General features: G+C 39.1%; 48 protein-coding genes and 2 pseudogenes. 14 read left to right on the top strand and 36 right to left on the bottom strand.

Annotation, left to right across the window (positions count from 1 at the left end; all coding sequences use genetic code 11):
- The 7 genes and pseudogenes from ACJMML_RS03770 to ACJMML_RS03740 form a co-directional block, all read right to left on the bottom strand.
- Positions 1-1,530 (bottom strand): annotated as a pseudogene (locus ACJMML_RS03770) (hypothetical protein); the annotation flags it as partial.
- Between the two features lie 803 nt (positions 1,531-2,333).
- A complete protein-coding gene (locus tag ACJMML_RS03765; protein WP_296785783.1) occupies positions 2,334-2,915 on the bottom strand; it encodes a 30S ribosomal protein S3ae in 582 nt (193 codons plus the stop codon).
- 438 nt (positions 2,916-3,353) lie between these two features.
- Complete coding sequence (locus ACJMML_RS03760; RefSeq protein WP_405306042.1) at positions 3,354-3,674, bottom strand: NifB/NifX family molybdenum-iron cluster-binding protein; 321 nt, start codon at positions 3,672-3,674, stop codon at positions 3,354-3,356.
- A 33-nt stretch (positions 3,675-3,707) separates the two neighbouring features.
- Positions 3,708-4,466, bottom strand: coding sequence for an S-methyl-5'-thioadenosine phosphorylase (gene mtnP / locus ACJMML_RS03755; protein ID WP_405306041.1), 759 nt, complete (start codon positions 4,464-4,466; stop codon positions 3,708-3,710).
- A gap of 5 nt (positions 4,467-4,471) precedes the next feature.
- Positions 4,472-5,920: an RtcB family protein gene (locus ACJMML_RS03750; RefSeq protein WP_405306040.1), complete on the bottom strand. Its 1,449-nt coding sequence runs from the start codon at positions 5,918-5,920 to the stop codon at positions 4,472-4,474.
- 68 nt (positions 5,921-5,988) lie between these two features.
- Positions 5,989-6,309: a hypothetical protein gene (locus ACJMML_RS03745; protein WP_405306039.1), complete on the bottom strand. Its 321-nt coding sequence runs from the start codon at positions 6,307-6,309 to the stop codon at positions 5,989-5,991.
- Between the two features lie 98 nt (positions 6,310-6,407).
- Positions 6,408-6,821: an archease gene (locus ACJMML_RS03740; protein ID WP_405306038.1), complete on the bottom strand. Its 414-nt coding sequence runs from the start codon at positions 6,819-6,821 to the stop codon at positions 6,408-6,410.
- A 98-nt stretch (positions 6,822-6,919) separates the two neighbouring features.
- On the opposite strand from ACJMML_RS03740, the gene ACJMML_RS03735 reads away from it, so the two are divergent.
- Positions 6,920-7,096: a hypothetical protein gene (locus ACJMML_RS03735; protein ID WP_405306037.1), complete on the top strand. Its 177-nt coding sequence runs from the start codon at positions 6,920-6,922 to the stop codon at positions 7,094-7,096.
- A gap of 107 nt (positions 7,097-7,203) precedes the next feature.
- On the opposite strand, the gene ACJMML_RS03730 is transcribed toward ACJMML_RS03735, so the two are convergent.
- The 3 genes from ACJMML_RS03730 to ACJMML_RS03720 form a co-directional block, all read right to left on the bottom strand.
- The gene (locus ACJMML_RS03730) at positions 7,204-8,313 is read right to left on the bottom strand and encodes an ORC1-type DNA replication protein (RefSeq protein ID WP_405306036.1); all 1,110 of its coding nucleotides are present in this window, start codon (positions 8,311-8,313) and stop codon (positions 7,204-7,206) included.
- 23 nt (positions 8,314-8,336) lie between these two features.
- Positions 8,337-9,068, bottom strand: a complete 732-nt coding sequence (locus tag ACJMML_RS03725) for a 6-hydroxymethylpterin diphosphokinase MptE-like protein (RefSeq protein ID WP_405306035.1) — start codon at positions 9,066-9,068, stop codon at positions 8,337-8,339.
- Between the two features lie 81 nt (positions 9,069-9,149).
- Positions 9,150-9,800 carry a YitT family protein gene (locus tag ACJMML_RS03720; RefSeq protein WP_405306034.1) on the bottom strand — a complete coding sequence of 217 codons (651 nt, stop codon included), beginning with the start codon at positions 9,798-9,800 and terminating at the stop codon, positions 9,150-9,152.
- A 210-nt stretch (positions 9,801-10,010) separates the two neighbouring features.
- On the opposite strand from ACJMML_RS03720, the gene ACJMML_RS03715 reads away from it, so the two are divergent.
- The 4 genes from ACJMML_RS03715 to ACJMML_RS03700 all read left to right on the top strand — a co-directional run bounded on the left by ACJMML_RS03715 (position 10,011) and on the right by ACJMML_RS03700 (position 12,822).
- The gene (locus tag ACJMML_RS03715; RefSeq protein ID WP_405306033.1) at positions 10,011-11,153 is read left to right on the top strand and encodes a pyridoxal-phosphate-dependent aminotransferase family protein; all 1,143 of its coding nucleotides are present in this window, start codon (positions 10,011-10,013) and stop codon (positions 11,151-11,153) included.
- Positions 11,154-11,562: 409 nt separating this feature from the next.
- Entirely contained in the window at positions 11,563-11,982 is a 420-nt protein-coding gene (locus ACJMML_RS03710) for a GerW family sporulation protein (protein WP_405306032.1), read from the top strand.
- A gap of 8 nt (positions 11,983-11,990) precedes the next feature.
- Positions 11,991-12,575 carry a DUF2953 domain-containing protein gene (locus ACJMML_RS03705; RefSeq protein ID WP_405306031.1) on the top strand — a complete coding sequence of 195 codons (585 nt, stop codon included), beginning with the start codon at positions 11,991-11,993 and terminating at the stop codon, positions 12,573-12,575.
- Entirely contained in the window at positions 12,565-12,822 is a 258-nt protein-coding gene (locus tag ACJMML_RS03700) for a hypothetical protein (RefSeq protein WP_405306030.1), read from the top strand. The genes ACJMML_RS03705 and ACJMML_RS03700 overlap by 11 nt, the downstream gene beginning before the upstream one ends.
- Here ACJMML_RS03700 and ACJMML_RS03695 read toward each other — a convergent pair.
- Together ACJMML_RS03695 and ACJMML_RS03690 are read right to left on the bottom strand one after the other, a co-directional pair.
- Positions 12,815-14,350 (bottom strand): thiamine pyrophosphate-binding protein, encoded by a 1,536-nt coding sequence (locus tag ACJMML_RS03695; RefSeq protein ID WP_405306029.1) that lies wholly within the window; start codon positions 14,348-14,350, stop codon positions 12,815-12,817. The two genes, ACJMML_RS03700 and ACJMML_RS03695, sit on opposite strands and share 8 nt — an antisense overlap.
- Positions 14,347-14,805, bottom strand: coding sequence for a dCTP deaminase domain-containing protein (locus ACJMML_RS03690; RefSeq protein ID WP_405306028.1), 459 nt, complete (start codon positions 14,803-14,805; stop codon positions 14,347-14,349). The genes ACJMML_RS03695 and ACJMML_RS03690 overlap by 4 nt, the downstream gene beginning before the upstream one ends.
- A 64-nt stretch (positions 14,806-14,869) precedes the next feature.
- Between ACJMML_RS03690 and dmpI the strand changes: the two genes are divergently transcribed.
- Positions 14,870-15,058: a 4-oxalocrotonate tautomerase DmpI gene (dmpI, locus tag ACJMML_RS03685; RefSeq protein WP_405306027.1), complete on the top strand. Its 189-nt coding sequence runs from the start codon at positions 14,870-14,872 to the stop codon at positions 15,056-15,058.
- Between the two features lie 87 nt (positions 15,059-15,145).
- Here the strand turns inward: dmpI and ACJMML_RS03680 are convergent, their stop codons facing one another.
- Positions 15,146-16,069: a hypothetical protein gene (locus ACJMML_RS03680; protein ID WP_405306026.1), complete on the bottom strand. Its 924-nt coding sequence runs from the start codon at positions 16,067-16,069 to the stop codon at positions 15,146-15,148.
- Positions 16,070-16,135: 66 nt separating this feature from the next.
- Positions 16,136-18,385: a hypothetical protein gene (locus ACJMML_RS03675; RefSeq protein ID WP_405306025.1), complete on the bottom strand. Its 2,250-nt coding sequence runs from the start codon at positions 18,383-18,385 to the stop codon at positions 16,136-16,138.
- 127 nt (positions 18,386-18,512) lie between these two features.
- Between ACJMML_RS03675 and ACJMML_RS03670 the strand changes: the two genes are divergently transcribed.
- The 4 genes from ACJMML_RS03670 to ACJMML_RS03655 all read left to right on the top strand — a co-directional run bounded on the left by ACJMML_RS03670 (position 18,513) and on the right by ACJMML_RS03655 (position 20,303).
- Positions 18,513-18,926 carry a pyridoxamine 5'-phosphate oxidase family protein gene (locus ACJMML_RS03670; protein ID WP_405306024.1) on the top strand — a complete coding sequence of 138 codons (414 nt, stop codon included), beginning with the start codon at positions 18,513-18,515 and terminating at the stop codon, positions 18,924-18,926.
- A gap of 96 nt (positions 18,927-19,022) precedes the next feature.
- Complete coding sequence (locus ACJMML_RS03665) at positions 19,023-19,616, top strand: TetR/AcrR family transcriptional regulator (RefSeq protein WP_405306023.1); 594 nt, start codon at positions 19,023-19,025, stop codon at positions 19,614-19,616.
- Between the two features lie 38 nt (positions 19,617-19,654).
- Positions 19,655-20,077, top strand: coding sequence for a hypothetical protein (locus tag ACJMML_RS03660; RefSeq protein WP_405306022.1), 423 nt, complete (start codon positions 19,655-19,657; stop codon positions 20,075-20,077).
- Between the two features lie 40 nt (positions 20,078-20,117).
- Positions 20,118-20,303 (top strand): hypothetical protein, encoded by a 186-nt coding sequence (locus ACJMML_RS03655; protein ID WP_405306021.1) that lies wholly within the window; start codon positions 20,118-20,120, stop codon positions 20,301-20,303.
- On the opposite strand, the gene ACJMML_RS03650 is transcribed toward ACJMML_RS03655, so the two are convergent.
- Complete coding sequence (locus ACJMML_RS03650; protein WP_405306020.1) at positions 20,292-21,314, bottom strand: hypothetical protein; 1,023 nt, start codon at positions 21,312-21,314, stop codon at positions 20,292-20,294. The two genes, ACJMML_RS03655 and ACJMML_RS03650, sit on opposite strands and share 12 nt — an antisense overlap.
- A 66-nt stretch (positions 21,315-21,380) precedes the next feature.
- Here ACJMML_RS03650 and ACJMML_RS03645 point away from each other — a divergent pair, with 66 nt between their 5' ends.
- Positions 21,381-22,103, top strand: coding sequence for a zinc ribbon domain-containing protein (locus tag ACJMML_RS03645; protein WP_405306019.1), 723 nt, complete (start codon positions 21,381-21,383; stop codon positions 22,101-22,103).
- A 97-nt stretch (positions 22,104-22,200) separates the two neighbouring features.
- Here the strand turns inward: ACJMML_RS03645 and ACJMML_RS03640 are convergent, their stop codons facing one another.
- From ACJMML_RS03640 to clpP, 3 genes and pseudogenes are all read right to left on the bottom strand, one after another.
- Positions 22,201-26,640 (bottom strand): hypothetical protein, encoded by a 4,440-nt coding sequence (locus tag ACJMML_RS03640; RefSeq protein ID WP_405306018.1) that lies wholly within the window; start codon positions 26,638-26,640, stop codon positions 22,201-22,203.
- Between the two features lie 740 nt (positions 26,641-27,380).
- Positions 27,381-28,466: pseudogene (gene clpX / locus ACJMML_RS03635) on the bottom strand (ATP-dependent Clp protease ATP-binding subunit ClpX); the annotation flags it as partial.
- 43 nt (positions 28,467-28,509) lie between these two features.
- On the bottom strand, positions 28,510-29,091 hold the full coding sequence (gene clpP / locus ACJMML_RS03630; protein WP_405306017.1) for an ATP-dependent Clp endopeptidase proteolytic subunit ClpP: 582 nt from the start codon (positions 29,089-29,091) through the stop codon (positions 28,510-28,512).
- 308 nt (positions 29,092-29,399) lie between these two features.
- Here clpP and ACJMML_RS03625 point away from each other — a divergent pair, with 308 nt between their 5' ends.
- Entirely contained in the window at positions 29,400-29,912 is a 513-nt protein-coding gene (locus ACJMML_RS03625; RefSeq protein WP_405306016.1) for a hypothetical protein, read from the top strand.
- 78 nt (positions 29,913-29,990) lie between these two features.
- On the opposite strand, the gene ACJMML_RS03620 is transcribed toward ACJMML_RS03625, so the two are convergent.
- Both ACJMML_RS03620 and ACJMML_RS03615 read right to left on the bottom strand, forming a co-directional pair.
- Positions 29,991-30,902 (bottom strand): hypothetical protein, encoded by a 912-nt coding sequence (locus ACJMML_RS03620; RefSeq protein ID WP_405306015.1) that lies wholly within the window; start codon positions 30,900-30,902, stop codon positions 29,991-29,993.
- Between the two features lie 262 nt (positions 30,903-31,164).
- A complete protein-coding gene (locus ACJMML_RS03615) occupies positions 31,165-31,608 on the bottom strand; it encodes a hypothetical protein (RefSeq protein WP_405306014.1) in 444 nt (147 codons plus the stop codon).
- A gap of 435 nt (positions 31,609-32,043) precedes the next feature.
- Between ACJMML_RS03615 and ACJMML_RS03610 the strand changes: the two genes are divergently transcribed.
- Complete coding sequence (locus ACJMML_RS03610) at positions 32,044-32,259, top strand: hypothetical protein (protein ID WP_405306013.1); 216 nt, start codon at positions 32,044-32,046, stop codon at positions 32,257-32,259.
- 60 nt (positions 32,260-32,319) lie between these two features.
- On the opposite strand, the gene ACJMML_RS03605 is transcribed toward ACJMML_RS03610, so the two are convergent.
- Positions 32,320-33,774, bottom strand: coding sequence for a sodium-dependent transporter (locus tag ACJMML_RS03605; protein WP_405306012.1), 1,455 nt, complete (start codon positions 33,772-33,774; stop codon positions 32,320-32,322).
- A 51-nt stretch (positions 33,775-33,825) separates the two neighbouring features.
- Here ACJMML_RS03605 and ACJMML_RS03600 point away from each other — a divergent pair, with 51 nt between their 5' ends.
- Positions 33,826-34,203 carry a hypothetical protein gene (locus tag ACJMML_RS03600; protein WP_405306011.1) on the top strand — a complete coding sequence of 126 codons (378 nt, stop codon included), beginning with the start codon at positions 33,826-33,828 and terminating at the stop codon, positions 34,201-34,203.
- 47 nt (positions 34,204-34,250) lie between these two features.
- On the opposite strand, the gene ACJMML_RS03595 is transcribed toward ACJMML_RS03600, so the two are convergent.
- The 15 genes from ACJMML_RS03595 to ACJMML_RS03525 all read right to left on the bottom strand — a co-directional run bounded on the left by ACJMML_RS03595 (position 34,251) and on the right by ACJMML_RS03525 (position 47,750).
- Complete coding sequence (locus ACJMML_RS03595) at positions 34,251-35,810, bottom strand: hypothetical protein (RefSeq protein ID WP_405306010.1); 1,560 nt, start codon at positions 35,808-35,810, stop codon at positions 34,251-34,253.
- 2 nt (positions 35,811-35,812) lie between these two features.
- The gene (locus ACJMML_RS03590; protein ID WP_405306009.1) at positions 35,813-37,564 is read right to left on the bottom strand and encodes a putative glycoside hydrolase; all 1,752 of its coding nucleotides are present in this window, start codon (positions 37,562-37,564) and stop codon (positions 35,813-35,815) included.
- Between the two features lie 428 nt (positions 37,565-37,992).
- Entirely contained in the window at positions 37,993-39,441 is a 1,449-nt protein-coding gene (ftsY, locus tag ACJMML_RS03585) for a signal recognition particle-docking protein FtsY (protein ID WP_405306007.1), read from the bottom strand.
- Positions 39,442-39,537: 96 nt separating this feature from the next.
- Positions 39,538-42,372: a hypothetical protein gene (locus tag ACJMML_RS03580; protein ID WP_405306006.1), complete on the bottom strand. Its 2,835-nt coding sequence runs from the start codon at positions 42,370-42,372 to the stop codon at positions 39,538-39,540.
- 174 nt (positions 42,373-42,546) lie between these two features.
- Entirely contained in the window at positions 42,547-43,611 is a 1,065-nt protein-coding gene (locus ACJMML_RS03575; protein ID WP_405306005.1) for a CapA family protein, read from the bottom strand.
- 205 nt (positions 43,612-43,816) lie between these two features.
- A complete protein-coding gene (gene pfdA / locus ACJMML_RS03570; RefSeq protein WP_405306004.1) occupies positions 43,817-44,254 on the bottom strand; it encodes a prefoldin subunit alpha in 438 nt (145 codons plus the stop codon).
- An 18-nt stretch (positions 44,255-44,272) separates the two neighbouring features.
- A complete protein-coding gene (gene rpl18a, locus ACJMML_RS03565) occupies positions 44,273-44,497 on the bottom strand; it encodes a 50S ribosomal protein L18Ae (protein WP_405306003.1) in 225 nt (74 codons plus the stop codon).
- A gap of 24 nt (positions 44,498-44,521) precedes the next feature.
- On the bottom strand, positions 44,522-45,196 hold the full coding sequence (locus tag ACJMML_RS03560; protein ID WP_405306002.1) for a translation initiation factor IF-6: 675 nt from the start codon (positions 45,194-45,196) through the stop codon (positions 44,522-44,524).
- 25 nt (positions 45,197-45,221) lie between these two features.
- Positions 45,222-45,467 carry a 50S ribosomal protein L31e gene (locus tag ACJMML_RS03555; protein ID WP_405306001.1) on the bottom strand — a complete coding sequence of 82 codons (246 nt, stop codon included), beginning with the start codon at positions 45,465-45,467 and terminating at the stop codon, positions 45,222-45,224.
- Between the two features lie 13 nt (positions 45,468-45,480).
- Entirely contained in the window at positions 45,481-45,636 is a 156-nt protein-coding gene (locus ACJMML_RS03550; protein ID WP_004032463.1) for a 50S ribosomal protein L39e, read from the bottom strand.
- 20 nt (positions 45,637-45,656) lie between these two features.
- Positions 45,657-46,241, bottom strand: a complete 585-nt coding sequence (locus tag ACJMML_RS03545) for an asparagine synthase-related protein (protein WP_405306000.1) — start codon at positions 46,239-46,241, stop codon at positions 45,657-45,659.
- A gap of 5 nt (positions 46,242-46,246) precedes the next feature.
- Entirely contained in the window at positions 46,247-46,603 is a 357-nt protein-coding gene (locus tag ACJMML_RS03540; protein WP_405305999.1) for a DNA-binding protein, read from the bottom strand.
- Between the two features lie 24 nt (positions 46,604-46,627).
- On the bottom strand, positions 46,628-47,065 hold the full coding sequence (locus tag ACJMML_RS03535) for a 30S ribosomal protein S19e (RefSeq protein WP_303739614.1): 438 nt from the start codon (positions 47,063-47,065) through the stop codon (positions 46,628-46,630).
- 93 nt (positions 47,066-47,158) lie between these two features.
- On the bottom strand, positions 47,159-47,416 hold the full coding sequence (locus ACJMML_RS03530; RefSeq protein ID WP_405297404.1) for a YhbY family RNA-binding protein: 258 nt from the start codon (positions 47,414-47,416) through the stop codon (positions 47,159-47,161).
- Positions 47,376-47,750, bottom strand: a complete 375-nt coding sequence (locus ACJMML_RS03525) for a ribonuclease P protein component 4 (protein ID WP_405305998.1) — start codon at positions 47,748-47,750, stop codon at positions 47,376-47,378. Before ACJMML_RS03525 ends, ACJMML_RS03530 begins: the two co-directional genes overlap by 41 nt.
- Positions 47,751-47,855 lie beyond the last annotated feature (105 nt).

Raw genomic sequence — 47,855 nt, 5'->3', positions numbered from 1 at the left:
ACCATAAGAGTCAGTAGCATTAACATTACCTTTAGCAGTATTATATTCAAATGTGGAATTTACAATAGTACCATCATGACCAAACCAGTACACAGCACCACCAGACCTCTCAGCAGTATTGTTAATAAATACAGAATTATAGAGGTCAGCATCATGAGCACCTTCATACCAATCTAATGCACCACCATTAACACCAGCATAGTTACCAATAAATGTACCACCATCAACAGTAATGTTACTACAATCTTTATTAGAACCAGCTTGCATAAAGATAGCACCACCATTACGTGAAGCATTATTCAACATAAAGGTACTGTTTATAATATCACCTTGAGCACCTTTCCATACAATTGCACCACCATTACCACCAAGAATAATAGAACCATCTGGTCCAGTACCATTAACAGTACCTAATGCCTTATTGCTGGTAAAGTTGGAATGTAGTATTGTACCATTATGACCACTCCAGTATATAGCACCACCTGTACTACTTGCAGTATTGTTGGTGAAATCACAATAAATTACTTTACCATCATGAGCACCTTCTTGCCAATCAACAGCACCACCATTCAAATCAGCAGTATTATTAATGAAGATGGACTTACTTAATGTGGTATTAGTACAGTTTTCTGTAGAGTTACCATGTAGGAATATAGCTCCACCACGGTTTTGAGCAACGTTATCAATAAATACACAATTGTCGACAGTACCATTACTACCTACCCATAGTACAGCACCACCGTCTCCACCACCAACGATGCCACCGATTTCACTTATCAGTTCACCGGTAGCAATATTGTTAGTGAAATTAGAATCTCTTATAGTACCATAGTGACCACTCCAATGTACAGCACCACCTGAACGTTTAGCGGTATTGTCTGTGAAAGTGGAACCTGCAATCATACCTTTTGATGAACCAGCATACCAATCGATAGCACCACCATTTCTTCCAGCGACATTGCCTTCAAAGTTACAGTTGGTAACTGTATCTCCTTCACCGGATCCTAGGTATATTGCACCACCATGACCACTAGCAGTGTTGTTTATGAAATTACAGTCAGAGATTATTAATGTACCATCGGAATTTATAGACCCTCCGTTTCCATCAGCATTGGCATTAATAAATGTAATTCCAGTCAGGGTTATACTGTGACCGCTGTGAATATTGAATATTCTAGCTTGCTGGCTACCGTCGATAACTATATTTCCAATACCAGTTATACTGTTAACTGTATCTGGAACAGAAATACCGTTTTCTAAGCCAGAGTCAGTACTATTAAAAGTATAATTTTTAGTTAATACTATGTCCCCTCCAAGGCTCAAATCATTCTGCAAGTCTTCAAATGTTCCTGCATCATTTCCAGCCATCAGAGGATCATCTGTGTTAGGAAGTGAATATGCAGAGACATTACTGTCTGTTGTTAAAACAACCTGATCTGTTGAGTTTCCATCACTTTCTGCCGCAACGGCCTGCAGTGAGAAAAGACAACATATAATTAAACATATAAATAAAATCTTTTTTCTTGACATAATTCACCCCCTCCCATATTATTAATATGATCGTTCATCATATCAGGGAGAGTCTATCGTGATATATATTTTGATATTTACTAATATATAAACTTTAACTAATGGATTTTTAAAAAAAATTTAGAATTTTTCCATTGTTGGACAATAAATACTGAATATATTAATATAAATATAACTATGATATTAAACATAAAATAATTATTATATATTAAAAATGAATAAAAAATATTTAGTCATGCCTAAATTAAATTTATTTCAAATAAAAAAGAGAAAAAATAAACATGAAAAACAATACAAAACTTGAATCATAAATAATTCTATAAATATACAAAAATTCTAAATTATATTCATAATTTTATTAAAAAACTTTACAAAAATGCTAAAAAATGAATTTTTTTATATTCAATTAAAATTAGCCAAATCCCCTACAAACAAATATAAAACAATGGTTCTAATAATAACGAACTAAATATTAATAATTTAAACCTAATTAGAACGGCATCCTACAAAACAGCACCAGTTAAAAAATGTGATAATCACATGTGAAAATAGATTACACAGTCCAGTAATAAATAATTTAATAAAAAATAATCATATAACTTAATTATTAAAGGAAATCAAATGAGTAACTAAGCAAAAAAAGGCAGTATCATCCAGTTAGCAATGACAAAAATTGAATTTGCTTGCTGAAGGAAAAATATAACTATTGAAATAACTGGCATTAATGACATAATCAATAGAAAATTTAAAACAAAAAGAATATTGTATACAAAAAATTAAAAAAAAAGAAGAGAAAAGCAATCTTATTTGATTACTTTACTTTTGATGATTTCCACTCTTTTGAGAGGGTAGATTTTTTTAGCGTTGTGGTAAATTTCAGATGCTAATTTACCGTTTACACAAACAGTCACTAATTCATCAAATGATCTTTCAGCAGCTGCTTCAACGAGTAAATCTTCGATGGTTTTTCTCATGAATCTTTGTTGGGAAGATTTAGCTCTTCTGATGGTTACTGCTAAAACTTGTAATTTTAATTTGCGGTCATCTTTGGTTTTGACTATTGCGGAAGCATCGATTCTGGAAGTTCCTCTTCTGATCATACTTCTTACATAGTCGGTAGTTGTTTTGTGACCTGTAAATTTGGTGTTTGCAACATTACCTGCAACATTGTCAATTTCAAACCTGAGTTTGATGTATTGTTTTGAGAAGTCTCCGGTTAATTCTCTCATAGTAACTTCTACTCCTCTACCAATGAGAAGTTCTGGATCTTTAGCTGGAGTTTCTCCAATTTCTTTGTCTTCAAAGTTCACTGGTGTTTTGATAGTGTACCAGGACTTTTCTTTCCATGTATCACGTACTCTACGTCTTGCTTTTGCTTTTGCCATTATATCAACCGTTTAATTATTATATATTTATATTTTGTAATATAGCGTTTCGCCATTAAAATTTAATAAATAGTCTCAAAATTAAGTATACTACTTAAATTAAACTGTAAAAATGATTTCAAATAAGTATAGATTTACAATCGTTTATTCGACTATTGTGAGTTATTCTCACGTTATTTTAAGAAAATATTTTTAATTAAGTTTTAATTTATAAAACCCGCCCATAAAGGTTATAATAACTTATTTTATTCATGATATATAAAGATTATTGAAATTTCACATATACGGAAAAAATTTTAAAAAAATAAAAATAATAACTTTTCATCCCAAAATAATAATTTTTACGAAAGATGAAAATGCGAGCTTAAAATTTAAAATCAAGCTCTTAAAATAAATATTTGAAAATGTTACAATAGACAGAAAATGGTATACAATATATTATTTCCTCATGAATTCGACATGATCAATATATCTTTTGAGCACTTCATCGACCGGTCCTTCATCCATGACCAGTTTGATTCCTGCATCTTCAGCCTTGATTTTTGATTTAAATCCATACTGAACTGCAATCAAAACATCACAATCGCTGCAGATTTTGATTACCTTTCCACCCTGATGCTTTGCATCATCAGCAATTTCAATGTCTCTTCGCTCGACAAAGCTCAATTCATCCTCATAATCGTAGATGAAAACTGACTTTCCCCTGCCGAGGTGAAGGTCCACATTTTCACCGTCAGAAGACACTACAGCCAAACGCATTCTAATTCACCACTCCACCAATTATTATAATAATTATACTTCGGCACCATCCAATGCATGATTGCACATGCAATCTGCGCCGTCATCCACATTTCTTATGAAATTGTATATCAGCTCAAGTAGCTCAGCCTCTTTTTTTGCAACCATTTCGAAAACTTCATCGATGGTCAACTCATCCGGAGATATTCCTGAAGCGTAATTGGATACTATGCATATGGAATTGTAGCAGATTTCCCTTTCACGGGCTAAGGTAACTTCAGGAACGCCAGTCATTCCGACCAAGTCCCCTCCAAGCATCTTGAACATTTTAATCTCAGCAGGAGTCTCAAATCTAGGGCCTTCAGTGCAGACATAGGTTCCGCCAAGGATGACATCGCCTGATTTTGCCAAAACATCCCTTAAACTTGGACAATAAGCTTCGGTTACATCTATATGAACCACCTTATCCTCATAGAATGTCTTTACCCTGTCCTGTGAGAAATCAAGAAAATCATCAGGGATGACAAATGAACCTGGAGGCATATCCTCATTCATTGAGCCCACAGAGTTAGTGGCTATTATTTTTGTGACACCGACATTTTTAAGGGCATCAATATTTGCCCTGAAGTTGATCTTATGGGGAGGTATTGAATGGCCGGAGGCATGCCTTGGTATGAATGCAACCTTCTTGCCGAACATCTCCAGCATGGACACTTCCACATCACCATAGTCTGTATGGACTAATTTTTCGGTGCAAGAATCAGCTTTTTGGGTAATCTCATATACCCCACTTCCCCCAATTATGCCTATCAATTTAATCATCCTTTACAAACAGATAATGGTTTAACCTTTGCAACTAACTTTGCAATTCCTGTACTGTCAGACACTCGAACCACACTGTCAACATCCTTATATGCCCCAGGAGCCTCTTCCTCAAGCACATGTTTGCTTGTGGCTTTTACCTTGATTCCTCTTGCTGCCAAATCGTCTGTAATCTCATCAGCGTTGAAATCCTTTTTGGCTTTTGAACGGGAAAGGATTCTGCCGGCACCGTGAGCAGTGGATCCGAAAGTCTCCTCCATTGCTGTTTCGGTTCCGCACAATACATATGAAGCGGTTCCCATTGTACCTGGAATCAGTACAGGCTGGCCGACTTCCCTATATTTTTCAGGAACTTCCTCATTTCCAGGGCCAAAGGCTCTTGTTGCACCTTTTCTGTGAACCAAAAGTTCTTCTACACGATTATAGACTTTGTGAGTTTCCATTTTGGCAATATTGTGAGCAACATCATAGACAATGTTCATTTCCATCTCTTTAGCGGATTTGCCAAAGACCTCATTGAAGGTTTCCCTTACCCAGTGAGTAATCATTTGACGATTTGCCCATGCATAATTTGCAGCGGCAGCCATTGCCTGGATATAATCCTGAGCTTCTTTTGAATCCAGCGGCGCACAGGCCAATTGCCTGTCTGAAATGTTGATTTTGTATTTTTTGTAGGCCTTGTCCATTACTCTCAAATAATCGGAGCATATCTGATGTCCGCAGCCTCTTGAGCCTGTGTGAATCATGACTACAATCATTCCCTCTTTAAGGCCATAAACCTCAGCAACCTCTTCATTATAAATTTCATCAACGATTTGAACTTCCAAAAAGTGATTGCCTGAACCGAGAGATCCTAATTGAGGAATTCCTCTTTTTTTAGCCTTGTCAGATACGATGCTTGAGTCTGCATCGATCATTCTGCCGTTTTCTTCAAGGACTTCCAAATCTTCTTCCCATCCGAAGCCGTTTTTGACAGCCCATTCCGCTCCGTAGTCAAGCACGTCGTTGATTTCATCCTTACCGAGGGTGATTTTGCCTTTGCTTCCAACACCTGAAGGTATGTTTTCAAAGAGCTTTTCTGTCAATTCATCAAGCTTGTCTTCGACATCATCAAGGGTCAAATTTGATTTTATCATCCTGACTCCACAGTTGATGTCAAATCCCACACCTCCCGGAGATACGATACCGTTCCTTAGGGAGAATGCTGCCACACCCCCAATAGGAAATCCGTATCCGAAATGGATGTCCGGAAGGCCGATTGAGTATCTTTGGACACCCGGAAGGCATGCCACATTGACAATCTGTTCAATGGCCCCTTCCTCCAAATCGTCGATATATTCGTCTGCTATGTAAAATCTCCCTGATGCCCTCATAGATTTGTTATAGGAGCCAGGGATTTCATAAACGTTATCTCTAACTTTTTTAATTTCATCTTTAATGCTCATAGTATCACAAAAATATTATGGTTTAATATATATCTGTGGTGTTTAAATAAGGTTTTGGTAAACTGGAGTTAATTTCTGAATAATGCTGAAACGCCGGCAACTAGCAAAAATATCGCACTTATCACATTGATGTAGTCAGACCCTACAATGACAAACATTGTGGCAATGAGGAATCCTATACCTGCCATATTAGCGTTCTTTTTAACGTAATATGTTGAAGCCAAACCTAAGACAGATGCCAAAATCGCAATAATGCCTAAAAATGGCGCATGTGCCGGTCCGACACTTCCCAAAAATATTAGAAATGATCCTGAGAATATTCCGATGATTGAGCCTATGGCCCCCATGACCATTTCAAAATTTCTTGATATGATTTTGATTTTTTTCATGATTATCACTATGTTTCAGATATTATATAAATAATACCCTACATAGACAATGAAAAAATAGTTTTTTAAATGAATCAATATCCAATTTTGAGATAATGCTACAAATCGACAATGGCCTGAACTTCGACACTGTCGGTTTTTTTGACTGCCATCTTATGGAAGGTTATTGCCTTTATTTCGGTTTTTCTTTCGTGCTTATCCCAATTGATTTCTTCGCCTTTGATTCTGGCTTTCAGATGGAGATCTTCATCTATTTTGACTTGAAACTGGCTGAATAGCATGAATTCAGTTTCATGATAGAACAGAAGTTCCTCCAAATAGTCATATAAAAGAGACACTTCGTCCTCTGATGTCACTTCAAATTCTATTTCTATTGAAGGAGCGATATTTGAAGTGTCTGATATTATATTAAAAATAGCCAATCCTGCATTCTCAAAGGCCTCTTCAATGTCATTTCCGTATGCCCTTAGACCAATATCGGCCGTTGCTTCAAAATATTCATATTTTTTCATAAAGATTCCACCATAAATGTAAAAAATATATTTCTTTTCAAATGCTCTCACTCTTTGCTTATATATGTACTTTTTACAATTTTAAATTAGTGATTAAAATGTTAGGAAATAAAGACACCACACTTCAAGTAGACTTAAGAAAAAAAAGTTCAATGAAAGACGAAATTATATATAGTAATTTAGACATTCAATCTTGCATGGTAGTGCTTGTAGTTATAGCAGGACTACTTTTATCTGTTATTTCAGTTGTAGCAGCTCAAGCTCCAATTGTTTAAATTGGAAGCACGATACCAAACCCTTTTTAGTTGCTCATTAGACTATATTGCCTACCATGCAAATACTCTAATGTTAACAAAAAACTAATTTCCCACATACAGGAAAACTATATGACGTAGTCATCGGGGTTAAAACGCAATATAATTTCCCTAGAGTTTCCCCTAACCCCTTTTCCTGTATATTTGGTATCGATCAATCTTACGAATTCCAGCTTATCGATTGCACGGTTAAAGGATGCATAGCTAGAACCTGTTTTTTCCTTATACTTTTCAGCCAATTCACCAGAGGAATACATTCCTTCATTGTCTGCAATCATTTTTAAAATGGTCTTTTCAGTATCATTCAGACCTTTTAATGTTTCAGACACATTGACTGACACTAAAGACTCAATTGCCTTGTCAAAATGTTCCTGAGTTATTTCACGGCTTGCATCGGCTTCAGCAATGTTTCCGCAGGACTTCAGAAGGTTGATTCCGACCCTCAGGTCACCATTCTCAAAGGTGTACATTGCAACCTGCTCAAGTATGTCATCAGGCAGTACATTAGGGAAAAATCCGGCCTTTACACGGTCTCTTAATATATCCTCTATCTCAGAATAGGTATATAACGGGAATACTATTTCCTGAGGAATGAAAACTGTATTCACGTTCTTGTCAAAGGAATACTTGAATTCCAAATCAGACATTATTGCAAAAATAGAAGTCCTCACACCAGGATATTCCTCATATGCCCTAAGCAAATCATAGAATACCTTATTTGCATTTTTTGATTGAATCAGATAGTTGACATCATCCAATGCAACCACAAGTGACTTGTTGTTTTTCTGAAGGTCCTTCATGATCTTGTCATAGACTCTTGAAAATGGAATTCCTGTTTCGGGAGGGGCATGGCCGAAAATCTTTTTATGGATTTGGGAAAAGATTCCGAATCGTGTTGTGTGCAATTGGCAGTTGATATAAACGCATACTACCTTTTCAGTGTTCTTTTCAACAAGCTCATAGACTTTTCTCATTGATGTGGTCTTTCCTGTTGCAGGTGAGCCTAAAATAACTGCATTTGAAGGTTTGCCCCCTCTCATTGCAGGTCTTATCGCTATTGCCATTGCCTCCATTTGTGTATCCCTGTAATTGAAGTTTTGAGGGACATAATCCGGATCAAAAGCATTTATGTCTTGAAAAAGACTTTCATCAGCCATCAAAATATCTTCTATTCCCATGTTATCATATTATATTTTTATTATTATAAAAGATTTTTATCACATAAATTGGTCATCTTGACATTTTCATTGTCGATTATCCACTGGGTGAACTTCTCGGCATATTTCAGCTTCTTCTTTTTGAAGTCATCGGCTTTTGCAGTATCGGTTTCGATATTCGGCCTTGAATATTTGGTCACTACATCTCCAAAGTCCATTCCTGCCAATATGATTTCCTCTGCATTCAGTGCAACCGCCAGAAACATTGCCCTGTCACCGTCAGTAAATCCTCCGAAGTTGTAGAGGTTTCCGACAGGCTGTGCCTGGGTGGTTCCGAGAACGCTTGTGAAGAATGGTGTCAGGCTTGCAATCTTTTCAATGTTGTCACCGTGTGCGTGGATTGCAATGTTTGCACCCCTGAAATTGGCCAGAAGAATATCGTCAAGATTTCCGTCCAGATCTGTTGCAACTATGTCCGGTGCAATCCTCTGCTCAATCAAAGCGGTCGTGGCTCCGTCGGCGGCAACCAATACATAATCCTTCAAGTCACAGTTTTCCTTCAAGAATTCCACATGCTTTCTTAAGGACGGACCTGCACCGAATACGATGAATTTATCTGAAAAGTCAACAAATCCCTTCAAGTCCTCCAGGGTAAGGCATCCTTCAGTTGACAGTATTTCATCCAGCAGCTTTGCGGATTCCTCATCGTTTTCACGTGAAAACCCAAAATCATCAAGAATTTCAGTATAATATTTTTCCCAAAGTCCAAATTCCATGTTTAAACCTCACTATAATATATATTAAGATTTTAATTTGTTAAATAATTTGTCAAAAAAGCAAAGTGGAAGAACAGCAAATCATTCATGGACAACATTGACTGACTTGCCGGTTATATGAGCATACAGATTGTTGATTTGCCTTAAGGTGAAACCCACCATGAAGGCTGAAATTAGCGTTCCGACATTGACCGCCCCAAAAACGTTTGTATACCACAGGGCACACATCACAAGCGCTATTGCAACCATTGTTGCATCAAAGCATATCTTAACGGTTGAAAACCTCCAGCCGGTAACGATGGCGATTGCCTCAACGCATCCTTCACCCGGAAGCGGAGCGATGTTGGCGGGCATGTAGACGAATATCCCGAAAGCTATCAGAAATATGCTTAAAATCAGATACACTGCCATCATCAGGACTGATCCGTCAAATGGAATCTGTGAAACGACCGCCAGGGTCACGGTGTTGAAGTATCCGAATACGATGCAGTTGATGAGCTGAAGCAGCCTCTTTTTGTGAAATCTTGAGCGAAGAATCAGGAACTGGACAAGAATCAGTGCCGCATTGAAGACAAATGTGGTTATTCCAATGTCAATATTAGTAATCAGCACCAGCGCATAGGCAATGGAGCTTATTGGTGTTGTTCCAAGAGTCGATACGATTGAAAATGAAACTCCGAATGCCATTATGAATAGTCCCAATGTAAAGGATAATGCCCTCTTTACTGTCATCTCTTGCCCGTTCAATTGCATAATATATTATATATACAAAATTATATTTAAACACCTTCCGAAAATCAATATAGGAATTTAAACATAGCACAGAAATAAATATTAAAATGTTATGAAAATTGAATAATCATCATATTAAAAATATTTAATAAGTATAAAAATTAAAGATATAAATTAGCTTTATGAAAGCTACTTATGGAGGAAATTTTAATGAATGATATCTTATTAATGCTTCCAGGACCTACAACAGTGCACCCTAGAGTACTCAGTGCAATGTCACAGGCTGTTGTAAACCACAGAGGAGCAAAATATGGAGAAATTTTAACTGAAACCACTGAATTAATGAGTAAAGTTTTCCAAACCCCAAATAAATCTTATCTATTAACTGGATCTGGAACTGCAGCAATGGAAGCAGGTGTTGCAAATACAGTAGCTCCTGGAGAAAAAATATTGAATGTCGTCGGCGGAAAATTCGGTGAACGTCTCATGAAAATCTCACAGACTCACGGAATTGAAGCTAAAGAACTTGAAGTTGAATGGGGAACCGCTGTAGACCCTAAACTTATTGCTGAAGCTCTTGACGAAGACGAAGAAATCAAAGCAGTAACCGTAGTTCACAATGAAACTTCAACCGGTGTGGCTGCACCAATCGAAGAAATCGGTAAGGTCATGAAAAACTATGACGCTTTATACATCGTTGATACCGTATCCTCCCTTGCAGGAGACGAAGTGAATGTTGAAAAGTTCGGAATCGACGTCTGTTTCACCGGATCACAAAAATGTTTGGCTGCACCACCTGGCATGGCTGCAATCACATTAAGTGACGATGCATGGGCTGCAGTTGACAACGTCAAAACCAATACTTTCTATTTAGACTTAAAAGCTGCACGTAAAAGCGGAGACAAAGCTGTTCCTGAAACCCCATACACCCCATCAGTTTCACTTACATATGCAATGAATGAAGCTTTGAAAATGGTTATGGAAGAAGGACTTGATGCCAGAATTGCACGTCACCACAAAGCTGCTAAAGCAAGCGTAGCTGCTGTTAAAGCATTAGGATTAGAATTATTTGCTGATGAAGCTGTTTCATCCGCAACAGTGACTGCTGTAAAAATGCCTGAAGGAATTACTGATGCTGATTTCAGAGGAACAACCCGTGACAAGTATGGTGTTGAACTTGCTGGTGGACAAGACCACCTGAAAGGAAACATCTTCAGAATCGGACATATGGGTAACGTCTCATACAAGGAATTAACTCAAACATTTGCAGCAATCGGTATGACCCTGAAAGGTTTAGGCGTAACCGACGATGCTGGTGCAGGTGTTGCATCAATTGCAGAATCATACTTATGATTCTCTTTTTTCTTTTTTTATCCTGACTTATGTAATATATTTTTTACATAGTATAAGTTATAAGTCCTTTTGTCAATTTCATGATAAGTTATAAGTAATATATTTTTTACATCAGAATTTTTCTAATAAGTTATAAGTTAAAAGTTACACTTGAAATGGATGTCTGCACCTTGTGTGTTAGAACTTATAAGTTAAAAGTTACACTTGAAATGGATGTCTACATCTTGTGTGTTAGAAGATATAACTAAAAACTTACACATGAAATGCACCTCTCGAAAATCACTTATAACTAAAAACTTACACTTGAAACTTATGTTTTATATCTAAAAAAAGTATTACTTCACATCAAAACTAAACTTATTTAACAAACAAAAACAAAATGTATAAACAACAATAGGATGTGAAGACTATGTCAAATAATATTAAAACTACAGTTGAAGAATTACGTAAATTGGTCAATGTTGAAAATGTAATCGGCGACCCGATAGAAACCGAAGATAAGATCCTAATTCCAGTAGTAAGAATGGGAGCAGGATTTGGAGCTGGAGAAAACCTAATCGGAAATGAAGGCAATGGCGCAGTGGGCGCAGGTGCCGGAGTGGAACCTATATCCATGGTAATGATACCTAAAAAAGGAAATGATTCCGAAGGAGTTCGTGTGCTCAATTTAACCAAAGGATCAGAAGCAAACAAGGCAATATCAGACATTGCATTAGTCATTAGTGACCTTATAAAAAATTATATGGATTCACAACAGCCTGACGAATACTACGATGAATCCGAATACATAGAACCTGAATTCAGCACAACTGAAGAAAAAGAAGAATAGGACTCTACATGTTAAACATCCTTTTGATGATTATCCTAATAATCATCTTATTTATCATTTTTTTACTCCTTATAGGAATAAAGATATCTTTTGAATACACCAAAAAGGGCAGTGAAATCAAAGGATGTTTAAAAATACTTATTTTTAAAAAAATCAAAATCTATACACGTCATTTTCCATCACAAGATAAGGATGAAGACGAAGATGATGAAGACGAAGAAGAAAAGCAAAGGGACATTATAAAACTCTTTAACCTGGCAAAACCCTGCTTTGATGACTTTAAGATTTATCTGAAATCCGTATTAGGCATCATCAAAATCAAGCAGCTTAAAAACCATCTGATTTTTGGCATGAGCAGTTATGCAGATACCGGAAAATACATCGGAATCATCTGGGCGATTCTTGCAACAGTAAATCCGATGCATGAAAAGCTGCAATTGAGTGCAGAACCGTCATTCAACGGATATGTCCTTGACGGATGCGGCATCAATGAATTTGAAATCTATCCGTTAAAGCTTATAGTTCCAACAATTAGGCTGATTTCAAAAAAAGACGTTAGAATTTTCATAAGAGGTGTTCTCGATGAGCGATAGCATTTTAAATGATATTGAAGAGTTTTTTGAATTTGAATATGACATCGATTATGAATTCAAAGAGGCCTATGGATTTACATTTGTCTTTAAAACCACCATGACAATATTCAAAGACAGGGTAACTTCCGCTGAAATCGCACCTGTCGGAATAATTTATGAAGAAAATGGGGAATATTATCTAGCACCCCTAGGCAAAACCGACAACATTCATGAAATTGTTAAGGAATATGTGAAAAAATTCATTTAGGCGGAAGAGGAATGTCCTCCCGTTCCACGATAACCTCAACAACAAGAGGTCCTGTCAGTTCCTTATCCAGTATGAGATTTAAGTCATCCAGATTATCAACCCTTACCGCATCGATTCCATAGCTTGAAGCCAGTTTAATGAAATCGGGATTTTCCAATTGAATCTGGTAAGGATTCATATCATAAAATGATTCCTGCCATTGCCTGATGATGCCAAACTCTGAATTGTTTAAAATGAATACGATAACATCCAAATCCTCTTGCTTAAGTGTTGCAAGCTCTTGAATGTTCATCTGAAAGTCCCCATCGCCGTTTATGACAATCACCTTTTCGCCTGTCGCTACTGAAGCACCTATCGCAGCAGGAAGCCCATAGCCCATAGGAGCCATTGCACCTGAAAAGAGCAATTGCCTTGGCTTTTGGGATTTCTTTAAAAGTGTGGTCCATGTGGTGTGGGATCCCGCATCTGAAGCGACAATATTATCCGGAAATCTTTCCAGTATCCTTTTTATGGCTGCCTGTGGCTTCAAGTCACTGTCAAGGCCTTCAATATGATAAGAGCCGTCAATTTCTAAGAGCTCATCCATCCAATCGGCAGGCCTGAATTTGGCCTTGGCGATGAAATCAGCCACCTTTCCATGAATAGGATAATCTCCAACCAAAACATCCCTGTTGATGTTTACGTGAATAAAATTGTCCGGAATTTCCGGCAGTGTCCTTTCACTCGCCTTGATGCCCAATCCGATAATGCAGTCTGAGTTTTCAAGTGCATATCTTGCCCTTTCAGTGTCACGTATCCCGCACAATCCCAGGTTCAAAGGATTGTCATCCGGAACGGTGCCTTTTCCATGAAATGTGGTTGTAACAGGTATCTGATATTCATTTGCAATCCTTTCAATGTTTTGAGCTTCGCTTATTGCCCCTGCACCCAATATGAAAAGCGGCCTTTTGGCCTTGTCAATCAGATCCTGTGCCCCCGCCATATTGGACATGTCATCTTCGCAGAGATAGCACAGGTCAAAGTCATCAAAATCCTCCTGCAGAAGGACATCCTTTGACAGGTTAATATGAATAGGGCCTTTCGGGAAGTTCTTAAGCTCATATATTGAAGCCCTGAGCATATACATCGCTTCGGTTCCGTTCAATGGATTGTAGGATGCTCGTGTGATGTGTCTGAACATTTCGACTTGAGGAGTTGTTTGGAACTGGTCGCTTCCACGATATTTAAGCTCATTGTCCCCTGTCAACACCAATAATGGCAGGTTGTCCTTGAATGCTGTTGCCAAAGGCATTGTGGTGTTGAGGGCACCGGGTGATGCTGTTGTGATGCACACCCCGATTTTTCCGCTTGACCTTGCATAGCCGTCAGCGGCTGTGGCAGCTCCCTGCTCGTGCCTTGTGAGGACATGATTGATGTTGCTTTTGGACATGGCCTCATAAAGAGGCATTATCTGCTCACCGGGAATTCCAAAAACATCTAGAATTCCCTCTTCTTCAAGGATTTCAACTATTTTGCCGGCAACATTCACTCTTCCGCCTCCAGGTATGAGCCGTTGTACTCTCCTGATCCTTCAACAGAGAACACTACTGCCTGGGCAATCCTGTCGCCTGATTTGATTTTGTATTCGAATTCCCCATGATTGTATATCATGAACATCAGTGTTCCGTAAAATCCCGGGTCCCCCACTGCAGTCTGCACTGAGATAAAGGACCTCAGGAGTGTTGATCGGGGCAGATACAGCATTGTATATCCTTTCGGAATTTTGACTTTCCTTTTGATGCTTGCAAGGTATGCAGTATGTGGCTTTAAAGTATAGATGTCGCCTTCAAGCTCTTCAATTTCAGGCAAAACCTTTTCATTATCAATTAGAGAGCCTGCACTTTTCTGCACATAAATCTTGTCCAATTCCAAGTCAATTCCGGACGGCTGGACCAAATCCGCAAAGTCCGGAAACAGTTTAATGAGTTCCTCTTCACCGAGCATAATATCAAATCCTTTCCAATAAGATATTTATTTGAAATAAGTAATATATTAGATTGGTGATAACATGCCAGTAATTCAAATTGCCGGAAATAATGGAATAAGTATTGAGAAAAAACGAGAAATGGTTGAAAAAGTATCTGAAATAGTGGCTGACGCATATGGCTTGCCTATTGAAACAATAACAGTACTGGTTACCGGATTCAATCCTAATGACATCGGTGCCGGCGGCAAACTGTTAAGCGACAGAGAATAATTTTTAAAAGGGGAGTCGGAAATCTCCCCTATTAAAGTTCAAACCAAAAAAGAACTTTCGTATTTGATTAACAAATACAATGATAATTTATTGATTTTGTTTAATATAATGATTTTGATTTTTTGTGACAAGTCCCTTCTTTTCAAGCTCATCAAGGTTTTTCTGGATTTTCTGTGTGAAATTACCTGAGCGGAACCTTACGAGTGACTTTTCAATATCTTCAACTGTTGAATTGTCGACCGCATCATAGACGCTTTTCTGAAATGGGGTCAGGTTGAAAATGATGTCGTTCAATGGGTCCTGGGTGTTTTTGAAGTCCCACACGTCATCCTGCGCTTTTATGTTGAATCTCTCTTCCAATTCAGGGATGCTATCTTTCAGCTCATCAAGGCTTGGGTGCTGTGCAAGGCCCAACTTATGCTTTGTTATTTTGTTTAAGAATTCCTTGCGGACCTCATCCAAATCTATGGCGTTTTCATCTCCAAATGAGCCAAGGACGTAGACCTTATCGTCAATTACTTCCACCACCCGGAAATTGTCCATGTCTTCATCATACTGGATTTGAGAAAAGCTGTTAACGTTCCACTGATTGTCGAGAAGGTGGTTTCTGACGAATTCGGCATCTTCAAGCCTGTCGTAATATCCGAAGATATAGTCATCACTTGCAATCCGCTTTTTGATGATGAATGTGTCAAAGACCCTTGTGATGTTGAGGCCATATCTGGAGTTGTTGGGGTTTCTTTTTTTCCTTTTGACCAGCTCATCGATTGCATTTTGTGATGGCTTTTCATTGCATTTTGCCAAAATCTGAATTTTTTCATCAAGGACTCCCAAAACAATATACTGGCCGTTCACCTCATATGTCTGATTAATCAAATCAGGATTCCAGTCATTTTCAATCAGCAAGTCCCTTATAAAGGTTGCATCATCCAAATTCTGGAATTTACCATAGTTTCTTGAACTTTTGACTACATTATATGAGCTTTTGTTCTTTCGGATATATTTGGTCATTGATGATAGTTTGTCTTTGAAAATAAATAAACTTTAATAAAAAAAAGGAAATAAGGAAATTAATCCCTATTTTTTGACTTTAACAGTGCATTCAACGGTGTCCTTAAGGTAGGTTGCCTGATAGGTCACTTTTTTGCCTGCTTTGAGCTTTTTAAGCACATTTTTCTTGATGGTGAATTTGGCTACACCCTTCTTGTTGGTTTTGGCAACGTATTTTTTGCCCTTGAATTTAAGGGTGACTTTTTTGCCCTTAAGGTATTTTCCGTTGACCTTAGCCAAGGTTGCCTTGATGATGAGCTTTTTGGCTGATTTTTTGACATTTGCCTTCTGAAGTTTCAATATGTGCTTTACAGTCAGCTTTTTGGTTAATTTTGCACCCATATAAGTGACTGTCAATGTATATTTATTCTTTTTGAGATTCATTGACTTCTTGAATGTAAAAATTCCGTTCTTATTTGTCTTGATCTTGAATGTCTTGCCATTGAATTTTACTGTTACGGTTTTTGATGCAAATGCCTTGCCGTCTTTTGTCAGAAGTTTCACTTTGGCGTTGACGCCTTTGAATGTTGACTGGGCTGAAAGCAGCTTGATTTTTGCCTTTGAAACTGTCACGACCCTCCAGTTTGAGAAATCTTCAAATCCGTTTGCTCCGTAGTAGTCAATGTATATTTCATGCTCTCCGGCATTCAGGTTTTTGAGTGAAAGTTTTGCAATTCCATCTTTGATATTGACCTTATGGGATTTGCCGTTGATTTCAAACACGACATAACCATTGGTGGTCTTTGGAACCTGTACTGTGACGTATTTGTCCTCGCCTGCAGTGAATCTGTATGTCAGGCTGATTTTAGGAAGCACAATAACTGATTCATTGACCTCAGAGACATTATAGTCATCACCACTATATCTGATGCAGATGTCATATTCATTAGGTTCAAGTGAGCTTATGCGAATTTCAGCATGTCCATTATTGAGTTTGGCTGACTTGAAGAGCTTGCCGTTAACGTAAATCATCAAATCACCGGTTGCATCACTTGGAAGTCTTAGGGAGACTTTTGATGAATCCATGTATTCGACATCAAACGGAATGTGGAAACCGTAATCTACGGTGAAATTATATGTCCTGTTCAATGCATAGAATGTGTCATCACCTTCAAATGATACGCACATTGAGTAATTTCCTGCATCAAGCTTGGAGATGTCAACTTCAACGAGGTTGTTGGCGATGTTTTCCTCACGCTTGAATGAATATTCTGTGCCGTTTATTGTTATTGTAAGAAGCTTGTTGTTTAATGTATCCGGCAGCATGACCTCTATTGAGTTGTTGTCGCCATATGTGAACATCATAGGCCACACATCAAAGTCATATACCATGTTGACATGACATGTCTTGTTTCTTGAGAAGTTTTTTCCTTCATAAGTCACCTTGATTTCATGGTTGGTGTATTTGATGTAGCCCTCAAGGGACATCAGGAATTCCCCATTGTAGGCCTTTGCTGATTTGATTAGCTTACCGTCGATATAGATTTTGACGGTTCCAGGATATGTTGTTGCAGCCTGAACTGAGATGCAGTCATCATGGCTGATATTGACTGTCTTAGGAATGCTTATGAGAACGTTTGTCACAGTGAAATTGAATGTCCTGTTGAAAGGCCTGTAGTAGCTGTCCCCAAGATATGAAACTCTGAGCGTATGTTTTCCCAAGGCCAGATTTGAAAATGGATTGTTTTCCCAATAGAAAACAGGCCTTGCAGTTGTCCTGTTGATGAGTCTGTCGTCAATATAAAACTCCACTGTACCGTTGGCGGATCTTGGAAAAATCAACAGAGGAGGATTTTCGTTTGAACGAAGAATTTCATCCGGGAAATGCATGAAATCATAATCCGGAGGATATCTCATTATCTTCAGGGTTCCGTTGAGGTTCAGGTCAATGCCATTGTAGAATGCAGATACCTTATAGACCTTCATGTCCATTGGAGGAAACATATTTGCAATATAAATGAACTTATCCTTTGGAAGCTTTATCGGAACCTTAAATGAATGGTTGGTGATTGTCTCGTTATAGATCACCTCATCATTTATTTTAATTGAGAAATCTCCGCTGGCCTCTTCCGGCAGCTCCACATCGATGTCGGTTAAATTCTCTTCCCACATCTGTTCATCAAACGTTACATTGATATCATCGACAATAGCCGGTGATTCTTCAATCACGTCCTCCTGAGGCATTTCAACAGCAGTGGCGTTGTCCTCTGCACTGACACATGCCATGGAGACGAATAAAAAAACAAAACCTATCAAACATATCCATTTAATTTTCATGAAATTAAGTTTATCCGAACTGTTTATAATAATTTACTAAAAACTGGAAAAATCCCATTTGAATCAAAAGACTATAATATATACATATAATATAATATTATTATATAACAAAATGAAAGGTGATACTATGGCATTAGAAGGTGCAGAAAGAATAGATGAATTTTTAAATGAAGCGAAAGTATTTTTCCTGGCAACAGTTGACGGAGACAAACCGAAAAACAGACCTTTAGGATTTCACCTCTTAAAGGATGGCAAGCTCTATTTCGGAGTTGGGGATTTTAAGGACGTCTACAAACAGATGACCAAAAACCCATATGTTGAAATCGTTGCCCTTGTTGAAACAGATTTCCTGAGATACTACGGAAAGGCTGTCTTTGAAGAGGACTATGCATTTGGAGAAAGCATTGTTGCAGGAAACGAATTCCTACAGGGAATCTACAACGATGAAACCGGATTTAAACTTGCAATCTTCCACCTTGAAGAGGCAACAGCCGAAATCCGTGACATTACCGGAAAGATAAACGAATCATACGAATTTTAGGTTTAGCACACCCCTAAACCTTAACCTTTTTTTAACACCAAAAACCTCCCCACCATTTAGATAAATATAAATGTTTAACAATCGATATAGATTATCATGAAGATTGAACTTGACAAAACCGAGGAAAAAATCGTAAGGGCAACATTTGACATCATCCAAAAAGAGGGCGTATCAAAGGCAACAACAAAAAGAATCGCCGCAGAAGCCGGCGTCAACGAAGTTACAGTCTTTAGAAAGTTCACAAACAAGCAAAACCTGGTTGAAATCACAAAATCATACCATTTCCAGATTCTCATTGACAAGTTAGAGAACATCTTCGACTTTAGGGAGGACGAGGAAACCGACGAGTATCTGAGAAGCAATTTCACCGAGCTCATCAACCTTCCGGAAGAGGATTTCAGCATCATCAAGGTGGCTCTTGCGGACATACAGGCAGTTTCAGACAAGAAGCTTCTGATTGCTCAGATTACCAATACAATACTTGACAAGTTTGAGGAGTTCTTCACCCTTCAAATCGAGGAAGGCAGAATCAGGAAAGTGAACCCTAGGGTACTGGGAACACTATGTTATAGCATAACCTTCCAGTCACTTGTCCTTTGGAAAATATACAGTGAAAACATTGAACTGGACGGAATCGACTATTCCACCGAATTTCTGGACATAATCTACAACGGAATCAAAATCGAATGAAGATCATTTTTATATAAACCTATTTAAGGAGGAATTTGATGAAACGGAAGATGATTTTTGCACTGGTTATTTTGGCGATGTTCATAGGCAGTGTTTCGGCGGCAGAAACCATTGTCGGAGACTATAAGTTCAACATCCCCGACGGATACGAGCAGGACCACAGCCAGGACATCACCAGCCAGAAAACCGACATTAACTCAATGCCATGTCATGTTGACAGCAAAACATTCAGCAAGTATTTCCAGCATGTTACAATCACCGTGACATCCCCCGACAGCGGCAAATTGCCGGATTACATGAAATCATATTATGGTGGAGGCCATGACTCCCAACTCAAGGGAATGGACGGCTATGTTTCACTTGACGGACGTGACTATGTATACAGCTATGTCCATGACGGAGACTGGATTGTAATCAAGACTGATGACCTTTACGGAATTGAAAACATTATCGTTGCATGATTCAGGGATTTCGCTCCCTGAGCATTTCTATTTTTTCACGATGCAGAAAATTCACATCCCATTTTGCGGGAGCTGCATCATTGTGCCCATCCTATGGCAAGAGGACAATAACAATGGCCAATACTATGAATATCAGCCATTCTTATTCGTCATCACATTCACCTATATGTATACCAGACTTTTGCCTTATACGGAATGTAATCCTCAATCCAGTTCATATGCTTGATGTTATACCCTTTATGGCTGCCCCTTTGACTTTGGTTATGACTTTTCCGGTGTATTCGTTCTTAAACCATACCTTTGCCTGAATCAACCTTGTGGAGTGCTGACCTTCCTGGCCTGCATCAATCATTGTGCCGATGGATATTCCTTTATAATGCTGGCGGTCGTAGCTGTTTGCAACTGCCAGAAGAAGGTCTCCTGTTTTGAGTCTTTTTCCGGAGTATTTCCAGTGGTCAACCCTAAGCTTGAATGATACGGTTTTTGCATGAATCTTTTTAGCGATTTTCACTATTATTTTTCGTTTTTCCTTAGAAACAGGATTGTAAGCGGTTATCTTGTGTTTTCCCAATTTGAAAGAATTGATCTTGATTTTGGCAATTCCTTTTGAGTTTGTCCGTTTCTTATAGGTCTTGCCCTTGACTTTTATTTTAACGACCTTGTTTTTTAGGGGCTTGCCCTTGGTGTCAAGGAACTTGATTTTGAATTTCTTGTTTTTCTGTGTGATATATTTTGTCAGCACTTTTGTCGGTATTGTTGACTTTATCTTGACTGTATTATATGCCCACCAGAAGCTTTGCCCGTCGTCGGACTCAATAAATGTTTCCACTTTGTATTTTCCAACCTTGTAGTTGATTGGGAAATATACCATCCCGTTATGATTTGTTGTCTTTTCTTTCAGATGACCTATTTTCCCAAAAGATACATAAACTCCACTTTCAGGATAATAATCATTATCATAAACCTTTACCTTGAATTTTGTGGCTTTATCTCCATAATATTTGACAACATTGTGAGTTACGACCGTATCGTCCACATATTCCTCCCCTGTGTCTGAATCATAGAAATAGCTAGTCTCCAGTTTATCATCTTCAGTTGCAGATATTGTGTTTTCATCCGCATCAACTGCATTTAAGCAGTCACCATCATTGACAATCGTATTGTTGTCCTGGGCGCTTACCGCAGTCAGTGCGAGTAGAAATACCATTGCCATTAAAATCAAATATTTTCCATTCATATTATAATATTGTTTTCCAAATAATATAAACCAATAACAACATATATACTATCAAGAGGTAAAAACATGGAGAAATACTGCAAGAATTGCGGTGCCAAAATCGGCCCAAATATCGATTTCTGTCAGGATTGCGGCTTCAAGGTAGACCGTGACACAATTACATGCAAAAGCTGCGGTGCTGAACTCAAGGAAGACATGAAATTCTGCACTGAATGCGGAAAGCCTACAGGAGAGACAGCCAGTTTCTGTCCTGAGTGTGGAAGGAAGTTAAATCCTGGAGAGGATTACTGCAGCGAATGCGGCACCACTGCAAACGACACCAAAACCGAAAGCTTCATTGAGAAAAACAAGAAGGCACTCATAGCCGTTATTTTGGTGGTTGCCGTTTTGATAGTCGTGTCTGCACTGACCCTGACCGGCACCGCCCCTGAAGCGGAGCCCCAGAACGTGGAGGTTGGTTCGACCAATTTCATAATTCCCGGAGACTACATGATAGATCCATCATCAATTGATGTGGACTATAAGTATGCAAGTGCCATTTTTGCAAAGGGATGGGTCAATGACAATGGCGATATAATCTACATTGGAACCATGACCGTTCCCTATAACGTTGATGCACAAAGCGTGCTTTCTGCGGAAGGAGGCAGTTATGAAAATATGATGGGATATGACGGATACTACAGCGAAGATGAAGGATTATATAACTTTGCATTCGAAACCGGAGGATACATCTGCGTAGTTACCGTTTCAAACCCTGATACATTTGATGAGATAACCTGCCTCGGATGAAACAAAATATTATGCAGCGCAACACAGCTGCCTTTTTTAACTTTTTTTAGAAAGTACTATAATTAAAAAAGGGATGGAATAAACAGTTCAATTCTTGTTAGTCTCCGCCGTCATATTCATTATATTTCTCGACATCCCAAAAGAGCAACTCGCAATTTTCCGCCTTGAAACTGTTTTCTCGATAGTTGAAGATAGCATCGCCTTTTTCCCCTGCACGGTTTCCTGAAAATGAAGATCCTATCAAAGATAAATCTGCACAGTTATTGTGTATTGCCCCACCATCACGTTCTGCAAAGTTGTCTTTCACTTCACAATTGATTAAGGTCAATTCTTCCCCATTGTCAATTGCTCCGCCGTAGAGGGAATCTGCCCTGTTGTGGTTGAGGGTAGTATCCTTAATTGTCATATTACCTCCATTGCTTATTCCTCCTCCGGAATCGGAAGTGTTATGCTCAATTGTACTTTCCTCAATATTTGATATGTCGCTGTTTGCTATGGCTCCACCACTGGAACTTGCAGTGTTGCCCGCCAGCTTGCAGCGTTTGGATATGCTTAAGGTGCCCTGAAGGTTTCTGATTGCACCACCGTTTTTAGCAGAATTGCCTTCAAGTCTTGATTCTAAAATCATCAGTTGCCCGCCATCATTGCATATTGCTCCCCCAAATGCCTGGGCAGAATTCTCATTGAGAGTAGCTGATGATATTGTCAGTTCCCCCTCATTATATATCGCTCCGCCATCCTGTGCAAATCCATTTTTAAGGAATACATTTTTAATGGTGATGTCCTTGGCTGTGCAATGAAATATTCGTGATTTTCCACATGCATCAATAGCATGTCCGTCGCCATCAATAACCAGACCATCAACATCTAGTTTTATGCCGTTTAAGTATCTTGACTCATCAGAGCTGCTTAAAATAATGTCTGATTCAAGAACGATAGTCTTATCGCCTGCGTGAATCAGTCTGTCAAGGTATCTGAAGCTGGTGGTTGAACCGTCATCGATTTCATCATCGAAATCAACTTGGACAATCCCCATTTCCTCTTCAAAGTCATCAGTTTCAACATCATCTTCCTCAATTTCAGTTTCCTCTTCAAATTCGATTTCAGGAGCGACATCCTCGTATTCAATATCCTCGATGCGATTGTTTTCAAAATTACAGTCAACTACTTCGCAGTCGGGACTGTTTGAAAATATTACCTTGCTCTCCCCGCCCCTCAGCAAATTGTCGGCAAATGTGGAATCCGATGCGACCAAATTGCCTGCGTCATTGTATATTATTGCGCTGCAGCTCCAGTCTCCGCCATCAAAAATGGATTCGCTCACACTCTCCTTATCTCCCCATTTCACTTCATTGCATTTGAAACGAGATTTGGATATTGTCAGATCGCCTTCATAGTTGTCTATTGCTCCTGCCATATGAACTGCGCAATTGTAGGATATTGAAGAGTCCGAAATCACCATATCTTCCGTGTTGACTATGGCCCCTCCAATGCCCATTGTTTCATTATAATCAATGTATGATTCGAATATTTTCATTTTCCCAGTGTTGACTATGGCCCCGCCGTCAACCCTGGCAGAATTATGCTCCATTTTTAAATCATAGATTACAGCTTCACCGTCCCTGTTGAATATGGCTCCGCCGGATTCATCTGATGAATTTCTGAAAAGGGCAGTTTCTTTTATGTTCAATGGAGCCTCTTCATTGTATATGGCACCTCCTTCCATATCTGCACGGTTTTTAGTGAATTTCGAATTTGCCATGTCCAACTGCCCCATGATGTTAAATATTGCGCCTCCAAGTTTTTCCGCATTGTTTTCGGCAAAACAGGTGTTAATGATTTTTAAATCATTGCCGTGACTGGATATTGCGCCTCCAACCCTTTTTGAAGCGTTGCAGACAAAATTTGAATCGGCAATAATCAGTTCATCGGCGTTGGAGATTGCGCCTCCGCCGATTTGCGATGCGTTTTTGATGAATTCGGCATCTTTTATCTCCAGTTTTCCGGAATTGAAGAATGCCCCTCCGTCATTATTGCAGACATTGCCTTCAAAAAGCAATCCGGATGCCTTAAGCTCTCCTGAATTGAAGAGCCCTCCGCCATCATATCCTGAATCATTGGCTTTAAAAGTAGAATCAGAGATTTCAAGCTGTTTGGTATTGTATAAACCTGCACCGTCATATCCTGAGGCATTTTCCTTAAAAATCATGCCTGACATTTCCGCTTCGCACTTGTTGTATACTCCGCCGCCTTTCTTATGCGCATTGTTATTGATCAGTTCGGATTTGGTGAGGATTAACTGGCCCTTGTTATATATTACTCCTCCGTTCACCTTTGATTTGTTTCTGTCAAAAGTGGAGCGGTCAAATCTTATTTCCCCATCATTATATAACACGCCTCCACGATTGTCCGCTGTGTTATCATTGAAATAGGAATCTGCTACTTCCATACTTCCGCCGTTATAGATTGCTCCGGCACGGCCTTTGGCAGTGTTGTCGATAAACTCCGATTTGATTACTGCCACGTCCCCTGTACTGTCTATCGCTCCGCATCTATCTTCAGAAGCATTGCCTATGAATATGCAGTTTTCAATCTTTAAAGTGGAATTGCAGTCGATTTTCAAGGCTCCGCCGCCGTATCTCAATTGATGCTCGATATTTTCATGGAAATATCCGTTTGCAAATACGATGTTTTTAAGGGTTATGTCCCTTGCGGCTATAAGGAAGATACGTGACTTTCCTCCCGCATCAATCGTTTTGCCGTCACCGTCAATGACCAGCCCGTCAATGTCCAGTTCAATGCCGCCTTCATAGAAATCCCTTTCATAATTGCCGAAGGTTATGTCATGGTCCAGGACAACTTCTCTGGATGTGCCTTCATGAATCAGCCTGTCCAAATGCCCGAAGTCAAACTGCTCTTCTGTCGGAATCATGCTTTCGTAAACGGCAAATTCCCCTTCGCCTTCAATGATGTCTTCAAAGTTCTTCGGCGAGCTTTTTATAAGGATATATCCCTCGTTCGATATTGACTTTTCTTCGGCGATGCTGATGGCGTTTAAGGTCAAATCGCTTCGGTTGCAGATATTTCTTGAATTTTCACAGGACAGATTATCTTTAAAACTTGTCGAATCAATTATACCATATCTTCCACGATTGAAAACTACACCACATTCAACCTCATTTTCAATGAATTTGCTGTAGAAAATGCCGAAAGTGGATCTGCTGCGGCAATTGTTCAGAATTGTTTGGGCATTATTGCATTTAAAAAGGGTATTGTATATTTGTGAATATCCGCTCAGCATAACGATTTCTTCAGGAGAGCTGTTGTGTGAAATCTCACAGCCATTCATATTTAGAATTCCGCTAGCCACCATCACCCCTCCCCCATAATCGGATGAATTATTCGCAAATCTGGATTTGCGTATTGTCAGCTCACCATCACTGATTATTGCTCCACCATCACATTGAGATGAGTTATTTTCAAATGTGGATTTCAAAATATTAGTCACAGAGGATGCCTTGGCATATATTGCTCCACCGCCACCTGCACCGTACTCGGAATAGGATTTATTGTTTATAAAGTGGGATTCGATGACGGCCAGATTGCCCGAATTATATATTGCCCCACCGCAGCCAAAATTGTCCTCAAAACCTGACAGATTATTTTTAAAGTGGGATTCAATGACCGTCAGCTTGCCTGAATTATATATTGCTCCGCCATAATCCTCCGTGAAGCCATTTATGAAATTGACATTCTTGATTGTTACATCCGCAGCTCTGGCGTAAAATATCGGCACTTTTTCCCTTGCATCAATGGTGTGATTCCTGCCGTCGATAACAATGCCGTCAACATCAATCGTGATGCCGTCCCTTCCATATTCAGATTCCTCCCCATCATCCAAGACTATATCCGAATCCAGAACGATCTCTTTTACTCCGCTGTGAATCAGATCATCGAGATACTTGAAATTTCCAACTTTGTTGGGCCTGTCAATGATTTCGTCAGGAATTCCGATTATTTTCAAAATAGCTTCATTGATTTGCATGAAGCACAAATCATAACTGCTCAAATTCCCTCCAAATGGGTCAGAAATATCCAGATTGGAATGCACTCCAGCATATTCCAAGATTGTATAGATTTCCAGATTTGGCCATATCATCCTCAATGCATCCCTGACTTGGATAGTGGATGTGAGCACCAGTCCAACATCGTCAAGTAAAAAGTCATTGATGCTTGCTGTTAAATGACCTGACAGGTCAATTCCACGACTTTTACAGACATCTATTGCTTTTTGTGCGACTTTTGCACCGGCTTGGGCATTCAATCCCGCTGAAAATGCTTTTTTATCATCTGAAAATTCGTTGAAAATAGCTTCAGCAATGGGACTGACGACAGTGTTTGAACTGCACACAAAAAGGACATCATCTGATGATAATCTAGTTTTAACGGGAGTTATTTTTTCCTCATGAACCTTATCGGTTGAATTTTTGCTCTTTCCTACTCCGAATGCATTTTTAAACCTGTCTCTAAAACCCATAGCCAACACCTCAGTGATATTAACTATGCATATTATATTAATTAAATTTATTTTAAAAAAAAAGGGAGGAAATAAAAGCATGGCAAAACCATGCTTTTTGCATATTTTGGTGTTTACTATAAGATAAATATTTGAGTCAAAGAGTTTTAACTCCATTTAATACATTAAACACGCCCCTATATAAAGTTTTTCGAATGCAAGCACTTACTTGCATCTTAAAAAGACTAAAAAAGCATTTTAGAAAAATTGAAAGCATAATAAATCCCATAGACAACATCCATAATTCCGCCAGAGCCAGATGCTTGTCCCTGTCGTATTCTCTACTGACACCTCATCTCGTCTGATCTGCATATTTCTTACAGTGTACAGCCAATGGTATTGCATCATGATTATTTAATTTTTTACGCAAAAAAAGCATTTTCCTAACAAAAAGGGAGAATGATAAAAGCATGAAAAGTTCATGCTTTTATTCTAATGGTGTTTTTCTCACCACCACAGGTTAATTTTTGAGTCAAATAATTCGAACTCTATCTAATACTTTAAATTCAGACATATATAAAGTTTTTCGAATGCAAGTGCTTGCTTACATCTTAAAATCATGAAAAAAAGGATATTTAACCGATTAAAGTTTGAAATACTATGAAAAGAAGTAATGGGGAAGATTAATCAGCTAACATCCGTTTTCAATTCCATGCCAAATTAATAAAGTTAGATTATACTCAAATAATTGCATCCTCCGATCACACCAACTGATAAACCTTATTTACCCACCGATTATTCTCACGAACAATAATCGGATCTTCCCCATCGGTTATTGTTTTCCTTGTGATGATGACCCTAGATATGCTTTCATCGGACGGAACCTCATACATTACATCCATCATCACGTTTTCAAGAATGGCTCTGAGCCCTCTTGCACCTGTTCCCCTTTCCATTGCCTTGCGGGCAACCTCTCTAAGGGCGTCTGCCTCAAACTCGAGTTCAACACCATCATATTCAAGGAGTTTACTGTACTGTTTTGCAATAGCTGATTTTGGTTCTGTCAAAATGCTTACAAGTGCATCCTCGTCAAGGGCATCAAGGGTTACGACAATGGGAACACGGCCAACCAGTTCAGGTATAATGCCGAACTTGACAAGGTCCTGAGGCTGGATTTCTGAAAGCATTTCTGAATTGACGAATCCTTCATCACCGCTGATGTCGGCATTGAATCCTATGGATTTGCTTCCTATACGGCTTTCGATGACATTGTCAAGCCCGTCAAATGCTCCTCCACAAATGAATAGAATGTTTGTGGTGTCGATGCGTATGACTTCCTGTGTCGGATGCTTTCTACCCCCTTGAGGCGGAACGCTTGCCATGGTTCCCTCAATGATTTTTAAAAGTGCCTGCTGAACGCCCTCACCTGAAACGTCACGGGTGACTGACACGTTCTCAGCTTTTTTTGAAATCTTGTCTATCTCATCCAGATAGATTATTCCGCGCTCTGCCCTTTCGATGTCATAGTTTGCGGATTGGATGAGCTTGAGAAGGATGTTTTCCACATCCTCGCCGACATACCCTGCTTCAGTGAGGGTGGTTGCATCGGCTATTGCAAACGGCACGTCAAGCATCTTTGCAAGTGTCTGTGCCAGGTATGTCTTTCCGGAACCTGTAGGGCCAATAAGAAGAATATTGCTCTTTTGAAGCTCAACATCAGAATCTTCATTCATATTCAATCTCTTATAGTGATTATATACCGCAACGGAAAGCGCCTTTTTTGCACTTTCCTGTCCTATGACATAATCATCCAGAAAAGCCTTTATTTCCTTTGGTTTGTGAAGATCAAACCTTCCGTTATAACGATATTTCATATTTTACCTCCCTATATTACCTGTTTTCAATAACCTTGTCTATCAGCCCATATTCCATAGCCTGTTTTGCTGTCATCCAGTTGTTGCGCTCACAGTCTGCATAAACCTCATCATAATCCCTGCATGAATTGTCCGCCATGATTGTGATGAGATTCTCCTTTATTCGAAGCATGTGCCTGACATCAATTTCCATGTCGCTAGCCTGCCCCTGAGTTCCTCCAAGGGGCTGATGAATCATGATTTCAGAGTTTGGAAGCGCATATCTCTTTCCTTTAGCGCCTCCTGAAAGAAGGAATGCTCCCATTGATGCAGCCATGCCGACACATATTGTTGACACATCACATTTGATATAGTTCATGGTGTCATAGATTGCCATTCCTGCAGATACTGTGCCTCCTGGACTGTTGATATAGAGATTGATATCCTTGTTTGAATCCTCAGACTCAAGGAAAAGAAGTTGGGCCACTACAAGGCTTGCAGTAGTCTCATTTACCTCCCCACCAAGGAAGATGATTCTTTCCCTCAGAAGCCTTGAATAGATGTCGTATGCAATTTCTCCACGATTTGTGCTCTCTATTACAGTAGGTATTAATGCCATATCATTCCTCCATTATCTTTTCTCAACTATTACTTTTACATCGTAAGTATTTAAGACAAGTAAAGCAATTCATTTATCCGACATTGAAAATTCCGAAAAATAATCCATATTGTGAATTTAAATTAAATCATTACCCTTAAATCAATTATTTTTCTAAAATATCCACAAATATTCCTTTTTTAAGAATTTTAAGATGCAAGCAAGTACTTGCAGTCGAAAATCTTTATATATGGCTCAGTTCATATAATTAGTTGTACAAAGTGAACTCATTTCCCCCAACCGGGCACATCAAATCCCGAGGTGAAAAAATGGATTTCGTTAAAAAATTCTTAATATTAATAGCAATATTTTGTGTAATTGGATCCGCAGCTGGAGTCAGCGCCGGAGATTATGGAAACGATGTTGGTTATGCTGGATGCAATTATGAAGATGCAAACGGTGTGTCCGGAAGTCAATACGGCGCTGATGATCAAGATCTCGGCAACGATGCAGGAACAGAATATGACACCAACTCAGGTAGTGATGGAAACCCTGACAACATGGCAACAGACGGGACTCACATGGACCATGCAGCCGGAGACCCTGACGAAGAAGCAGGAGACAATGAAACTTATACAAATCAAACAATTGAAAATGCAACCGGCAGCTACCCATTATCCGAAACAATTCCTGAAAATGCAACATTGAATGAAACTGGAAATTCAACAGGAAACGCAACCGATAACGCTCCTCATACAATGTTATCTACAGGAAACCCAATCTTAGCATTGCTCACAGTCGGTGCAGTCCTCGGATCAGCTGCAGTAATCAAAAGAAAATAACCTTATACTCCCTATATTATCCGGTGCTGGCTTTTGCCGGCACCACCATTTTCCTAGTTTTTTAATCAAAAAAAATTATTAATCGCTTTTAAAAATATCCTTTTCAGACAAACCTGTAACATCAATGATATCCTCAATTTCAAACCCTTTATCAAGCATGTTCCTGGCAGTTTCAAGCTTACCTGCATCTCTACCAGCCTCCATACCAGCCTCCATACCAGCTTCCATGCCTTTCTTCTCAGCACGACACAACATCCCATCAATACGCGCACTGACAATATCCTTTTTCAAATCAATTACTTCCTGAGCAGACATATTTAAACCCCTTATAACTTTTTCAATATTATTTTTTTCCAAAACATATTTTCCAGCCCATAATACCAGAGATTTCCTCAAAACTTCGCGCAAATGTTCCTCAACAATTATATTATTGTATATATCCACCAATTCCATAACAATGCTTTCAATTTCTCTATCCCATCGATATTTAGGCATCCAAATCAAATCACAAACATCAAATACGTTGATTTGCTGACTGTTATCTATTTTGTAGTTGATATTATTTAACCTTACCGAACCTTCGATTTCTTTGGTATTGAGGAACAATGGATTGTAGAATGAATTAGGGCTTGCGAATTCTATTGTTGATTTAGGTATTATACCTGTATTGAAGATGAATGGATGAATGAACCTGCCAGAAGCCCTATGAAGAGTAGTCAAGTATTGAAAATCCCTTCTCATCCACTCCTTACTCATTATTGAATGATGTTCCATGTGAACCAAATCACCGTTTTTCCTTAAAAAAACATGATCAAGATTCAAATCTCCATAATCGTCTGAGAGAAACCTTTTGTGGAATGGTCCTTCAATATCCTTAAATTTTGTTATGAATTCAACGAATTCCTCTATTTCAACAGCACAATGGTTGAAAATCTTATCTTCGGTGTCATGTTTTTTCGGAAGCGACATATCTACAATTGTCTTAGTCACGATTATCACATCCTTAACTTAATTAAACATGTTATTATTGGTTAAAATCTTATATAAACTTTTCTTTTCTAAAATAAAAATAGTATTAAGTACATTTTACAAATTAAAGTAAATTTAATAAGTTAAAAACAATATTGATAAGACAATGGAATTTTTTTAAGAAAAAATCGTTTTTTACACTTAATCCACAATCCAAAAAAACATTAAAAAGAGGCCAATTAAATGGCCAAAGAAAAAAAATTAAAAGTAAATTATTGGAAATCTATATGGAAGTATACCATACGGTAGCCTTGTAAGGGTTGTAACCCTTTATCAGCTTGGTGGAGATGTGTGCGCTGTTGCCTTTGACTGTCTTGGTTTTGACATGGCCCTTCTTGTTTTTGAAGAAGAATTTCACCTTGACCAGCTTTATATGGTGCGGTTCGATGTCCCCATTGTTTCCGTTTCCAACATACCATGCTGTAACGCCGGTTCCCTTTCCAAACTGCATGTTTCCATTGTATTCCACATATCCTGCTATCGCATCCCCGTTCTTAAGAATCTTGGCTTTTGGAGCCCAAAGAACTCCCGGCTTGAAATTATGAATCTTGACTGTTACCTTTGATGTCTTGGCAGCGCTTACATCCTTTGCAGATGCAGCACATATAAGAATCACTGCACCAATCAGAATCAATAGAATGATTATATGTTTCCTGTTAACGTTCATTTTATCACTAATAATACTTTTGCATCACAAGTATTTAAAAAAATCGAAATTTGTCAAATTTAAATGCCATCATCCAAAAAAAAATGGGCATATATAAATAAGACAAGAAAATATAATATTAACTGTAACACTCTCCCGTGTTACACTAAAAAAATTCTTAGTTTAAGTTCCTAAAGATTATCCAATCTTTAGGCTTAAACCTGTTTTGCTTATTTTTATTCTGAACTTCCCCACCAAAGATGATCCTGAAATCTCCATTGCCGCCCCATTCATGGAACGATTTTCAAATCCTTATGCGGCCCAAAAGTAAACATGACAAATATTTGGATATGCCTTTGATAATTTATTATTGCAAACCTAAAACTATTAAAATAATCAACTATAAATTAAATTTAGTCAATGTTGAAAATAAGATCTAAAAAGGAGGAGATATACATGGATACGAATTCATTAAAGTATGGAATTTTTTCATTTATTATACCCGGCCTGGGCCAATACCTCAAAGATGACAAGCAAAAGGCACTCGGATTGTTTGCGGGGGCAATAGTCCTTCACATATTCATATGGTTTTTCATGAACAACTTCATCGGCAGCGCAGTGCAAACCCTTTACCACCTATATGCAGGATTCGATGCATATCAGAATTACTAACAAATCAAAAAAAGAAGATTAATGCTTAAAAAAACAAAAAAAAGAAATTTGGGCAAATGATTACTCATTTGCCGGTTTGATTTTGGTTAAAACCAATGCGAATACCATTACCAATACAATAATTATCACATCAATAATTAACTCGAACTGCTTTGCGGTTGAGAACAGTTGGATTATACCAATCACCCACATCAGTATCAAAACACATGGAAGCAGATATTTTATTACAAATGTCCAGATCCTGCCAACATTAATGATAGACAATCCGTTGAGGGCAGGCAGGAACTTATCAATTCCATAGAACCATGCGAATATGATACATTGAATTCCTATCAGTATCAGTATACCGAATTCGTTTACAAATGAATCGATTATTCCGACAAGATAGCTGCTGATTCCTGATGTTAGAATCAGTGAAAATATACAGCCGATAATGCACAAGATTGTAGCGGTTTTCTTTCTTGACCATCCAAGTTTGTCTGAAGTGGTATTGAGCATCGGCTCAAAGAAACCGAGTGCAGATGTGATTCCTGCAAAGAGTATCGCCAAGAAAAGCAATGGAGCGATAATTCTTCCAATTGATCCCATGATGTTGAAAATCATTGGGAAAACGATGAATATCAGTCCTGTTCCTTCGGTAATCAGCTGAACCATCGGTGTTCCGTTGGTGAATGACATATATCCCAGGATTGAAAATACTCCGAAAGCGGTACATATCTCAAACAGGGAGTTTGATGCAACCACAATGAACACGTTGTTGATAAGCTTTGAGTTTTCAGGCAGGTAGCTTGCATATGTAACCGCAATGGCCTGTCCCATACTCAGGGAGAAGATTATCTGTGCAAATGCCGCAAGCCATATGTTGACATCAGTGAGCTTTGTCCAATCCGGTGTCAGCAGGGTATTGATACCGATTTCTGCACCAGGCAGGGTCAATGCATAGATGATGATGAATCCCATTATGACAAACAATGCAGGAATGAGGATTTTGGAAACCTTACCTATACCCTTGTCAACGTTCCTATGTGCGATGAACCATAGGATGACCCATAATATAAGAACTCCTACTGTTGTAGGTATCAGGAGGAAACTGGCATTGCTGAGGTTGGAACTTCCGCCGACAGTACTTACAAAGTAATTTGCAGCATCAGTTCCCCAGCTGAATGTGAAACTTGATCCCAGATATACCAAATCCCAACTCAAAATAACCATGTAATAAATCGTGACTATAAATACAAATATAACCAGAATCCAAGCAATAATCTCGAACTTTGGATTGATTTTTCTCATAATACTCGAAAAGGATTCCTTGAATGTGAATCCCACACCATACTCCAATATTAAAAATGGAATTCCCATTATAGCAATTGCAATAAGGTAAGGGATGAAAAATGAACCTCCACCATTCGAATAGAGCACATAACTAAACCGCCAGATATTCCCCAATCCGACAGCCGCTCCAATCATAGCAAAAATAAATGCAACAGAGGAATCCCACTGATTTTGTTGTGACATAATAATACATTTGTAAAAATCTATATAATAAACTTTACATATTTAATTGTGATGAATGTATTTGACAAATTTTTGATGGGAGAAACCACAAGCATACAGTGGTGCTTTGAAAACAGACATTTCCTCAACAGATTATCAGAAAACGGATTGAGCCGAGAATATGTCGTTGACTGCATAATGATGGAAGAGCCAATCAGCTATGAGCGTATTGAAGGAAACAAGTATGCCGTTGTATATAATGCACCTGAAAACAAGGATTATAAGGAAATTAGAGTCATCATGGCATGCAGCGGCAATGCAATTGATTTGGTGACTGTGATGAGAAACAATGAAACCACAACCAATCGCCAGAACAGGCAATACCAGTCCGACAAGAAAAAAGCAATTGAGAAAAAAAGGTTGAAGGCATTGTCCAAAAGGAAATGGTGAATCTAATAATTTTAAAAAAAGAATTGAAGATTTAAAAGAATCAACTTTTAAACCTTTTTGAAATTAAAGTTGCAGCTTATTCCAATTCTGAACAGCACAACACCAGCAGCTCCACCTTTCATGGCGGATTTCGCATCCTTTAAAACAGTGCTGTGAGGCAGTGGTGAAGGATTGTTTTCAGAATGATATGTCTGAAGGCCTGTCCAGATTTGTGCGCCGTTTGACTGCTTGACAAATGCCTTAGTAACTGACTTGATCCATGATGTCGGCTGGCCGTAGCTTCCCTTATAAGCCATCGGCAACAGGCAGTCACAATATTTGCTTAATGTCGGAACGTCCTGACCGTAATAGTAATGCATCATTTCAGGCTCAGGCATCAGAGCGACTGAAACCATGCAGTTCGGCCTTACCTTATGGATTTTTGCGCTTGCCTTTTTGACAAAGTAGTTAACGGACTTGATTGCATTAGGGTGCTTATGGGCTGTTCCTCCGTATCTCATGTAGTCGAAGTGAACTCCGTCGACTCCCTTGATTTTGGCATAGTATTTTGCTTCAGCAACTTTTTTGTTCAGGAATCCGTATTTGAGTCTGCCGTTGTCATCAACAAGTGAAACCCAGTCTCCTCCTGAGTATGCCACCTGCATCCACAGATGAACCTTCATCCCGTGTCTGTGGGCGTTTTTGATGAATGACACAACATATGATTTTCCATAGCTGCTTATTGCTTCAACGTGAAGGAAAAGGTGTTTTGTTCCTTTTTTGGATAAGCTTTTGAGGTTTATGCTTTTCATGTGTACAGGCCATAGCCAGTATCCGTTACCTTTAGGCATTTTGGCGGCAACCTTGATTTTATGGGAACCTTTTGAGGCAAGGTACGGAGCATTCTTTTTAAAGTAATATTTCACATTATGCTTTCCCTTTTTGAGCTTCAAAAAGATTTTCGCATTACCATATTTGGTGGTCTTTGCCTTGTAAGTTTTGCCGTCCACCTTGAATATCACCCATTGGTCCTTGATGGCCTTGCCTTTGGCATCGACCAGCTTTACATAAAACAGGCATTTTGAGCCCTGACGGTAGACTATATACTTGTCCCCCAATTTCAATTTGGTTTTTGTAGGAGCCTTTATGACAACTTTGCTGGTTCCTGTTGCGCCCTGTGTTGTGTTGTCCCCATCATAGGTGCATGTGGCGGTGTATGTGCCTGCCTTAAGGCTTACGGACAGCTTGGCAATACCTTGGCTGTCGGTCACCCTCTTATATGTGGCATCATTTATCTTGATTGATACCGGCCTGTCTGCCAATGCCACATCGTTTGAAGTCAGTTTGAATGATATTTCACTTTTGAATGATTCATATCCCTTTACGCTGGAGGATGTTATTATGGATGCTGCCTTTTCATCTTCCGGCTGGTCATCGCCGTCAGTTGCAACATCATCGGCCACCTCGGCCTCGTCAGGATTTTGAGCCAGTGCATCCTCATCTGGGTCCTGTGCCAGAATGTCGCCTGCATCATCGGCCATGACATCTGTTGCATTGTCTGCAGCTGACACACAACCTGCAGACACGACTGCAAGAAGCACAATAAGGATAAATATAATTTTCCTCATATCTACATCTCCTTAAAGTTAATGAAGTTGAACAATCCGAATCTGAACAGTATCACACCATTCGCACCGCCGGCAGCGGCAGCCTGTGCATCTCCCATCAATTCTTTTGACGGAATCAAATTGAGTTTGGCATCTGACCTGTATGACTGAAGTCCGGTCCAGATTTTAGCATGTTTGGATTGCTCGTCAAATGTTTGAGTCACCCATTTAATCCAATTAGTGCCTGCATTGTAGTTTCCCTTATAAACCATCGGAACGATTGCATCAAGGTATTTGCCCATTGTCGGGATGTCCTGAGCGTAGTAATACTTCATTCCGGAAGGTTCAGGCATCACAGCCGCAGATACAATCAGATTCTTATTGACTCCGTGAATTGCCTTTGTGGCCTTTTTGACAAAGGTGTTGATTGCCTTTACGGCATTTGGATACTGATGAGCGTTTCCAGGATATCTCACATAGTCAAAGTGAACTCCTGCAACTCCCTTGATTTTGGCATATCCTTTTGCCTCTTTGACTTTCTCATTAATCAGATCATAGTTTATGCCGCTTTTGGCAGGATTCTGCCAGTTTCCTCCACTGTAGAAGACCTGCATCCAAAGGTGCACCTTAACGCCATGCTTCTTTGCGTCCTTGATCCATTTTTCAACACCGGATTTTCCATACAATTCAAGAGCCTTGAAGTTCAAGAAGACATGTTTGAATCCGTTCTTTTGAAGTGTCTTGAGATTGACGGACTTCATATCTCTTCCAAATAGCCACATTCCATTGTTTTTAGGGGCAACAGGTTTGACCTTAACGTTGTAAACCCTTTTTGTCTTCTTGTATTTGGAAGTCTTGTCAAACCATATCTTGAGCTTGTATTTTCCGGCAGGCAATTTGATTTTAACTCTAGCAATTCCTTTGCTGTTTGTCTTTTTAACTGTCTTTTTGCCGTTTATCTTGAAAGTGATTTTCTTTCCGGCAAGAGGGTTTCCTCTCTCATCCTTAAGCTTTATTTTGAAATATTTTTTCTGCTTGTGCCTGAAGATTTCTTTGTTTGCCTTCACTATTTTTGTAGGCATACCCTTCTTGACGGTTATCTTGCTTGTTCCGGAAACGGCCTTTATGTTCTTTTCGCCTGCATAGGAGTAGGATAGCTTATAGACTCCCTTGGCTTCTTTAATGTAGATAGCTGCCTTTCCATTGGAATTGGTCTTTTTTGAATATGTCTTTCCGTTGATTTTGAATTTAATTATCCTTTTGGCTAGAGGAGTGCCTCCAACGGCCAATTTCACAATATATTTGTTCTTGACACCCACATAGGCAGTGTAGTCGGGTGCCTTTATTTTGGATGTGGATGTAGGTATGACGAAAATGACTGTTGAATTTTTACAGTCGGCATATCCCTCTGCGCTGAATGAGTACTTGACTGTGTACTTACCTGGGTCAGAATCGATTATGAGTCTGGCAACACCATTGCTGTCGGTGCTGACATTGGTGACCACTTTGTTGAAAGTGAATTTAACATCTTTACCGGCAATTGGTGCTGAATTGTTGTCTTTCAGCTGAACAGAAAATTCTTTGCCCTTTACAATGTTGGAGTCCTCACTTTTGATAGTGGTTTGAATTTGTGGTGAATCTTCAATTGTTGGTGATTGCTGGTCTTCCCCTAAGGGTTCATCTTCAATGATGTCCTGTGTGATGACATCCTGAACGTCTGTTTCCTGAGCATCGATGACATCGGTTTCGTTAGCGGCACTGGCCGCACCTATCATGAAAAATAGTATTAGAACAACCGATAAAATCAGTGCCTTATTCTTTATCGAAATTTTTTCACCTTCCCTTTGAATGTTTAGTTAAATTTATATTTTAAACATATATAAATCTTTTTAAAAAGAAAAACAGATTAAAATAGCTTAAATTAATTAAAATAGCTTAAAAATATATAGAAATCAATATAAAAAGAACAATTATGCTAAAATAAACCATGAAAAGCTTAAATATCCTAGATTAAAAAGCGATTTTTTAAGAGTCAAAGTATCAATTTAAAAATGAATCCTAGGCAAATAGAAAGATTTTAACTTAAAATATACAGGTTATCTGCAAAATTAGAATTAATTGATTCTAAAATTAAAAAAATAAAAGATTATATCAAGTTCAAAAAGAAAACAAGACATTAGCTTTTTAAACTTGAATTGTGATTTTAGGCCTCTTCAGCTATCTCATCATCATCTGAAAAGAGCTGGTTAAGCATCCATTCGGAGTCATATTCCATGATGTCATCATAGCCCTGGCCAACACCCAGGAACATGATTGGCTTTTTGATTACATATCCTATGGAAAGTGATGCTCCGCCCTTGCTGTCCGCATCGGCTTTTGTAAGTATGACACCGTCAATGTCGATTGCCTCATTGAACTTACGGGCCTGTTCGGTAGCGTCATTACCGGTTATGGCATCCCCTACGAAGATGACAAGATCCGGATTGGATACACGCTTAATCTTTTTCATCTCATCCATAAGATTGGTGTTGGTCTGCATCCTTCCTGCAGTATCGATTAAAACCAATTCCTTGCCCTGTGCACGGGCATGCTCAACCGCATCGAATGCAACGGCCGCAGGATCTGACCCTTTCTGGTGCTTGATGATTTTGACCCCCACATTGTCTGCGTGATGGGTGACCTGTTCGATAGCGCCTGCCCTGAATGTGTCTGAAGCCGCAATGACCGGAGTGTAGCCCATTTTCAGGTAGTAGTTGGCAAGCTTACCGATTGTTGTTGTCTTACCGGTTCCGTTGATTCCGACAAACATCACAACAAGAGGCTCGCCCTGGGCTTTCTTCTCCTCAAGCATTTCAGTCATGGACTTGCCAGGAATATCGATGATTTCCTGAACAGCATCCCTTAAAGCATAATAAGTGTATTCTGTAATGTCGTTGCTTCTTTTGATTTTTTTGCCGACAAGGTTTTCCTTTACGCTTTCAACAACCTCTGTTGCAACCTCCATTGCAACGTCTCCCTGAAGCAGTTCCATTTCAAGCTCAAAGAGAATGTCCTCCACATGCTTTTCCTGAATGGTCTTTTCACGCACGAATGAAAATATTCCGCCTGAAGCTTCGCCGTCAGCAGAAACTTCTTCCTTGTCCTTGTTTCTGCTCCAGAAGTGAGATTTCTTCTCTTCCTTAGGCTCTTCTTCTGCAGGTTCATCCTCATCTTCCTCAGGAGCCTCTTCCTCATCATTATCCTTACTTCGACTCCAGAAATGGGATTTCTTTTCTTCCTTAGGCTCTTCTTCTGCAGGTTCATCCTCATCTTCCTCAGGAGCCTCTTCCTCATCATTATCCTTACTTCGACTCCAGAAGCGGGACTTCTTCTCCTCCTTAGGCTCATCCTCAACAGGAGCCTCTTCCACAGCTTCCTCAGCAGATTCTTCAATGACCTCCTCAACGGCGGCCTCTTCATCTTCATCTGCTTCAGGAAGTAGATTATCCTCTTCAGGAGTTTCCTTTTCTTTCTTTTTCCTTCCGAATGAGAAGAATGAAAATCTTGAGCCGGATTCCTCTTTAAGGTTGTCTTCTGCTTCCGCCTCTTCTATAAGTTCCTCTTCTAGTTTTTCACTTGTTCGTGAGAATTTCTTCTTTAATGATTCAAACAAAAATAACACAACCTATAATTTCATGAAATTTATATTTGATAATAATTATGTACTTTATTATATTTAAAAAAAAAGAAAGTAAAGGGTGGAATCCCATTACTTTTTGACTGTTATTTTGACTTTCTTGGTAACCTTATTGTAATATTTGTCACCACCATACTTTACAACCGCACTGAATTTTCCCTTTTTCTTCAATTTGGTTATCTTGAATGTTGCCTTACCTTTGGAATTGGTTTTTGCGGAGTAGGTCTTTCCCTTGACGGTTATTGTAACCTTTTTGCCTTTCATTACCTTGCCCAAATTATCCTTGAGAGTTATTGAGTATTTTTTTGTTTTGACCTTGAGCCTGAAAGTCTTTTTGGCTGCAGTTATCTTAGGTGTGACCTTCTTAACAACCACATTCACCTTTTCGCTTGAAGCATAGTACTTGGCATTTCCACCATAGCTTATGGTTACTGCATATGTCTTAGGAACAAGATTGACCTTGAAAGAAATTTGGCCTTTGGCATTTGTTGTATAAATGGATGTTTTACCATTTAAAGTGACATTAACCTTTTCATTTGAAAGGATTGCTCCATCTTTTCCTTTTAGGGTTATGGTTACTGCCTTATCGTTGAAATAGGAACCTGTCTGCTTTATGGTTATTGTTGAACCCGGAAACTCTGTTGTTGAACATGTCTGAGGATTTGAATTTCCGATGAATTCACAGTCAGCCGCTATTACTCCAAAGACCGCTCCGCCATATCCAGTATCTGTGTTCTCAACGAATTTTGATGATATCACATAAGGAGAATCAACATGCAATGCGGCAACTCCTCCACAGTATTTGGCAGAATTCTTTGAAAATGTGGAAAATCTGACTATGGACTTGTCCAAAGTATTTAAATAGACAGCTCCTGCACTGTCATTTGCATAATTCCTTTCAAATGTGCAGGAATCCATTATGGTGATATTCATATTGGATACTACTATTGCACCGCCATAATTCTCCAGTGCAGAGTTATGAATAAAGCTGGATGAATCGAATTGAGCCCCATATCCTTCAAATACCAAAACAGCCCCGCCACTATTTCTTGCAACATTATCAGTGAAAGTGGAAGAGTCGACTTTGAAAACAGTTGAATTGTATGCTGAAATTGCTCCTCCGCCATTAGCGGAATTTCCTGAAAATGCAGTGGAACTGACCTTGAAATTCCCTGAACTGCTTAAATAAATTGCACCACCCTCATAGGAGGCATTACAACCTATAAACTTGCAGCCGGATACGGCACCATTACGTACATCTTTGCTTGAATAAACGGCTCCCCCATATGTGGCATTACAACTCTGGAAGTTGCAGTTTATCATTTTACTGTTATCAGTATCCCAGTAGACGGCACCACCATTTTCTGATACTCTACAGTCGTTGAAGATACAATTGGAGAGTGTTCCCCTGTTACCTTCCCAGTCAATGGCACCTGCATAATCACCAGTACAGCGGATGAATTTAGAATTTGACACTGTTCCATCATTACCGCACCAATATAGGGCTCCCCCTTCTTCAGCATTGCAGTCTATGAAATTACACTTGGTTAAAACACCATTGTCACCATTCCAATCGACAGCACCACTATACTCGACAGCAGTGCATCTGTTGAAATCACAGTCGGACACAGTACTGCCAGCACAGGATTCATTGAAAAAGATGGCTCCTCCGGTTGAATCGGCTGAACAGTCATCAAACTTACAATACCTTATAATCTCCTTATTAGAATCTGAATAAATGGCTCCCCCATCATCCGCATGGCAAAATGCGAAGATGCAATTATTTACGGTGAGGTCTGTTGCAGCAGGAGCCTTGTCAGGAGTGGCCCTATAGATTGCTCCACCTGTTTTGGCACGGGTGTTGTTGAAATTACAATAGGACACTGTAACACCAGATGCGTATTTAGTTATAACAATTGCACCGCCATTATTGGAGGCATAGGTGTCAAAAAAGTTACAGTGGTCTATAGCGCCTGAACTGGAAGAGAAATAGACGGCTCCACCGTTACCCTCATAGAAACTATATGCTTCAGAGGAACATTCCCTGAAATTACAGTAAGCGATATTATTTTTTTCACCAGAAAAGGAGACGGCACCTCCATGGTCACCGGCCCGGCAATTTTTGAAGTTAGAATTGGTCAATCTGTTATTCTTTCCACTCACATCTACACAATCGCAATAGCCCTTAGTGATGGAGTTTGTGAAATTACAATTATCAATAGCATTTCCATTTCCATTCAAGGAAATGGCGCGAGTATCCTTAAAAATGCAATTTTTTATAGCGCCATTGTCTCCCCTAATGGAAAGTATCCGAACATTGGATCCTGAAACTCCAATGCAGCTGCAGTTGTCTAAAACTCCATTATTTCCGGTCCAGTCAATAGCGTTTGAAATAGCAAAAGGAACGCTATCTTTAAGAGACTGACTCGCATTTGCATTCTTCAATACAAGATTGGTCAACTTAACATTATCATGATCAATCCAAAACAATATTGACTTGGATGCGCCGTCAATGCTATGCCCATTCCCGTTGATTGTTATGGACTTTTTAATGTTAATTCCAGGTATCGAGTAACCAATGAAAGTGTATCCGCTTCTAAAATCATCATTATACCTATAGTCATTATACAGAGTTAATGTGGAACCTTCAGAAGCACTGTTTATCTTATTTTGAAGTGCAGTGAATGTTCCGTCATCTGTTGCTCCCAATACATCTCCGTCAACGTTTTGAGAGTCTGATTCAATTATTTCATTATTTCCGTCATCGGAAAGTGATTCTGCATTCTCAGAATCATCACTCTCCAAATCATCAATTTCCTCAATTCCCAACTTGTCATCACTGGCATTGCCGAGCACATCTCCGGCAGAATCATCAGCGCTGACCGAAGTTATTGTCCCTATTGCCATAATGAGCAAGAAAAGAATAAAAATATATCTTTTGTTTAACATGATACATTTTCTATATTTTAATGTATTTAAAAGTAATTTAGAAATGAAAATATTTCATTCAAAAAAAAGTATATATGCCCTTTCAAAAACCTGCATTATCCGAATTTCACAAGATTTTGAAAGAGGCTAAATTTAGTTTTCTGTCAGATTGAATTTCAGTTTTCCTATTCCCTCGTTTGTAATCTGCATATCCTTGCATTGCGGAGACAAGCTGCCCAGAAGAGATTTGCCGTCTTCGGCATCCATATGCTGTGGGAGGTATCCTGAAATCTGAATCGGATAGACTGTGCATTCTCCCTGGCTGCCGGCCACATTCACCTTAACGAAGTATGCCACATGTGTAGCCTCGTTTGACTGGTCGAATATGAAATTGCCAAGGCTGTAGAAAATCGGCTTGCCGTTGTACATCTCGATTCCCTGAGGCACGTGAGGATGTGAACCTATCACAACGTCAGCCCCATAGTCAATGAGCTCATGGGACATTTTGATCTGGTTTTCGTTAGGGGAATCTGAATACTCGTTTCCATAGTGCATGTATGCAATGATTAAATCAGAATCGTTGTGCTCTGAAATTTGCTTTTGCGCATCGGCTGAGGAATATGCGGAGTATCCAGGATTGGAACCTTTTGCTATCGGCATCACTTCCTGTGAGTATTCGGCAAAGTTTTCGGAGTCCATATAGTTAAGGATTGTTATCTTCCTTCCGTTGACTTCCTTTTCAACCGCCGCATGGGCCTCCTGCTCTGAATTTCCGGCACCTATCGGAGTGATGTCGGCACTTTTGAGGTTTTCAATGGTGTCCTTCATGCCGTCGGTTCCATAGTCGAATGCATGGTTGTTTGCAAGGGCCGCAACGGTCAGGTTGTTTGCCTTTGCAAGTGGAACATAGTCCGGAGAGCACTTGAGCGGAACATCTCCCTTGACCGCATTTTCGGATGTTGTCGCCGCATTTTCAAAGTTGATTAAAAGCAAATCCACACTTGATGTGACGTCGCTCACACCGGCAAATGGTGAGGAGTCCATGCTCAATACCCCTTCCATGTTACGGGCAAACATCACATCGCCGGTAACTGCAACTGATACGTTTCCCTTTGAATCATTATTCACAACTGAGCTTGACGGATTGAATATTGTGGCCCAGACTGCAAATATGACCAAAAGCACTAAAATGATTAATAATATATCTCTAAGCTTCATTGACAATAGTTATATACTTTATAATATTTAAGAAAATAAGGTTGAAAACTTTCCGATACCAAAAAAATGACGGACAACAGTGAAATTCCCCATTGCCGTTTTTAATTTCAAGAGTCCACTCAAGCGGAACATTGAAAAAACAGGAAAAAAGACGGTTATTGTCATTTGAAAAAAATTTAGAAAAAAATAAAAAAGTTTAGTAATATTAACCCATGGTCTGGGTCATATTACCTTGTGCGGCAGCTGCGATTTGCTCAGCCTGTGCCTGAAGGCTTCCGACAATGTCGGTGGCTTGTTGCAGGTTGGCAAGCATCTTGTCCATGCTGTCTTTAAGTTCTTCCTTTTGGCCGGTCAAGATTTCACGAGCGCCTTCCGCATCTTTTTTGACTGCAAGACCTGCACCTATGCTTACGATAATTTCATCAGTGCTTTTGAGTTCACCTTTAATGAATGAACCTGCACCGACAGGTACAAAGGCTTCAACTGAGTCTTTGCCCTCAATATCATCCAAGGTAGCAAATAATGCGTCAACTTCGGCAATGGAGGTTTGAATCATTTCAATTTGCTGTTGAATCAATTCAGCCTGTTGCCTGTATACATTGATTTCATTAACAAGGTTGTTTAATCTTTGTTGATCTTCCATGTCAATCCCTCAATGCGCCTATAAAATTTCTTTTACGATTGGGTCTTCGACATCTTCAGGAGCGATTTCCTCGATTGAGTCGATTGAAATCTGGTTCCTGTTGATACCATGTTTGCTTCCAAAGTTTGCATAGATTTTGCTTTCTATGTCAGACTCGCTAGTTGCCTTGTACTCTTTGGTAAAGTCATGGTATTCGTCGCCCATTACAAAAGTACCTTTAACTCTGTAAATTTTTGTTATCATATAAAATCCCTCATGATTAATTAATTAAAAATCATCATCTAAAAAGCCTAACGCTTCTTCAACTCTAGCCATTTCAGGACCGGTACTGTCCTTGTCAACGATTGCTCCGGCGGAATTTGCCAGGATGCATGCGCCAACCAGTGGAATACCTCTTCCAACAGTACCAATATCTCCCTCAACACCAAATACTTCACGAGCAAAGTTAACTTCTGAGGCAAGTGCGTTTTTGCTCATCAGGAATCCTTTGTTTGTAACTTTAATCAAGGATCCGATGATGTCGCTTCCGACAATGTGGGATGTCTTTACATCCACATCAAGTGTCTCTTCAAGCACTTCGATTGCTTCGGGACCAATGAACGGGGATGCTATTGCGCCCTTGTCGTTTGCCGCAACGATGTTTCCGACTGCGGTGTACTGGCCAGGCATTGTGGCCACATTTAATCCCATGTCCTCAAACTGTTTAACTTCCCTATCTAAAACATGTGGGGAAACAACAATACCATTTGAATTAGCTACAGCTAAAGATCCGATAAGGCTTGAACCAGAAATAGAAGACTTTACAACTTCAACCTCCAATGTTTCCTTGATAATGTCTGCTTTTTCATCCAAAAGATTATAAGGAACAATAGCCAAGTTGTCTGTTGCAAGGACAAATACTCCAATATTTGGATTTCCTACAATGTCTATTCTTTTCAACATATTGTCACCTCACATTTTCGTGTGTCTATTCTGCTAAAGTAGCTTTTACAACACCATCATCATCTTTAACTGCTTTTACAGTGATTTTAGAAGGTATTTTTTGAATACCTCTTTCCCAAATTGCATGATTGATAGATTCGTCAATCTTAACATCACTAGCTTTCATGTGTTTGGTTAAGAAATTTCTAATCTCCCTAATTGCTCTAGGAGCTCTGATAGTCCTTTTGACATCTTTTACATTTCTAAGTGGAATTGTGTAAACTCTTTCCATTTTAACCCCTCAATTATAATTTAAGACTGTTTCTTCTCCAATGTCTAGGTTTAGGTCTGTATCTAAGTTTACGGTTAGTTTTAGCATAAGCCCAGATTGGAATTCTCCTATTTTGTTTGTTTGCTTTTGCCATTCTTAATTTTTTAGCTAATGGTTTATTTCTACTCATTTTCTCACCTGTAATAATAATTATTCTTTATATCCGATAACACGAGTTTGATAATGTTCCGGGAATATTTCCAGCGGATCGGAACCCATTTCGCCAATCATTTCCCTTATTTCAACCTCAAAGTCTGAACTTGTGTCCCTGTTTGACTTTTCCTTTGAAATCTCAAAGAGGCTTTCGGTAATCAGCTTCACTGACTTGTGGCCGAAACTGTCCAGGTTGATGTATTGTGTGTCAAACCTGTCCTCCAAGCTTTTTATCTGATTGATTGAAAGTTTTGGGGTTCTGTCATCACGTCTTGTCCCATCTGCAATAATATCATGAGTCTTTGCAAGTTCCTCCACTGTCATTTGGTGGATGTATTTTATTCCGTCGTTGGGAAATCCGTCCTCGAGGATTTTCTCGCATGTTCTTTTTAGGATATCTTTATCCATCTTGAGAACATTGTGCTTGAATCCCAGTGATTCTGCGGATTTGCTTGCCGGAATGTATGAATCGTACACGCCAAAATTTGCTGTGTATAATTCAACGTCAAGGCCAAGCCTTTCAAGCATCACTGCCACAAAGGATGAGTCCTTGCCTCCACTATACAAAACAGCAGCCTTCATGAATATTATTTCCTTGTAATCTTGATTTCTCTTTTCTGACCTGCAATTTGCCTTAAAAGGACTTTGAGCTGGTCATCAGTTACTTTTCCTCTTAGGCTTCCCGCCTGTGCGGACTGGATCAGCTGAAGTTCGATGTTGTTGACAAGCTCTGGTTTGGTCAATTTGAGATTTGCCAATCTTTGGCGAGCTTCAGGAGTCATAATCTGGCCTAAGATTTGTTTTTTCTGAGCTTCGAATTGTGCCTGAGCCTCTTGCTGTTGTGCCTGTGCCATGGCCTGTTGTTGGGCCTGGTTCTGCATAGCAGCCTGTTGGGCCTGCAATTCAGCCATTCTTTTTTGACGAATTTCGTCTAATTCGCTCATATCAAACTCTCCTAAAAATTATAATTAATATTTTTCAAGTTCAGGAATGTCTTTAATTATTTCTCCGGAGATTTTATCCAAAAATGATCTTCCTTGAGGAGATACAACTCTTCCGCCTACAACTTTTTCCACGTATCCTGCGTCTTCAAGCTGTTGGAGTGCGGTTCTGATGATTGATCCGCTTCCTCTCATGAATTTTTCAGGACGTACGCCACGGTCTTTTTTACCGCCGTAGAAAGTTCTTAAACTTGAAACACCAACAGGTCCGTCAATGTAAACTCTTCTGATGATAGAAGCAGTTCTTATAAACCACCAATCAGGGTTTTCCGGTTTTCTTTCCTTGTGGACACCGGTTCTAACAAAATTGGACCATGCAGGAGATTCTATCTTGTCATTCTCTTTAAATTCTTCTGCGACTTTTTCAATTAATAAATCTGCAGGTACATCAAATACAGTAGTCATATTAATTCTCCAATATTATTTTTTATTGTAGCTTAATCCACTGTAAATTTAAGACCTAAAAAAATAGGGCCTGTAACTCTAAATTTATAATGTTTAAGGCTTTTTCTTGTAGATTACAGCAACGTGACCTCTAACGTCCACGAGCTTTGCTCGGGTCTTTGAGATGATTTCGTCGATGTAAGCATCTTTATCGCGAGCGATATTTTTTGCAAATTTAAGTTTGACGATTTCATTGGCCTTGAGTTGACGTTTGATTTCTTCTATAACATTGTCGTTAACGCCTGCTTTGCCAATGTTGATTGTCATCGCATTAAGAGCTCTGTTCATCAATTCCTTTTTGTTTTGAATCATATTTAGCTCTCCTTTTTAACTTCTTTTCCCTGTGATAGGGAATTTTCATTGCATGACCGCATTCACCACAAAAAACGTTGACCTCAGAGTCAACCAGCCGGACGGTGCAATTGCGACCAGGCTTGAGAAAGGATTTGCAACTCTTGCAATATCTCCTTCGCCATTCATCAGGCACTGGAGTATTGTATTTGGTGGACAGCTTCAATGCAAGCTCAACATAGCGATTTGATCTTTCCGGATGGGTGATGAATTCCATCTCGGCCCGATTAAAAAGAATGTTCATTCTTTCAATCGCTATTTCAATCATCCACTTTGGTCGTTTTCCTCTACTCAAAAATATCCTCCTTTAAAATGTAGGATATAATATTCAAAATTGAATTAAAATGATTTGCGCAAATTAAAACAAAAACCATAGTTAAGATAACCTTAGGTTAATATG

Origin of the sequence: Methanobrevibacter sp. (assembly GCF_045130115.1) — an archaeon.
Lineage (GTDB): Archaea > Methanobacteriota > Methanobacteria > Methanobacteriales > Methanobacteriaceae > Methanocatella.
This window is presented reverse-complemented; position numbering and strand designations above follow the sequence as displayed.

Excerpts from the sequence above, each read along its gene's own strand:
- ACJMML_RS03765 (WP_296785783.1), bottom strand. The coding sequence starts at position 2,915 with ATGGCAAAAGCAAAAGCAAGACGTAGAGTACGTGATACATGGAAAGAA.
- ACJMML_RS03760 (WP_405306042.1), bottom strand. The coding sequence starts at position 3,674 with ATGCGTTTGGCTGTAGTGTCTTCTGACGGTGAAAATGTGGACCTTCAC.
- ACJMML_RS03750 (WP_405306040.1), bottom strand. The coding sequence starts at position 5,920 with ATGAGCATTAAAGATGAAATTAAAAAAGTTAGAGATAACGTTTATGAA.
- ACJMML_RS03745 (WP_405306039.1), bottom strand. The coding sequence starts at position 6,309 with ATGAAAAAAATCAAAATCATATCAAGAAATTTTGAAATGGTCATGGGG.
- ACJMML_RS03740 (WP_405306038.1), bottom strand. The coding sequence starts at position 6,821 with ATGAAAAAATATGAATATTTTGAAGCAACGGCCGATATTGGTCTAAGG.
- ACJMML_RS03735 (WP_405306037.1), top strand. The coding sequence starts at position 6,920 with ATGTTAGGAAATAAAGACACCACACTTCAAGTAGACTTAAGAAAAAAA.
- ACJMML_RS03730 (WP_405306036.1), bottom strand. The coding sequence starts at position 8,313 with ATGGGAATAGAAGATATTTTGATGGCTGATGAAAGTCTTTTTCAAGAC.
- ACJMML_RS03725 (WP_405306035.1), bottom strand. The coding sequence starts at position 9,068 with ATGGAATTTGGACTTTGGGAAAAATATTATACTGAAATTCTTGATGAT.
- ACJMML_RS03720 (WP_405306034.1), bottom strand. The coding sequence starts at position 9,800 with ATGACAGTAAAGAGGGCATTATCCTTTACATTGGGACTATTCATAATG.
- ACJMML_RS03715 (WP_405306033.1), top strand. The coding sequence starts at position 10,011 with ATGAATGATATCTTATTAATGCTTCCAGGACCTACAACAGTGCACCCT.
- ACJMML_RS03710 (WP_405306032.1), top strand. The coding sequence starts at position 11,563 with ATGTCAAATAATATTAAAACTACAGTTGAAGAATTACGTAAATTGGTC.
- ACJMML_RS03705 (WP_405306031.1), top strand. The coding sequence starts at position 11,991 with ATGTTAAACATCCTTTTGATGATTATCCTAATAATCATCTTATTTATC.
- ACJMML_RS03700 (WP_405306030.1), top strand. The coding sequence starts at position 12,565 with ATGAGCGATAGCATTTTAAATGATATTGAAGAGTTTTTTGAATTTGAA.
- ACJMML_RS03690 (WP_405306028.1), bottom strand. The coding sequence starts at position 14,805 with ATGCTCGGTGAAGAGGAACTCATTAAACTGTTTCCGGACTTTGCGGAT.
- dmpI (WP_405306027.1), top strand. The coding sequence starts at position 14,870 with ATGCCAGTAATTCAAATTGCCGGAAATAATGGAATAAGTATTGAGAAA.
- ACJMML_RS03680 (WP_405306026.1), bottom strand. The coding sequence starts at position 16,069 with ATGACCAAATATATCCGAAAGAACAAAAGCTCATATAATGTAGTCAAA.
- ACJMML_RS03675 (WP_405306025.1), bottom strand. The coding sequence starts at position 18,385 with ATGAAAATTAAATGGATATGTTTGATAGGTTTTGTTTTTTTATTCGTC.
- ACJMML_RS03670 (WP_405306024.1), top strand. The coding sequence starts at position 18,513 with ATGGCATTAGAAGGTGCAGAAAGAATAGATGAATTTTTAAATGAAGCG.
- ACJMML_RS03665 (WP_405306023.1), top strand. The coding sequence starts at position 19,023 with ATGAAGATTGAACTTGACAAAACCGAGGAAAAAATCGTAAGGGCAACA.
- ACJMML_RS03660 (WP_405306022.1), top strand. The coding sequence starts at position 19,655 with ATGAAACGGAAGATGATTTTTGCACTGGTTATTTTGGCGATGTTCATA.
- ACJMML_RS03655 (WP_405306021.1), top strand. The coding sequence starts at position 20,118 with ATGCAGAAAATTCACATCCCATTTTGCGGGAGCTGCATCATTGTGCCC.
- ACJMML_RS03650 (WP_405306020.1), bottom strand. The coding sequence starts at position 21,314 with ATGAATGGAAAATATTTGATTTTAATGGCAATGGTATTTCTACTCGCA.
- ACJMML_RS03645 (WP_405306019.1), top strand. The coding sequence starts at position 21,381 with ATGGAGAAATACTGCAAGAATTGCGGTGCCAAAATCGGCCCAAATATC.
- ACJMML_RS03640 (WP_405306018.1), bottom strand. The coding sequence starts at position 26,640 with ATGGGTTTTAGAGACAGGTTTAAAAATGCATTCGGAGTAGGAAAGAGC.
- clpP (WP_405306017.1), bottom strand. The coding sequence starts at position 29,091 with ATGGCATTAATACCTACTGTAATAGAGAGCACAAATCGTGGAGAAATT.
- ACJMML_RS03625 (WP_405306016.1), top strand. The coding sequence starts at position 29,400 with ATGGATTTCGTTAAAAAATTCTTAATATTAATAGCAATATTTTGTGTA.
- ACJMML_RS03615 (WP_405306014.1), bottom strand. The coding sequence starts at position 31,608 with ATGAACGTTAACAGGAAACATATAATCATTCTATTGATTCTGATTGGT.
- ACJMML_RS03610 (WP_405306013.1), top strand. The coding sequence starts at position 32,044 with ATGGATACGAATTCATTAAAGTATGGAATTTTTTCATTTATTATACCC.
- ACJMML_RS03605 (WP_405306012.1), bottom strand. The coding sequence starts at position 33,774 with ATGTCACAACAAAATCAGTGGGATTCCTCTGTTGCATTTATTTTTGCT.
- ACJMML_RS03600 (WP_405306011.1), top strand. The coding sequence starts at position 33,826 with ATGAATGTATTTGACAAATTTTTGATGGGAGAAACCACAAGCATACAG.
- ACJMML_RS03595 (WP_405306010.1), bottom strand. The coding sequence starts at position 35,810 with ATGAGGAAAATTATATTTATCCTTATTGTGCTTCTTGCAGTCGTGTCT.
- ACJMML_RS03590 (WP_405306009.1), bottom strand. The coding sequence starts at position 37,564 with ATGATAGGTGCGGCCAGTGCCGCTAACGAAACCGATGTCATCGATGCT.
- ACJMML_RS03580 (WP_405306006.1), bottom strand. The coding sequence starts at position 42,372 with ATGGCAATAGGGACAATAACTTCGGTCAGCGCTGATGATTCTGCCGGA.
- ACJMML_RS03575 (WP_405306005.1), bottom strand. The coding sequence starts at position 43,611 with ATGAAGCTTAGAGATATATTATTAATCATTTTAGTGCTTTTGGTCATA.
- pfdA (WP_405306004.1), bottom strand. The coding sequence starts at position 44,254 with ATGGAAGATCAACAAAGATTAAACAACCTTGTTAATGAAATCAATGTA.
- rpl18a (WP_405306003.1), bottom strand. The coding sequence starts at position 44,497 with ATGATAACAAAAATTTACAGAGTTAAAGGTACTTTTGTAATGGGCGAC.
- ACJMML_RS03560 (WP_405306002.1), bottom strand. The coding sequence starts at position 45,196 with ATGTTGAAAAGAATAGACATTGTAGGAAATCCAAATATTGGAGTATTT.
- ACJMML_RS03555 (WP_405306001.1), bottom strand. The coding sequence starts at position 45,467 with ATGGAAAGAGTTTACACAATTCCACTTAGAAATGTAAAAGATGTCAAA.
- ACJMML_RS03550 (WP_004032463.1), bottom strand. The coding sequence starts at position 45,636 with ATGAGTAGAAATAAACCATTAGCTAAAAAATTAAGAATGGCAAAAGCA.
- ACJMML_RS03545 (WP_405306000.1), bottom strand. The coding sequence starts at position 46,241 with ATGAAGGCTGCTGTTTTGTATAGTGGAGGCAAGGACTCATCCTTTGTG.
- ACJMML_RS03540 (WP_405305999.1), bottom strand. The coding sequence starts at position 46,603 with ATGAGCGAATTAGACGAAATTCGTCAAAAAAGAATGGCTGAATTGCAG.
- ACJMML_RS03535 (WP_303739614.1), bottom strand. The coding sequence starts at position 47,065 with ATGACTACTGTATTTGATGTACCTGCAGATTTATTAATTGAAAAAGTC.
- ACJMML_RS03530 (WP_405297404.1), bottom strand. The coding sequence starts at position 47,416 with ATGATTCAAAACAAAAAGGAATTGATGAACAGAGCTCTTAATGCGATG.